The 57671-nt window shown below is 33.5% G+C and carries 56 protein-coding genes (2 of these 56 only partly in view); 19 read left to right on the top strand and 37 right to left on the bottom strand.

Features of this window, described 5'->3' with window-relative positions:
* Positions 1-252, bottom strand: the start of a protein-coding gene (gene dinB, locus IEV50_RS09360) for a DNA polymerase IV (RefSeq protein ID WP_188413412.1). It extends 1032 nt beyond the left edge of the window; the window shows 252 of its 1284 coding nt (coding positions 1-252); the start codon lies at positions 250-252; its stop codon lies beyond the left edge, outside the window.
* 297 nt (positions 253-549) lie between these two features.
* On the opposite strand from dinB, the gene IEV50_RS09355 reads away from it, so the two are divergent.
* Together IEV50_RS09355 and IEV50_RS09350 are read left to right on the top strand one after the other, a co-directional pair.
* Positions 550-1110 carry a YciE/YciF ferroxidase family protein gene (locus IEV50_RS09355; protein ID WP_188413405.1) on the top strand — a complete coding sequence of 187 codons (561 nt, stop codon included), beginning with the start codon at positions 550-552 and terminating at the stop codon, positions 1108-1110.
* 131 nt (positions 1111-1241) lie between these two features.
* Entirely contained in the window at positions 1242-1436 is a 195-nt protein-coding gene (locus IEV50_RS09350; protein WP_188413402.1) for a hypothetical protein, read from the top strand.
* Between the two features lie 58 nt (positions 1437-1494).
* On the opposite strand, the gene IEV50_RS09345 is transcribed toward IEV50_RS09350, so the two are convergent.
* The 5 genes from IEV50_RS09345 to proS form a co-directional block, all read right to left on the bottom strand.
* Positions 1495-2142, bottom strand: a complete 648-nt coding sequence (locus tag IEV50_RS09345) for a response regulator (protein WP_188413400.1) — start codon at positions 2140-2142, stop codon at positions 1495-1497.
* Between the two features lie 317 nt (positions 2143-2459).
* Positions 2460-3074: a Crp/Fnr family transcriptional regulator gene (locus IEV50_RS09340; protein WP_188413397.1), complete on the bottom strand. Its 615-nt coding sequence runs from the start codon at positions 3072-3074 to the stop codon at positions 2460-2462.
* Positions 3075-3188: 114 nt separating this feature from the next.
* Complete coding sequence (locus IEV50_RS09335) at positions 3189-4040, bottom strand: TIGR02757 family protein (RefSeq protein WP_188413395.1); 852 nt, start codon at positions 4038-4040, stop codon at positions 3189-3191.
* 76 nt (positions 4041-4116) lie between these two features.
* Entirely contained in the window at positions 4117-5256 is a 1140-nt protein-coding gene (locus tag IEV50_RS09330; protein WP_188413393.1) for a cystathionine gamma-synthase, read from the bottom strand.
* 181 nt (positions 5257-5437) lie between these two features.
* Positions 5438-6910 carry a proline--tRNA ligase gene (gene proS, locus IEV50_RS09325; RefSeq protein ID WP_188413391.1) on the bottom strand — a complete coding sequence of 491 codons (1473 nt, stop codon included), beginning with the start codon at positions 6908-6910 and terminating at the stop codon, positions 5438-5440.
* 185 nt (positions 6911-7095) lie between these two features.
* Between proS and IEV50_RS19750 the strand changes: the two genes are divergently transcribed.
* Both IEV50_RS19750 and IEV50_RS09315 read left to right on the top strand, forming a co-directional pair.
* Positions 7096-8061, top strand: coding sequence for a hypothetical protein (locus tag IEV50_RS19750; protein WP_188413389.1), 966 nt, complete (start codon positions 7096-7098; stop codon positions 8059-8061).
* A gap of 19 nt (positions 8062-8080) precedes the next feature.
* The gene (locus IEV50_RS09315; protein WP_188413387.1) at positions 8081-9610 is read left to right on the top strand and encodes an OmpP1/FadL family transporter; all 1530 of its coding nucleotides are present in this window, start codon (positions 8081-8083) and stop codon (positions 9608-9610) included.
* Positions 9611-9744: 134 nt separating this feature from the next.
* Here IEV50_RS09315 and IEV50_RS09310 read toward each other — a convergent pair whose 3' ends face one another.
* Both IEV50_RS09310 and IEV50_RS09305 read right to left on the bottom strand, forming a co-directional pair.
* Complete coding sequence (locus IEV50_RS09310) at positions 9745-11580, bottom strand: UbiD family decarboxylase (RefSeq protein ID WP_188413385.1); 1836 nt, start codon at positions 11578-11580, stop codon at positions 9745-9747.
* 98 nt (positions 11581-11678) lie between these two features.
* Positions 11679-12158 carry a Dps family protein gene (locus tag IEV50_RS09305; protein WP_188413383.1) on the bottom strand — a complete coding sequence of 160 codons (480 nt, stop codon included), beginning with the start codon at positions 12156-12158 and terminating at the stop codon, positions 11679-11681.
* A gap of 281 nt (positions 12159-12439) precedes the next feature.
* On the opposite strand from IEV50_RS09305, the gene IEV50_RS09300 reads away from it, so the two are divergent.
* Entirely contained in the window at positions 12440-13975 is a 1536-nt protein-coding gene (locus IEV50_RS09300) for a LysM peptidoglycan-binding domain-containing protein (RefSeq protein ID WP_188413381.1), read from the top strand.
* Positions 13968-14612: a uridine kinase family protein gene (locus IEV50_RS09295; RefSeq protein ID WP_188413689.1), complete on the top strand. Its 645-nt coding sequence runs from the start codon at positions 13968-13970 to the stop codon at positions 14610-14612. Before IEV50_RS09300 ends, IEV50_RS09295 begins: the two co-directional genes overlap by 8 nt.
* Before the next feature lie 177 nt (positions 14613-14789).
* On the opposite strand, the gene IEV50_RS09290 is transcribed toward IEV50_RS09295, so the two are convergent.
* From IEV50_RS09290 to IEV50_RS09270, 5 genes are all read right to left on the bottom strand, one after another.
* Positions 14790-15452, bottom strand: coding sequence for a CoA transferase subunit B (locus IEV50_RS09290; protein WP_188413379.1), 663 nt, complete (start codon positions 15450-15452; stop codon positions 14790-14792).
* 193 nt (positions 15453-15645) lie between these two features.
* Positions 15646-16344, bottom strand: a complete 699-nt coding sequence (locus IEV50_RS09285) for a CoA transferase subunit A (RefSeq protein ID WP_188413377.1) — start codon at positions 16342-16344, stop codon at positions 15646-15648.
* Positions 16345-16650: 306 nt separating this feature from the next.
* Positions 16651-17739, bottom strand: a complete 1089-nt coding sequence (locus tag IEV50_RS09280) for a PQQ-dependent sugar dehydrogenase (RefSeq protein WP_188413375.1) — start codon at positions 17737-17739, stop codon at positions 16651-16653.
* 61 nt (positions 17740-17800) lie between these two features.
* A complete protein-coding gene (locus IEV50_RS09275) occupies positions 17801-20179 on the bottom strand; it encodes an endonuclease MutS2 (RefSeq protein WP_188413373.1) in 2379 nt (792 codons plus the stop codon).
* Positions 20180-20181: 2 nt separating this feature from the next.
* Positions 20182-20562: a DUF4296 domain-containing protein gene (locus IEV50_RS09270; RefSeq protein ID WP_188413371.1), complete on the bottom strand. Its 381-nt coding sequence runs from the start codon at positions 20560-20562 to the stop codon at positions 20182-20184.
* 69 nt (positions 20563-20631) lie between these two features.
* Here IEV50_RS09270 and IEV50_RS09265 point away from each other — a divergent pair, with 69 nt between their 5' ends.
* From IEV50_RS09265 to IEV50_RS09250, 4 genes are all read left to right on the top strand, one after another.
* Entirely contained in the window at positions 20632-21333 is a 702-nt protein-coding gene (locus IEV50_RS09265; protein WP_188413369.1) for a YggS family pyridoxal phosphate-dependent enzyme, read from the top strand.
* Between the two features lie 5 nt (positions 21334-21338).
* Positions 21339-21809, top strand: a complete 471-nt coding sequence (locus tag IEV50_RS09260; protein WP_188413367.1) for a GNAT family N-acetyltransferase — start codon at positions 21339-21341, stop codon at positions 21807-21809.
* A 3-nt stretch (positions 21810-21812) separates the two neighbouring features.
* On the top strand, positions 21813-23078 hold the full coding sequence (locus tag IEV50_RS09255; protein WP_188413365.1) for an aspartate kinase: 1266 nt from the start codon (positions 21813-21815) through the stop codon (positions 23076-23078).
* 75 nt (positions 23079-23153) lie between these two features.
* Positions 23154-24338 (top strand): THUMP-like domain-containing protein, encoded by a 1185-nt coding sequence (locus tag IEV50_RS09250; protein WP_188413363.1) that lies wholly within the window; start codon positions 23154-23156, stop codon positions 24336-24338.
* A 56-nt stretch (positions 24339-24394) separates the two neighbouring features.
* On the opposite strand, the gene IEV50_RS09245 is transcribed toward IEV50_RS09250, so the two are convergent.
* The 4 genes from IEV50_RS09245 to IEV50_RS09230 form a co-directional block, all read right to left on the bottom strand.
* Positions 24395-24592 carry a cold-shock protein gene (locus tag IEV50_RS09245; protein WP_188413361.1) on the bottom strand — a complete coding sequence of 66 codons (198 nt, stop codon included), beginning with the start codon at positions 24590-24592 and terminating at the stop codon, positions 24395-24397.
* A 205-nt stretch (positions 24593-24797) separates the two neighbouring features.
* On the bottom strand, positions 24798-25433 hold the full coding sequence (locus IEV50_RS09240; protein ID WP_188413359.1) for a peroxiredoxin: 636 nt from the start codon (positions 25431-25433) through the stop codon (positions 24798-24800).
* Between the two features lie 153 nt (positions 25434-25586).
* The gene (locus IEV50_RS09235) at positions 25587-26681 is read right to left on the bottom strand and encodes a S1C family serine protease (RefSeq protein ID WP_188413357.1); all 1095 of its coding nucleotides are present in this window, start codon (positions 26679-26681) and stop codon (positions 25587-25589) included.
* A gap of 1 nt (position 26682) precedes the next feature.
* Positions 26683-27255: an RNA polymerase sigma factor gene (locus IEV50_RS09230; RefSeq protein ID WP_188413355.1), complete on the bottom strand. Its 573-nt coding sequence runs from the start codon at positions 27253-27255 to the stop codon at positions 26683-26685.
* Between the two features lie 206 nt (positions 27256-27461).
* On the opposite strand from IEV50_RS09230, the gene IEV50_RS09225 reads away from it, so the two are divergent.
* The 5 genes from IEV50_RS09225 to IEV50_RS09205 all read left to right on the top strand — a co-directional run bounded on the left by IEV50_RS09225 (position 27462) and on the right by IEV50_RS09205 (position 30467).
* The gene (locus tag IEV50_RS09225) at positions 27462-27680 is read left to right on the top strand and encodes a hypothetical protein (RefSeq protein ID WP_188413353.1); all 219 of its coding nucleotides are present in this window, start codon (positions 27462-27464) and stop codon (positions 27678-27680) included.
* 125 nt (positions 27681-27805) lie between these two features.
* Complete coding sequence (locus IEV50_RS09220; protein ID WP_188413351.1) at positions 27806-28024, top strand: hypothetical protein; 219 nt, start codon at positions 27806-27808, stop codon at positions 28022-28024.
* A gap of 139 nt (positions 28025-28163) precedes the next feature.
* On the top strand, positions 28164-28346 hold the full coding sequence (locus tag IEV50_RS09215) for a hypothetical protein (RefSeq protein ID WP_188413349.1): 183 nt from the start codon (positions 28164-28166) through the stop codon (positions 28344-28346).
* Between the two features lie 135 nt (positions 28347-28481).
* A complete protein-coding gene (purB, locus tag IEV50_RS09210) occupies positions 28482-29828 on the top strand; it encodes an adenylosuccinate lyase (protein WP_188413347.1) in 1347 nt (448 codons plus the stop codon).
* An 87-nt stretch (positions 29829-29915) separates the two neighbouring features.
* The gene (locus IEV50_RS09205; RefSeq protein WP_188413345.1) at positions 29916-30467 is read left to right on the top strand and encodes a NifU family protein; all 552 of its coding nucleotides are present in this window, start codon (positions 29916-29918) and stop codon (positions 30465-30467) included.
* Positions 30468-30595: 128 nt separating this feature from the next.
* On the opposite strand, the gene IEV50_RS09200 is transcribed toward IEV50_RS09205, so the two are convergent.
* The 6 genes from IEV50_RS09200 to IEV50_RS09175 form a co-directional block, all read right to left on the bottom strand.
* Positions 30596-31387 carry an inositol monophosphatase family protein gene (locus IEV50_RS09200; RefSeq protein ID WP_188413343.1) on the bottom strand — a complete coding sequence of 264 codons (792 nt, stop codon included), beginning with the start codon at positions 31385-31387 and terminating at the stop codon, positions 30596-30598.
* A 56-nt stretch (positions 31388-31443) separates the two neighbouring features.
* Entirely contained in the window at positions 31444-32598 is a 1155-nt protein-coding gene (locus IEV50_RS09195) for a prolipoprotein diacylglyceryl transferase (protein ID WP_188413340.1), read from the bottom strand.
* Positions 32599-32736: 138 nt separating this feature from the next.
* Positions 32737-34056, bottom strand: a complete 1320-nt coding sequence (mtaB, locus tag IEV50_RS09190; RefSeq protein ID WP_188413338.1) for a tRNA (N(6)-L-threonylcarbamoyladenosine(37)-C(2))-methylthiotransferase MtaB — start codon at positions 34054-34056, stop codon at positions 32737-32739.
* Positions 34057-34175: 119 nt separating this feature from the next.
* Positions 34176-34742: a UbiX family flavin prenyltransferase gene (locus IEV50_RS09185; RefSeq protein WP_188413333.1), complete on the bottom strand. Its 567-nt coding sequence runs from the start codon at positions 34740-34742 to the stop codon at positions 34176-34178.
* A gap of 412 nt (positions 34743-35154) precedes the next feature.
* Positions 35155-35991 carry a hypothetical protein gene (locus tag IEV50_RS09180; protein ID WP_188413324.1) on the bottom strand — a complete coding sequence of 279 codons (837 nt, stop codon included), beginning with the start codon at positions 35989-35991 and terminating at the stop codon, positions 35155-35157.
* Between the two features lie 119 nt (positions 35992-36110).
* Positions 36111-36983: an OmpA family protein gene (locus tag IEV50_RS09175; protein ID WP_188413322.1), complete on the bottom strand. Its 873-nt coding sequence runs from the start codon at positions 36981-36983 to the stop codon at positions 36111-36113.
* Positions 36984-37217: 234 nt separating this feature from the next.
* Here IEV50_RS09175 and IEV50_RS09170 point away from each other — a divergent pair, with 234 nt between their 5' ends.
* From IEV50_RS09170 to IEV50_RS09160, 3 genes are all read left to right on the top strand, one after another.
* On the top strand, positions 37218-37607 hold the full coding sequence (locus IEV50_RS09170; protein WP_188413320.1) for a helix-turn-helix domain-containing protein: 390 nt from the start codon (positions 37218-37220) through the stop codon (positions 37605-37607).
* A 63-nt stretch (positions 37608-37670) separates the two neighbouring features.
* Positions 37671-38396, top strand: coding sequence for an SDR family NAD(P)-dependent oxidoreductase (locus tag IEV50_RS09165; RefSeq protein WP_188413318.1), 726 nt, complete (start codon positions 37671-37673; stop codon positions 38394-38396).
* 320 nt (positions 38397-38716) lie between these two features.
* Complete coding sequence (locus IEV50_RS09160) at positions 38717-39016, top strand: RNA recognition motif domain-containing protein (RefSeq protein ID WP_188413310.1); 300 nt, start codon at positions 38717-38719, stop codon at positions 39014-39016.
* 328 nt (positions 39017-39344) lie between these two features.
* Here IEV50_RS09160 and IEV50_RS09155 read toward each other — a convergent pair whose 3' ends face one another.
* Together IEV50_RS09155 and xth are read right to left on the bottom strand one after the other, a co-directional pair.
* A complete protein-coding gene (locus IEV50_RS09155) occupies positions 39345-39623 on the bottom strand; it encodes a hypothetical protein (protein ID WP_188413308.1) in 279 nt (92 codons plus the stop codon).
* 94 nt (positions 39624-39717) lie between these two features.
* Positions 39718-40488: an exodeoxyribonuclease III gene (gene xth / locus IEV50_RS09150; protein ID WP_188413306.1), complete on the bottom strand. Its 771-nt coding sequence runs from the start codon at positions 40486-40488 to the stop codon at positions 39718-39720.
* Positions 40489-40709: 221 nt separating this feature from the next.
* Between xth and IEV50_RS09145 the strand changes: the two genes are divergently transcribed.
* Positions 40710-43316, top strand: a complete 2607-nt coding sequence (locus IEV50_RS09145) for a DUF7133 domain-containing protein (protein ID WP_188413304.1) — start codon at positions 40710-40712, stop codon at positions 43314-43316.
* Positions 43317-43400: 84 nt separating this feature from the next.
* Here IEV50_RS09145 and IEV50_RS09140 read toward each other — a convergent pair whose 3' ends face one another.
* The 12 genes from IEV50_RS09140 to IEV50_RS09085 all read right to left on the bottom strand — a co-directional run.
* The gene (locus IEV50_RS09140; RefSeq protein WP_188413302.1) at positions 43401-43763 is read right to left on the bottom strand and encodes a response regulator transcription factor; all 363 of its coding nucleotides are present in this window, start codon (positions 43761-43763) and stop codon (positions 43401-43403) included.
* A 168-nt stretch (positions 43764-43931) separates the two neighbouring features.
* A complete protein-coding gene (gene msrA / locus IEV50_RS09135; protein ID WP_188413300.1) occupies positions 43932-44423 on the bottom strand; it encodes a peptide-methionine (S)-S-oxide reductase MsrA in 492 nt (163 codons plus the stop codon).
* A gap of 135 nt (positions 44424-44558) precedes the next feature.
* Positions 44559-45566, bottom strand: coding sequence for an FAD:protein FMN transferase (locus tag IEV50_RS09130; RefSeq protein WP_229746683.1), 1008 nt, complete (start codon positions 45564-45566; stop codon positions 44559-44561).
* A gap of 31 nt (positions 45567-45597) precedes the next feature.
* Complete coding sequence (locus IEV50_RS09125) at positions 45598-47784, bottom strand: PepSY domain-containing protein (RefSeq protein ID WP_188413298.1); 2187 nt, start codon at positions 47782-47784, stop codon at positions 45598-45600.
* 14 nt (positions 47785-47798) lie between these two features.
* Positions 47799-48284, bottom strand: a complete 486-nt coding sequence (locus IEV50_RS09120; protein ID WP_188413296.1) for a DUF2271 domain-containing protein — start codon at positions 48282-48284, stop codon at positions 47799-47801.
* A 4-nt stretch (positions 48285-48288) separates the two neighbouring features.
* Positions 48289-49791 carry an ankyrin repeat domain-containing protein gene (locus IEV50_RS09115; RefSeq protein WP_188413294.1) on the bottom strand — a complete coding sequence of 501 codons (1503 nt, stop codon included), beginning with the start codon at positions 49789-49791 and terminating at the stop codon, positions 48289-48291.
* A gap of 282 nt (positions 49792-50073) precedes the next feature.
* The gene (locus tag IEV50_RS09110) at positions 50074-50976 is read right to left on the bottom strand and encodes an AraC family transcriptional regulator (RefSeq protein WP_188413292.1); all 903 of its coding nucleotides are present in this window, start codon (positions 50974-50976) and stop codon (positions 50074-50076) included.
* 160 nt (positions 50977-51136) lie between these two features.
* On the bottom strand, positions 51137-52375 hold the full coding sequence (locus tag IEV50_RS09105) for an NAD(P)/FAD-dependent oxidoreductase (RefSeq protein ID WP_188413290.1): 1239 nt from the start codon (positions 52373-52375) through the stop codon (positions 51137-51139).
* A gap of 67 nt (positions 52376-52442) precedes the next feature.
* Positions 52443-53444 (bottom strand): 4-hydroxyproline epimerase, encoded by a 1002-nt coding sequence (locus IEV50_RS09100; RefSeq protein WP_188413287.1) that lies wholly within the window; start codon positions 53442-53444, stop codon positions 52443-52445.
* Positions 53437-55023 carry an aldehyde dehydrogenase (NADP(+)) gene (locus IEV50_RS09095; RefSeq protein WP_188413285.1) on the bottom strand — a complete coding sequence of 529 codons (1587 nt, stop codon included), beginning with the start codon at positions 55021-55023 and terminating at the stop codon, positions 53437-53439. The genes IEV50_RS09100 and IEV50_RS09095 overlap by 8 nt, the downstream gene beginning before the upstream one ends.
* A gap of 14 nt (positions 55024-55037) precedes the next feature.
* Positions 55038-55955, bottom strand: a complete 918-nt coding sequence (locus tag IEV50_RS09090; RefSeq protein WP_188413283.1) for a dihydrodipicolinate synthase family protein — start codon at positions 55953-55955, stop codon at positions 55038-55040.
* A gap of 120 nt (positions 55956-56075) precedes the next feature.
* On the bottom strand, positions 56076-57671 hold the 3' portion of the coding sequence (locus IEV50_RS09085; RefSeq protein ID WP_188413281.1) for a M1 family metallopeptidase. 78 nt of this gene lie beyond the right edge of the window; 1596 of the gene's 1674 nt are visible here — the last part of the coding sequence; its start codon lies beyond the right edge, outside the window — the gene reads right to left on this strand; it ends in the stop codon at positions 56076-56078.

Raw genomic sequence — 57671 nt, 5'->3', positions numbered from 1 at the left:
TGCTTTTGAATACTCATCCATATTTCCTTTTAAAAAAATAGCTTCAGGACAAAGCATTTTTGCTGTTCGAGCGGGCATGGCAGAATGGATTCCAAATTTACGGGCTTCGTAACTACAAGATGCAACCACACCTCTATCAGAACTTCCTCCAATAATTACAGGCTTACCAATAAGCTTCGAATTTTTTTTTACTTCGACAGATACAAAAAATGCATCCTGATCCATGTGAATAATATGCCTGTCTTTATTCATAACCAAATAATTAATTAAGCAATTTTAAACTAAAATTATTAGTATTTTAATTTATTAACATTTTATTTATTAACAAATTACTAACATTATTAGTTTTAAAATAGGCTTTTTATTCGATTTTCAGTTGGAAAATCATCCTTTAATAGTAGTTTGAAATTTTATTTTAACTTAAAATCACATAAACCAACATTAGTGTATTAATACTTTTAAATACCGTATAAAAACAAAAATTTCCGAAAAACTTTAACGATTAGAGCATGTTATATTTTCAAATTAATCTTATAATACATCATTATCATGAAAACAGCAACAAAATCAACAACAGCCAAATCATCAAAAACTACAGGGAAAACGGGTAAAATGGAAAATTCTGAATTTCATAAATTTTTCGTTGATGAACTTAAAGATATTTATTGGGCTGAAAAGCATTTGGTAAAAGCCTTACCAAAAATGAAGAAAGCGGCAACCAGTGAAGCACTCGCAGCAGCATTTGAAAAGCATACAACTGAAACACAACAGCACATTGAGCGTTTGGAACAAGTTTTTGAATTATTGAGGGAAAAAGCAACAGCTAAAAAATGCGATGCTATGGCAGGTTTGCTAGAAGAAGCAAGCGGAATTATTGGAGATACGGATAAGGGTACCATGATTAGAGATGCAGGACTGATTCTGGCTGCACAAAAAGTAGAACATTATGAAATTGCTACCTATGGCACGCTTAGAACTTTTGCAGAAAATATGGGACATACGGATGTTCAGAATTTATTACAGCAAACTTTAGATAATGAAAAAGAAACTGACATTGCCCTAACTCAGGCCGCAGAAAGTTTCGTTAATGAAGAGGCCGCAGCTGAATAAATTTAATTCTTCATTTCTGACGTAATTAGGAATGAAGGCTTTTTTAAAATTATACTTAGCAAAGTATCATAAGCAATTTTTAAAAACTTTTAATTTTTTGGACTGTTCCACTAACTATAATTTAAATAGGTATGAAAAACGATAATCATAAAGAACCAAAAAATAAAGATCAATCAACTAGAAAAACTTCAGGAAATTCTAAAGAAAAGGTATCTTTTGATCAAAACGGAAAAGGAGCTTCAGAAAAGTATGGAGAAGCCGGCTCAACACCGAATGAAGCTGGAGATGAAAATGGTTTGGGAACTACTAATGAACATAAAAAATAGCAAAAAAAAGGAGTTTACCACTTAGGTAAACTCCTTTTCTGCTTCAAAATTAATAAAATTACTTTTCGTAAATACTCATTTTCTCCGCAAGCTCAATTATACTTTTAATTTTTAATTTCTGAAAAAGCCTTAATTTGTAAGTACTTACAGTTCCCATTTGTAGACTTAATTGATTAGAAATTTCTAAAACTCCAATTCCTTTTGTAAGTAATTCTGCAACTTCCAATTCCCGCCCAGACAGTTTCGTAAAAGGATTATCGGCATCGTTGCCTAATATGCTATTAAACATATTTTCCTTTACATTTCTACTTGAATACCTGCTTCCTGCTAAAATTGTTGTAATCGCGGTAACAATTTCAGATTCGTCAGCATTTTTAGTTAAATAACCTGATGCTCCTGCTTTTAGATATGGAACGGCATAAATGTTTTCATTCAAAGATGAAAACACTAAAATTTTAGCGTTGGGTTGTATTAGTTTTATCTGATCAATTACCTTCAAATTATTACCACCAGGTAAATTTACATCTATAATGATTAAACCCGGCGATTTTTCAGCTTCAACCAAAGTTTGTTCCATTGTTGATGAATTCAATATTTGAACTCCTGCCCAATAATCAGATATAAGGCTTTTTAAACCGCGTCGAATGATCTCATGATCATCGGCAATAAGTACCGAAAAAGTACTTACAATATTTTTAGTTTTCATTTTTTAGAATATAGGAATTTTGTTTATACTTACTTATACTGAAGAAAAGTTTTAAGCTGTAACAGACTTTCTAGTTTAATCAAGTTTGTATTTGTAAATGTACATATTTTATTAAATATGTACAAAATATTAATAACCATATAAATTCGAAAAAAACCTAAAAGTTGTAAAAAGTATTTGACATTTGTCATCAAAAGCGATGATATTAACGATATAGCTCAATGTGCTTTATTATTAAACCTATTTCATAAAACAAAAATCTAACTAAATATACAATAATGATCTTCGATTAGCTTTAAATACATACGAAATCAAAACTACATCTTCGCCCTAACCCTGCTTAATGTTTCTAACCTTATTGCAAGAAAAGAAGCAATATGTTTCAAAGAAACTCTATTGATTAAGTCGGGGAACGAAACTAAAAATCTTTTATATCTTTTTTCTGCTGAGGAAATACGACATAAGTAGGCTCGCTCTTCGGCAGAGCGATAATAAATTTCCATCATTTTACGACCAACTATATTTGCTTCGGGAAAATTTTCATATAAGTAATCTGAAAGTGCATGAGGAATTGCAATTAATTCTACATCTTCCAAAGCCTGAAGGTATTCTTCAGAATCTCCTTCTAACCATAAATTCCTTATCGTTCCTACTATTTCATTTTCTTTGGCTATCCAGGTAGTAATTTCTGTTTTGCCATCTTTAATATAACCTCTAACAACACCTTTAACGATTAAAAAAAGAAACTTATTCCTATCAATAGGAGAAATTATGAATTTATTTTTCTTAAAGCTTACCGGAAAAGTATGCTTATTTATGTAGTTCTCTATCTCTTCATTAAGTGGATTGAACTGCTTAAATACCAAAATTAAAGGCGAAGAGTTTTTATACATCTTCCACCTATCTTCATCAGATACGTTAACTGAAATCATAATATTAAAATAGGGAGTAGTAATATTTTCGCTAGTTAAAAGTATTACGATGTAAGTATAATGAGATTGATTTTAAAAAAGAAGTTATTTTAGTTTTTTAACAACTATATGTTGTTAAAAAACTTTTTCTACGCCCAAACCAAATAGTGCAAAATCGTATTTAACGGGATCAGAGTTATCAAATGATTTTAAATTTTGAGTTAATTCTAAAGCTGTTTGCCAATCCGTTTGTTTACGATTAATCAATCCAAGCAAACGACCTACTCTGTCTACATGAACATCGCAGGGACAAATCAGTTCAGAAGGCTTTAAAGCATTCCAAATTCCGAAATCGACCCCTTTATCATCATTGCGAACCATCCAACGTAAAAACATATTTAGGCGTTTGCACGTAGATTTTTGTTTAGGTGATGAAATGTGCTTTTTTGTACGATGAGGAAAATCTTCTAGCGAAAAAAAATAACTTCTAAAATGATTTAAGGCATGCTCAATGGTGAAATCTGGCTGAAGAGAAAGGCAAATTTCTGTAGAAAAATCAACATCATAATAATCTGATGTTAATTTGGCATATTCAGTTAAAGAAATATTTTGCTTAGTGACAAAAGCATTTTCTAAGCTAATGTGATTAGCATAATGAAATTTGAAAAATGATATAAAATAAAGCAAATCAGTATCGTTAAATGTTCTATGCTTAAAATCCAACAACCTTTTTAAGTCATTATCCTGGTGATTTAAAACAAAATCGAAAGGTGCATTATCCATTCTATTTAACAATTCCTTACACTTATTGATAATTGTTTTACGTTGCCCCCAAGCCAAAACTGCTGCAAAAAAACCTGCAATTTCGATGTCTTGCTTTTGAGTAAAAAGATGTGGAATGCAAATTGGATCATTCAGAATAAAATCTGGTCGATTATATTGATCTACTTTGGCATCAAGAAAATTTTTGAGATCTAAAAAATCCATTTATTATGCAAAAAATAGTCCGATGATTTAAATGGTTATTTACTATTTAAATCATCGGACTAAAGAAAAAAATATTTTACTTCAAAGCATTTTCCAAATCTTCAAGCAAATCTTCAATATCCTCTACACCAACACTTATACGTAGCAAATTATCTGTAACACCAACTTTTTCACGTTCTTCTTTTGGAATTGAACCATGAGTCATTGTTGCAGGATGGTTGATTAACGACTCTACACCACCTAATGATTCGGCCAAGGTAAAAACTTTAAAGCTAGATGAGATTCTAAAAGTTTCCTGCAAATCTGCTCCTTTTAAAGTAATGGAAATCATTCCGCCAAAGCCACGCATTTGCTTTTTAGCTATATCATGATTGGGATGATCTTCAAAACCCGGCCAGTAAATTTTATCTACTTTGGGATGATTTTTTAAGTAATGAGCAATTTTTTCTCCGTTTTCACAATGTGCTTTCATCCGAAGATGCAAAGTTTTTATGCCTCTTAAAACCAAAAATGCATCTTGTGGACCTGGCGTTGCGCCACATGCATTATAAATAAACCAAAGCTCTTTGTATAAAACTTCGTCATTTGTAACCAAGGCACCCATAACTACATCAGAGTGACCACCAATATATTTGGTAACCGAATGCATTACAATATCGGCACCTAAATCAATCGGGTTTTGTAAATATGGAGAAGCAAAAGTATTATCAACTGTTAAAATCAATTTTTTCTCTTTTGTAATTTTAGCAACGCCTTCAATATCGATAATCTGCATCGTTGGATTTGTTGGTGTTTCAATCCAAACCAATCTAGTTTTATCGTTAATATAGGGCAGCATATTCTCAGGCTTAGATAAATCTAAAAAGTGAAATTTGATGCCATACTTGGTGAAAATTTTGGTGAAAATCCTATAAGAACCTCCGTATAAATCGTTGCCTGTAATTACTTCATCGCCAGGTTGTAATAATTTTAAAACGGCATCAGTAGCACCCATTCCACTTGAAAAGGCTAAACCATATTTAGCATTCTCCAAAGCAGCTAAACAATCTTCTAATGCTTTACGTGTAGGATTTGTACCTCTTGAATATTCATAACCTTTATTATCGCCAGGAGATTTTTGCCAATATGTTGAAGTTTGATAAATAGGTGTCATTACTGCACCTGTTGTTGGATCAGGTTCTTGACCTGCATGTATAGCTTTTGTTGCGAATTTCATTTTAATAGTATCGAGATGTGAGTATCAAGTATCGAGATAAGATTTTTAGTACATCATCTTAACTCGACCTTTTTACATTAATATTTCATTTATAGTATCACGATGTGAGTATCAAATACCGAGATTACACTTTACCTTCTCAGCCTTAACCTCCATCTGTAACCTTAACTCAGTCTTAACCTTAGTAAGCCCTTGCAAACAACACCCTTTGCGTTGATGGCTTGCCAGAATAAATACAAACACCATCTTCCAGTTTGTTATCTAAAGGAATACAGCGAATTGTTGCTTTTGTTTCTTCTTTAATTTTTTGTTCCGTTTCTGGAGTTCCATCCCAGTGGGCAGAAATAAAACCTGTTTTTCCATCTAGTATCGATTTAAATTCTTCATAGCTATCTGCTTCAGTAATGTGTTCGTCTCTGTAAGCTAAAGCTTTATTAAACATCGCTTTCTGCATATCTTCCAATAGTTTAATGATATAAATATCTAATCCATCTTGCGGAATGGTTTGTTTAACCTTAGTATCTCTTCTAGCTACTTCAACTGTTTTATTTTCTAAATCTCTACCTCCTATTGCAATACGAATTGGAACACCTTTTAGCTCGTAATCAGCAAATTTAAAACCTGGTCGTTGCGTATCCCTGTCATCATATTTAATTGAAACACCTAAACCTTTTAACCTCATTGAAAGCTCATTTACATAAGCAGTAATTTTTGCTAAATCTTCATCACTTTTATAAATAGGAACAATTACAACTTGTATAGGTGCCAATTTTGGAGGAATAATCAAACCAGAATCATCACTATGTGCCATAACAAGTGCGCCCATTAATCGGGTAGAAACACCCCATGATGAAGCCCAAACGTGATCCAACTTTCCATCTTTACCCGTAAACTTAACATCAAAAGCTTTCGCAAAATTTTGACCTAAAAAGTGTGAAGTACCTGCCTGTAAAGCTTTTCCATCTTGCATTAAAGCCTCAATACAATACGTATCTAAAGCACCGGCAAAACGTTCATTTGCAGTTTTTTTACCTCTTATAACCGGAACGGCTAACCAGTTTTCGGCAAAATCAGCATAAATATGAAGCATACGTTCTGTTTCCTCAATGGCTTCCTGAGCAGTTGCATGAGCCGTATGGCCTTCTTGCCACAAAAATTCTGCAGTTCGTAAAAATAAACGGGTACGCATTTCCCAACGCACAACATTTGCCCACTGGTTGATTAGAATTGGTAAATCACGATAAGATTGTATCCAACCTCTATATGTATTCCAAATTATGGTTTCTGAAGTTGGACGAACAATTAATTCTTCCTCTAATTTTGCTGTTTCATCAACAATTATGTTTCCATTACCGTCATTTTTTAAACGATAGTGTGTAACTACGGCACATTCTGTCGCAAAGCCTTCTACGTGAGAAGCTTCCTTAGAAAAAAATGACTTAGGAATGAACAATGGAAAATAAGCATTTTGATGACCTGTATCTTTAAACATTTTATCTAATACTGCTTGCATTTTTTCCCATATAGCATAGCCATTTGGCTTAATAACCATACAACCTCTTACTGCTGAATGCTCTGCCAAATCGGCTTTTATAACAATATCATTATACCATTGTGAATAATCTGCTGCTCTGCTTGTAATTTCTTTGCTCATCTTATGTATTTGGAACGTAAATTGTGTGTTAAATAATGTGAAATTAAGCCACAAATTTATAAATTTATGCCTACAAAACGATTATCAACCAAAGTCATTAATTTTAAATGATAAATAGTTGATTATCGACATTTTTATAAATGTTGTTTTATAGTTTTTGACACACACAACTAAATATAAACACAATGAAACCATTAAAATTTTTACCCGTTATTATGATAGCAGCCGCAGTGCTGGTTGCATCATGCTCTACATCAAAAATGGCTTCTACCACCACCACTGATGATGTTTATAATACCGTGGCAAAAGCCAGAGAGGTAGAATATGTCGCTCCTGCTCCACAACAGCAGCAGCAACAAGCACAAAACAACCAGGAATATGATGAGTATTACGGAACTAGTAATCCTTATTACGATATGGATTATTCATCAAGAATAAATCGTTTCTATAATGGTTCTACATTTAGGGGCTACTACGACCCATATTATGATAATTATTATTACGGAAACAGTTATGGCAATTCAAACTTTTTAGGTTATGGTTTGGGTTGGAATAGTGGTTATGGTTTAGGCGGCTGGGGCGGTGGTTTCGGATATGGTTTAGGTTACGGAAGCATTTGGAATAATCCATACAATTATGGTTATTTTGGATATAGTCCTTACGGATTTGGGGGATGGGGTCCATACTCATATTACGATAGATTTGGTTGGGGCGGTGGCTTTTACGGTGGCGGCTATGGTATAGGTGGTGGATATTATGGTGGAGGCGTATATACTAACAATAATTATAGGCCAAGACCAGGAAGTAACGACAGAGGAGTTCCTAGAAGTACAAACGGAACTGTTGGAAATTTGGGGCGACCAAGTAGATCTGGTGTCAATAACTCTAATGGTTTAGCCACTCAGGGTTATAATCCAAGTAATAACAATGCCGGTAGACCAACAAGAATTCAGCAGTCTAACGGTTATTCACGACCTCAAGGAACTCAAAGCAGCAGACCTACAAGAAACGAAAATTATACTCCTCAACAACCTCAAAGACAAGAAAGCAGACCTACCTACTCCGCTCCATCAAATGGCGGTGGCAATAGCGGTTCATCAGGAAGTAGTTCTGGAGGTGGCTCAAGACCATCTAGAGCTGGAAGAGGGTAATTACTTACATACACATTAAATGAAAAAATACATTTTAAGTTCCATAATAGCTATAGTAGCTACTATGGGAACAGCATATGCTCAGAGTTATGCTCCCGATGCCTTTCGTTTTTCTCAAACAAATTACGGTAGTTCTGCAAGATTTAAAGGTATGGGCGGTGCCCAGATTGGTGTAGGCGGCGATATTGGCTCTATAAATGCTAATCCTGCAGGTTTAGGTCTATTTACTAAATCTGAATTCAGTATTACTCCCGAATTTAATTCTGTTTCTAATCAAAGTTCATATTTGGGAAATGATACAAAAGCCAATAAAAGCCAGATTAATCTAAATAATATTGGAGTTGTTTTTTACAGTCCAGCGTCAAAAATAAAGGGATCGGATTTGAACAAAGGTTTAGTTAGCACAGTATTTGGGGTAAGCTATACCAGAAACAATGATTTTTTAAATAATATAGATTATAACGGAACTAATGCCAATAGTTCGATCAGAGATTCATACGTCGACCAGGCTAATAATTTTGGAATTGAAAATTCTGTAGCAGGTGATGCTTACAATAGTTATTTGATTAATAAAAATGCTACCAATTATCCAAATAGATTTTCTGCTGAACCTTATAATAATGCAAATTTCAAACAAAATTGGATTGAAACAAGATTAGGCTCTACTTCTGAATTTAATATTGCTGGAGCTTTAAATTTTTCAAATAAATTATATTTAGGTGCTACTGCCAGTTTTGTTAATGTAAATTATACTAGCGATGCAATATTTACTGAAAGTGGTATTGTGAATTCTTTTGATGATCAATTAGCAGTTCCTGCTTATACAGGAAATGAAAATTATACTCTTAATCAATCTAGATATCAAGAGACAAAGGGTGGTGGCTTCAATTTAAAATTAGGAATGATTTTTAGACCTGTTAGCGAACTTAGAATAGGCATAAATTTTCAAACACCTACGTGGATGAATATACAAGATGGCACAACAGAAACATTACAAGCTAGTCTATCAGGTAATTCAAATAACGCAGCTACAACATCTAACAACCCGAGTAAATATTATGATTTTAGCTACAATTTAAGAACTCCACTAAAAGCATCAGCAGGATTAAGTTACATTATTGGTGGAACAGCATTAATATCTGCAGATGTAGATTATATTGATTACGCCTCAATGCAATTTTCATCAGATAATGGCTCTAGTCCTTCAACAATTAGTGATAATAATGCTTTTATAAAAGCATCATATAAAGAAGCTATAAATTACAGAGTTGGAGCAGAATTTAAAGTTAGCCCTGAAATTAGTTTAAGAGGTGGCTATGGCGTAAATGGAAACGGCATTAAAGGTGGCGACAATTCATTCTACCAAGGCCAATATTATACAGGAGGTATCGGTTACCGTGTTGATAACTATTATTTTGATTTAGCTTACCAAAACTATAAAACTAACTTTAATTCTAGTCCCTATTTATTAGATGACTTTTCAGAACCTGTTGCCGATATAAAAAGTAATAGAAACAACGTATTTTTAACATTCGGAGTTAAATTTTAAAAATAACAAATTATAATATATGTAGTCCCGACATAAAAATCGGGACTTTTTTATTGCCTTTTAATATCGATTGTTATTACTATTTAAACCACTAATTTTTCTATTCTCCGCGAAATAACTAGTTTAAATTTCAACTAAAAAATTCGTTGTAATTCCCCATGTTCCTTAACCATTTCATCAACCTTCGCCTCTACCACTGCATCCTTAATTAATTCAGGCGCATGATGTGGTTTTTTCCTCGCATCTATAATTAATGAACCTTTACACCCCCAATGTTTGTTGATGGTAAAATCATTTATACCATAAATATCTGCAGCAGGATTGCTTCTAGTGAATGTAACCCAAACTATATTATTAATACTTTTTGCAGTAAACTTTGCGTCATCGCACAACACGATTAAAGGTAGTCCTGATAAATCTACATCTCTTAATGCAATATTTAACAAGGCAATCTCTGCGGCTGTTTTCTCTGCATTTTTGTAAGGTTCGGCTTGTAATGTAAAAACACCTGGAATTGCGATTTCTGCATTTTTAAATCCATCTGGAAAACTCAAATTCTCAGAAAGTTTATCCCAAAGCTTTCTTTTTATACCTCCAGCGGCAGCAAAAACAACCTTAGAACCACTATTTAAACCATCGCCGCTATAATCTAGCGTATCAATCGTTGTGTTTGTATAAAAGTGCAAATCTGTTTTAAAATCTATTCTCTCTAATATGTGTTGCAAGAATTCAGACACATGATGTGTACTTAAGTTTTCATCATCCTCACGAGCAGCAATAAATAGATATTTCGCAAGACTTAATTGGTTTTTACCCAAAATATGGTTGGCAATAGTTAAAATTTCCTGTGGTTTTCTTTCTTTTAGATAAGGGGTATAACGTTCACTTCCAATAGCAAATAGTAATGGGTGAACGCCTGCGGCATCAACGGCATGTACTTCTTTTAATCCATGAATTTCTTGTGGAATGGCTGAACCTGTAATCTCGTGAATTAAGGCACCAAAACTGGTATCTTCTTGTGGTGGCCGACCAACAACTGTAAATGACCAAATAGCATCCTTCTTGTGATAAACATTATGAACTTTCATCAAAGGGAATGGATGTGCCAAACTATAATAGCCCAGATGATCGCCAAAAGGTCCTTCAGATTTATTTTCATTAGGATAAACCATACCTGTGATGATGAAATCAGCATCTGCAGAAATACAAAAACCTTCATCATCATAGAAATACCTGAATCTTCTATCGCCTAAAGCACCTGCAAAAGTCATTTCAGATAAACCTTCGGGCAATGGCATAACAGCTGCCAAAGGATGCGAAGGCGGACCACCAACAAAAACACTAACTTTTAAAGGCTTGCCTAAAGCATTTGCCTTTGATTGATGAACCCCAATACCGCGATGAATTTGATAATGTAAGCCAATTTCTTTATCCTGAATGTAATCGTTTCCGCCAAGCTGAATTCTATACATACCCAAATTAGCATTTAAAATACCTGGTTTTTCTACATCTTCCGTGTAAACCTGAGGCATGGTTACAAATGGACCACCATCCATTGGCCAGTTTACAATTTGTGGTAATTTACTGATTGATGTTTTTAAAAATTTATTTTTTGCTGATGGTGTTTTTAATGGCAAAGCTGATAAAGCAGACATTGCAGAACCAACATATTTAAATGGGTTCTTTAAAGCTTTCATCGGATCGTTACGTAAAGAAACGAGTTGCTGCACTTTAGGCAGCGTATCTCTAAAAATGAATTTAGAGCGCTCTAACGTACCAAATAAATTAGAAAGCGCAGGAAAGGAACTGCCTTTAACATTTTCAAATAAAATTGCTGGTCCGTTATTTTCATAAACACGTAAATGAATAGTGGACATTTCCAGGTATGGATCTACTTCTTCTTTAATTCTGATTAAATGACCATGTTTTTCTAAATCATTAACACATTCTGCTAAACTTTTGTATGCCATATCCAAAGATATATATTTAGTATATCTGTAAAACAAAAAAGCCGTAGATATACAGCTTAAATGCTATATATCTACGGCTTTTTACAATTAAAAGATTATTATTTCTTTCCTGCGAAAGAGCGTAACATCCAAGTATTTTTTTCTTTGAATTGCATAAATTTATTTACCATATCATTGGTACCGTCATCGCCAGCTTGATCGGACGCTTCCATAACTTCTCTTTCAATTTCAATCAAAGTAGACATATCATCCAATAAGGCATCAACCATATCCAAATCTTTCATTCCAATGGTATTAACTTCTTTTATTTTCGATTCTTGAATGTAATCTGCGAAGCGGCTATGTGGTGGTTTACCCAAAGTTAAAACACGTTCTGCTATTTCATCAATTGTTAATTGAGCGTTGGTATATAGCTCTTCAAACTTAATGTGTAGCGTGAAAAAATTTTGTCCTTTAATATTCCAATGACAACCTCTTAACTTTTGATAATGAATATGGTAATTAGCGAGGTAGTCATTTAATAAATCCACAACTGGTTTAACTTCTTTCTCGTTTAAGCTGATTTCTTTAGCGTCCATTTTAATTTAATTTTGTGTTAAATATATGCCATTGTAACAAATTATTAAAAGAAAAGTTTCGCGTAAAACCGCATTTAAACAATACCTTATTTATCCTATCGTTTAATAAACGTGATTACATCGACGGATATAATTACAAGTATTTGTTTATTAATAAAATGAGGATTCAACTATACTAAAATCATTAAATAATCAACAGTGGCCTTCGTTTTAAAATCCTGTGGTTTTATAATATATTCGTATAATTGCTTCCCCTGATAAAATAATTTAGATAAAAATAAATGTATAAGATAGGCTTAACTGCTTTAGTTTTAATTGCTTTAAATGCAACAAATACTAAAGCAAACGCAGTGATCGACTCTATAGGAGTAGAAAATAATAACGGTAAAAAATTAATTATTCATCAAACAGCTACAAAAGATACCTATTATTCTATTGGAAGAAGATACAATGTTCAGCCAAAAGAAATCATGGCTTTTAATGAAAATAAATACCTAAAAATTGGTGTTATAATAAAAGTACCTACAAATATTCCTTTTATTTCTTCAGGAAATGATGTTCAGCGAACCGCTTCTACCTCAATAAATGTAAGCGAGCATATTGTAGTGCCAAAAGACAATTTGAATATGCTGGCCGAAAAGTATGGTACATCTATTAATGAATTAAAGGCATTAAATAATTTAACAAACAGTAATTTAAGAATTGGTCAAGTATTAAAAATTCCTGTAAAAAATGCTGAAAATTTACAAGTTCAAAACTCTACGGTACCTTTTGCATCAAAAGAGCAACAAAAACCTGTAGAACAAATTCCCGTTCAGCAAACTACTGATGCTGTTAGCCAAACATTGATAGAGCATGCTGTTCAACCGAAAGAATTTTTAGGCAAAATTGCAGAGAAATACGGAACAACGGTTGAAGAAATAAAGAAACTGAATAATCTTTCGGGGAATAACTTACGAATTGGTCAAAAATTAAAAATTCCTGCCACAAAAAATATCCAAGAAGATAAGGTTGTAACAACAGTAGAGACTGTTCAAATTGCAACAGAAGTTAAAGATGCTACAGGTACTCACACGGTAAAAAAAGGCGAAAGTATATTTAAAATCGCTCAGCAATATGGCATTACGGCATATCAAATCAGGCGTTTAAACAATTTAAGTGATAATACCCTAAATACTGGTCAGGTTTTGAAAATACCTACCGGGATTACAACCGAAATTCCTGTTGTTAAAGAGAAAACAGTAGAAGTTATTGTAAAAGATACTGCTACAAGCGAAGGTTTTCTTTACACAGTAGGAGCCGGAGAAACTATTTTTAATATTGCAAAGAAGTTTAATTTAACGGCTTATCAAATTAGAACGGCAAATAAACTAAACGATAATGCGATAGCAGTTGGTCAGAAGTTAATTATCCCAAAACCACCTGAACCAAAATCGGTTAATGATTTATCTAAGCAAGAACAAGAAGTAAATCCAGATAGTACAGCATTTAAAGACCCTAAACTCCGTGGCGCACCAAGTAAATATGGATTGAACCAAATTGAAGAAAAAGGAACGGCAGTTTCCATTACCGATGTAGATTTAGATGCGTCGAAAATGTTAGTTTTACACCGCACCGCCCCTATTGGTACGATAATTAAGTTAACCAACCCAATGACTAATCGTACTGCATTGGCAAAGGTTGTTGGTAAATTTACCGAGAACGAATCCACAAAAGATGTTATAATTGTAATGACTAAAGCTGTAGCCGACTCTTTGGGTGCTTTAGACAAAAGATTTTTTTGCAATTTAACGTACGGTGTACATGAGCTTGAATAAGAAACCATTTATAATTGGAATTGCCGGAGGAAGTGGTTCGGGCAAGACTTTTTTCTTAAACTGTTTCCTTCATCATTTTAAACAAGATGAGGTTACTTTAGTTTCTCAGGATGATTATTATATCCCTGCCGGAGATATGTCTCAAGAAGAAAACAAACTTTTTAATTTTGATTTACCATCAACAATCGATAGTCAGCAGTTTTTAAAAGACATTAAACAGCTCCTGGCGGGTGAAGTGGTCTACAAAAAAGAATACAATTTTAATAACCCTTTAGCCGTTGTTAAAATCCTAGAAATAAAATCAGCACCCATAATTATTGTTGAAGGATTATTTATTCTTCATTTTAAAGAAATAGCTGCATTATTGGATCACATGATTTTTGTTGATGCAGATGAGCAAGTTGCTCTTGATCGACGTGTAAAACGTGATGGTTTGGAACGCGGCTACCCGGAAGAAGATGTTTTATATAAATGGCATAATCATGTTGTACCGGCTTATAAAGAATATCTATTACCGTATAAAAATGATTGCCATAAAATTGTAATGAATAATACAAATGAACCCGATGAAATTATCACAATCACGGAAGACATTTCAAATAATTTAAGAAATAGTATTCTAGTTGATATAAATTAAAAAAAATGGAGACTTATGAAGATAAAAGATTTAGCTTTAATTCTTCATTACAAAAGTCTGTCTTTTATTGGCTCAAGGAATATTTGTTTAAAGCAGGAAAGATTTACTTAGTTGTGTTATGCTTCTTTCGCTATAACCAATTTAACCGCGTGATTTAAGTCCTAACGAATCAATAATTTAATCCAGTCGCATTTCCAGGATTTCCCCTTCTACAACCAATCTTCCTAAAGTAGATTGCCTAATAAAATCAACACTCACACCTGGGGCACGTTCTAAAAGTTTAAATCCACCTTCTGGCAGAATATCCAAAACGGCCAATTCTGTTACAACTTTTTTGATACATTTTATACCTGTTAAAGGCAAAGTACATTTTTGTAATAATTTACTTTCACCAGCTTTGTTTATATGCTGCATAGCAACAATGATATTTTTTGCCGATGCAACCAAATCCATCGCTCCGCCCATTCCTTTTACCATTTTGCCCGGAATTTTCCAGTTTGCTATGTCTCCGTTTTCAGATACTTCCATAGCACCCAATATGGTTAAATCAACTTTTTGAGCTCTAATCATTCCGAAACTCATCGCCGAATCGAATATTGATGAGCCTGGTAAAGTTGTTATCGTCTGTTTACCTGCATTAATTAAATCAGCATCTTCTTCTCCATCAAATGGAAATGGCCCCATACCTAATAAGCCATTTTCTGATTGTAAAACAATATTTATTCCTTGTGGAATATAATTTGCAACCAGTGTTGGAATTCCGATACCAAGGTTTACATAGTAACCATCTTTTATTTCTTTAGCAATACGTTGTGCGATTTCTTCTTTTGAAAATGCCATGTTTTTAAAAATGAGTGAATTAGTGAATTTTGAATGAGAGAATTAGTGAATTAGTGAATAAATAACATTAAATATTAAATGAAAGAGTATGAATGAGTGAATTTTGAATGAGAGAATTAGTAAATATTGAGTGAATGAAGCTAATGACTAATGAACCAATCAACTAATGACCAATAAACCAATGACCAATAACCTATTTCTGTCTAACAGTTCGTTGTTCAATTCTTTTTTCATAATCCTTGCCTTGAAAAATGCGATGAACATAAATTCCGGGAGTGTGTATGTGGTCGGGATCCAACTCACCAGCTTCTACCAATTCCTCAACTTCAGCGATAGTAGTTTTGCCCGCCATTGCCATTACCGGATTGAAATTTCTACTCGTAGAACGAAAAATTAAATTACCTGCGGTGTCCCCTTTCCAGGCTTTTACCAACGCAAAATCAGCGTCAAAAGCATATTCCATCAGATAATCCTTCCCATCAAAATTTCTGATTTCCTTTCCTTCTGCAACTTCGGTACCCACACCAGCAGGTGTAAATATCGCAGGCATACCGTAACCAGCAGCTAAACATCTGGTTGCAAGTGTTCCTTGAGGTATTAAATCAACTTCAAGTTCGCCACTTAAAAGTTGTCTTTCAAATTCAGCATTTTCACCAACATAAGAAGATATCATTTTTTTAACCTGACGTTGCTTTAACATCAATCCTATTCCAAAATCATCTACACCAGCATTATTTGAGATACAAGTTAAATTACTGATTTTCTTCTCAACCAAAGCATTAATACAATTTTCGGGAATGCCACATAATCCGAATCCGCCAAGCATAATGGTAACGCCATCAGATATATCATGGATGGCTTCTTCAGCGCCTGATACAACTTTATTTATCATTTTATGAATATTTTGGTTAGGCCGCTAAAGTACAGAAAGCAGATAGCTTTTTAAAATATTTGATGCAGGATTTGAACATAACTTCAACACTCCTTTAAAGAATAATTAATTGGAATTAATCTAAATAACAATTACCTTTGCAACGTGATATTTAATGATAACGATGATTTAAGAATTCCAACAGACCCAGAATTTCAAAAAGGGATGGGTTTTATATTCAGCTGCACTGCCGAACACAAAAAATGCTGCGAAAAATATAAAAAAGGAAAACGATGTAAGAAATGTCCTGGTAAGGATAAAAAATAATTATTTATAAATTTCGATTATTTTATCATCGCTTCCGTTACTCGTACACACATAGATTTTTCCCTCTGGCGATACACAGACATCTCTCATTCTGCCATAAGTATTCACAAAGAAATCCCTCGTTCCATCAATTTTAGTTTGAGCATCATCTAATTTCAGCTGCATAAGCTTGGTGTTTTTCAACACTGCTAATAATAATGAATTTTTAAACTGAGGAATATAATCAGAATTGTAATAAGCCACTCCACTAGGCGCAATGGTTGGTGTCCAGGTAATTAATGGAACCGCAACATTATTAGTTGAGCAAAAACCCTGCTCTCCACTTTCGTTACATAAACCCTTAATATTAGGCCAGCCGTAATTTCTGTTTTTTTCAATGACATTGATTTCGTCATCCGAATCAGGTCCATGCTCCGAAGAGAAAATTTTATTACCCACCTGTACCAAACCTTGAGGATTCCGATGCCCGTATGACCAAAGCGGGTTGTTGGGATATGGATTATCTGATGGTACTGAACCATCTAAATTTAATCTTAGAATTTTACCCGAAGTAGAATTTATATTTTGTGGTGTATTGGTATCTGCGGCATCACCGGTTGAAATAAAAAGTTTCCCTCCACTAATCAATAAACGCGAACCGTTGTGTGTAGAAGACGCACCAATATTATCAATAATTGTTAATGGATTATTTAATATTCCTCCTGAATAAGTATAACGAACAATCTTCTCTTTATAGCTACTACCATAATTGTATGCAACAAAAACCCATGCATTTGTAGTAAAATCAGGGTTTAGAGCAATGCCAAGTAAACCACCTTCTCCATTTTCACGTACTTCCGATATGGTAAGTAATGGAACTATTTGTCCGGTGGCAGGATTTAGACGACTAATTTTACCACCTCTTTCAGTAAACCAAATAAAATTATCAGAGCCATAAACCATTCCCCATGGAAATCGTAAACCGGAAATAGCAACTCTATTTTTTAACTCAACATCGGGTAAATTTCCTGTATCACCATCATCGCTTTTATTTTTTTTGCAGCTTGTACACATCAGTAGCACAACCAAACAGGTAAAAATTGCTTTCATAATTATAGGGTTTAAATAACAACAAAAATAATTGCCTAGAGTTTTAATAATCAATGATTTATCAATTCAGATATACATAGGTTATACCATCGCCACCTCTATCTGCATGTTCATCTTCCATCCTATTTACCTGACTATATTTCTTTAAATATTCACGAATCATTTTTCTTAAAATGCCATCACCTTTTCCGTGAATTAATTTTATGGACGGAAAGCCAAGCATTATTGCCTTATCTAAATACTTTTCAACTTCAAAAAGCGCATCTTCAGTTCGCTTACCTCTCAAATCAAGTTCAGCTCTAAATCCTGAAACAGCTTCATTCATCCTACCGGCAAAAGAACCAGCACTACTTTGAATAACTTTTTTTGCCTCCTTGTTGCTGATTTTTTGAACACGATTCTTCTTCACGTTTGACCGCAAATCGCCCATAGCCAAAACCAGCTCGTTTCTATTAATTTCCATTACCTGAGCAGTAGTTTCGCTATCCGTAAATTTAACCCAATCGCCAACAGCAATTTCACCATCAACAACTATGAGTTGTGGTTTTGGTTTATCTTTAGGAATGGCATTTTTAACCAACTCTTTTTGCAAATTCTGCCTCAACTCCTTTGTTATAACCTTATCGGCTTGCTTTTCTTTAATTTCGGCAATTGTATTTTCAACAAGTTTGTTGGCATTTTTAATAATATTTTGTGCTTCCTGCTTTGCTTCTTTAATTAAAACTCTTCTATTTTCATCCAAAAAAGCCCTTAATTTTTCATTTTCAGCAACCAGGTTTTTGGCTTTATTTTGCTGATTTGCTAAACTAACCTTGGTATCATAAATGGTTTTCTTTTCCCGTTCCAAATCTACCAGCATGGTATCAACCCGGTTTTGATTGGAACCGGTTTTTTGTCGGGCGAGTTGAATAACTTCTTTCGGCAAACCTATATTTTGAGCAATTTCAAATGCATAAGAACTACCAGGTTTGCCCATCTCCAAAATATAAAGTGGTTTCATTTTGGAATTATCAAAAAGCATAGAAGCATTTTCCAAACCTTGGGTATTACCCGCAAATAGTTTTAAATTTGAATAATGTGTTGTAATTACACCACGTACTTTTTTATTGTTTAGCACTTCTAAAACAGCTTCAGCCATTGGTCCACCAAACTGAGGGTCGGTGCCTGTACCAAATTCATCAATTAGCACCATTGTTTTGGGCGAAGCGTGTTCTACAAAATAGCGCATCTTTTTTAAGTGAGCACTGTACGTACTTAAATCGCTTTCTATAGATTGATCATCACCAATATCAGCATAAATATTTTCAAAAATCCCAACTTCGCTATTGGCATCAACCGGGATTAATAAACCGGTTTGAAGCATTATCTGTAACAAACCAACAGTTTTCATGCATACAGACTTACCTCCTGCATTTGGCCCTGAAACTAAAACTACTCTTGTCGATTCATCTATATGAATGTTTAGTGGCGTTACCGTTTTCTTTTCAGCTGCGAATGATAAGGTTAATAAAGGATGCCTTGCGTTAATCAATTTTGTTTTAGGCTCCTTCAATAAACCGGGCATCTCCCCTTCTATTTCGATGGCAAATAATGCCTTTGCTCTAACAAAATCAAGTTTGGTTAAAAATCCATGATAGGATAATAGCAATGGCGAATAAGGTCGCAATTCATCAGTTAGTGCGATTAGAATCTTAATAATTTCTCTTCTTTTATCAAATTCTAAATCCCGGAGTTTATTATTGAGTGTAAAAACTTCTTCAGGTTCTATATAAACCGTTTGTCCGGATGCCGATTCATCATGAACAAAACCTTTCAGTTTCCGTTTATTTTCTGCCAAAACCGGGATACACATTCTTCCATCACGAATGGTTAAACTTCCATCTGCAACCCAATTATTAGCAACTGCTTGCTTATAAATAGAATCCATTCTCTTTCTAACATCTTGCTCGGCTTTGGCAATTGATGATGAAATTTCCTGTAATTCTTTGGATGCATTTGGTTTGATTTTACCTTTAACATCAATCACATTTTCTACCTTACGCAGAATATTTTTTTCAATAGGCAAATGTTCAAACAGAGCTTCTAAAGTTGGGTAGACTTCTGCCCTTTCTTCAAAAAACCGAAGAACAGAAAAAACAGTTTGCAACGAAGTATAAATCTGGAACCATTCATCTTCAAGTAAATAAGTACCTTCAACCCTAATTTTTTCTATCAAAGATTTAATATCAAAAAAGGTATTAATTTGTAAAGGTTCTTGGTTTTGGATAATACTTTTGAATTCGTTTGTTTGACGCAGAAATTTATCAATTTGGTCAAAACGATTCATCACCTGCATCTTTTGAACCATTGTTTGCCCCATCGAACTTAAACAATGCTTACTAATAAGCTGCCTGATTTCTATAAAGCCTAAACGCTCTAAACAATTTTCGGGATATAGCATATTTATTTAACGGCGGGAAGTACTTTTATTTTTGATTTTTTTAATGAGTCGGCTCTTTCCATAAATCTTTTTTGCTTCTCTAAAATTCGGGAAATATTTTTGTAAATTTTATCTAAATCAGCTGGATGTGAATAATAATAATTCATGCTTTGAGCATACTTTGCAGAATCAATTCCAAATTTTTTATAAATACCATTGTAATACGCAGCACTTACTTTCCTGGTAGAATCTGGCGTTGGAATAGTTGAAACATAACCATCAACAACATGTATATCGTATAAAATATTTTGCATTTTATCTGGCTCAATAATGTTTGCTGGTCTTTTGGGTTTACAAGCAAACAATATAATTCCTGCCGCTAAAACCCATATCAATCTTCTCATTTCAATTAAAATATTATTTTTTGCCCAAATTGCGGCAAGGTTGTTAATTTTACGCAAAAATAGTTATAAATGAGCATAGCTGATAATCTTAAACAATATAAAAGTGAGATAGAAACCGACAAGGTTAAACTTATTGCCGTCTCTAAAACACAAACAAATGAAGCAATTCTGGAAGCTTATAATGCAGGGCAAAGAGTTTTTGGCGAAAACCATGTACAAGAAATAGTTGATAAGCAATTGCAACTACCAAAGGATATTGAATGGCACCTTATTGGACATTTACAAACCAATAAAGTGAAATATATAGCTCCGTTTGTTAAGTTAATACACGGAGTTGATAGCCTTAAACTTCTGCAGGAAATTAATAAACAAGCTTTTAAGAACAAACGCATAATCGATTGTCTTTTACAGGTTTATATTGCTGATGAAGAAACAAAATTTGGTTTGGCTTTTGATGAAATAATAGAAATTCTGCGTTCTGAAGCATACACTGAGCTGAAAAACGTTCGTATTTTAGGTTTAATGGGTATTGCAACAAATACAAAAAACGAAAAACAAATTACTGTAGAATTTAACGAACTGAAAGTATTTTTTGAGGGACTTAAACTAAGCTTCTTCACCAAAGAAGATTATTTTAAAGAAATATCGACAGGAATGAGTGCAGACTATAAAATTGCCATAGATGAAGGTAGCACTATGGTAAGAATAGGCAGTGGAATTTTTGGTAAAAGAATAATTAAACACTTTAAAGCTGATGTTTCAGCCAATTAATTAAAATGACGAACTTAAATGTAAGAGACGCAGTTGCAGATGATTGTGTTCGACTATTAGAATTAATTAACGAATTAGCCGTTTACGAGCGTGCTCCCGAAGAAGTAACCGTCACATTAGAACATTTTATTGATGCCGGATTTGGCTCAAAACCAGTTTGGAGAGCTTTTGTTGCAGAAGTTGATAATATAATTGTTGGTTTTGCGCTATATTACACCCGTTATTCTACCTGGAAAGGATGCAGATTATATTTGGAGGATTTTATTGTAACTGAAGAATATAGAGGCAAAGGCATTGGTAAAATTCTTTTTGAAAAGGTAATCGAAACCACTAAAAACGGTAATTATAGCGGAATGGTTTGGCAAGTTTTAGATTGGAATGAACCGGCAATAAATTTTTATAATAAATATAAAGCTCAGCTAGAAGAGGGCTGGCTAAATGCTTCTTTTTCAAAAGAACAGATTAAAGAATTTTAATTTATGGATATTTTTAAATTCGGGGGTGCTTCTGTTAAAGATGTTGAAGGTGTAAAAAACCTGGCCAATATTGTTAGCGATTATAAGAAAGGTGAATTGCTAATTGTAGTATCTGCAATGGGCAAAATGACCAACAAACTCGAAGAACTTACACAAGCTTACTTACTGCATAGCGATACTGCCCATTCGATTTTTGATGAGGTAAAACATTTTCACTTTAATCTGATTGAAGAACTTTTTAAAGGAACCAATAATCCAGTTTACGATGATGTAGCCAATACATTTGTAGAAATAGACTGGCTATTGGAGGATGAGCCTGATAATGATCCAGATTATATTTACGACCAGATTGTATCAATCGGAGAAGTGGTTTCTACTAAAATTGTAGCTGCATGGTTAAATGAAACCAATATTAAAACACTTTGGATTGATGCAAGAAATTATATACAAACAGACAATACTTATCGTGAAGGTAAAGTTGATTGGGACAAAACCAATCAGCTAATCCAAAGAGATTTGGTTGGTCTTTTGCATCAAAATATTATCGTTACACAAGGCTTTATTGGTGGTACCAGCGAAAACTATACAACTACTTTGGGCAGAGAAGGCTCTGATTATTCGGCCGCCATTTTTGCTTCATGCTTAAATGCTACTGCTTTAACCATTTGGAAAGATGTACCAGGCGTGCTAAATGCCGACCCAAAATGGTTTGATGAAACAGAAAAGATTCCTCAACTATCTTATCACGATGCGATTGAGTTGACCTATTATGGTGCAACCGTTATTCATCCAAAAACCATAAAACCATTACAAAATAAAGGCATACCACTATTTGTACGTTCATTTTTACAGCCTGAAGCAAGCGGAACCGCAATTACAAAGGAGAGCAATCCCCTGCCTGTTCCTTCTTTTATATTCAAAATAAACCAGGCTTTAATTTCTATTTTCCCTAAAGATTATTCTTTTATTATCGAGGAAAATCTAAGTAACATTTTTGAACTTTTCCACCAGCACAAAATTAAGATTAACACAATGCTTAACTCTGCCATTAGTTTTTCTGTTAGTGTGGATGATAATGAAGAAAAAATTACAAAACTGATTGCTGCACTTTCCATTCAGTTTACTGTTAAATACAATAAAGGACTCGAATTGGTGACGATAAGGTATTACAACCAACAAACAATAGATCGAGTAGCTATAAATAAAGATATCTTGCTAGAAGTTAAAAGCAGACACACTTGCCAAATGGTTATGAAAAACAAAGTTTAATAAAAATGTTATTTGGTTAAAAACAATATGTCTATGTTTAACTAGAACTGTTTTGAACCGAAAAACAAATTAGAAATGAATAACAATATTTTAGATAAAGCCGTTCAGAATTACATCAATGCAAATTTAAATGCAGATGTAAATCAAATTGCTTTAGCTAAAAGCCCATTTAATAACGTTACTGCTGCTGAATTAGCAAACCAAATTAATGCAAAAAAGAAAGCTGAGAAGAAATTACCTTCTTGGTATGTCGCAGAAAATATTTATTACCCACAAGCACTTTCTATAGAGCAAACTTCATCAGAAATTACAGCCAAATATAAATCTAAGTTAGTTAAAGGAAAATCGCTGATTGACTTAACTGGAGGTTTTGGTGTAGATTCGTTTTATTTTGTGAAAAATATACATCATGTTGTTCATTGCGAAATTAATGCCGAACTATCAGCAGCTGCTGAACATAATGCTAATATTTTAGGTGCTAATAATATTGATTTCATTGCAGGTGATGGTTTAGAATTTATAAATACCTCAAACCAAACATTTGATACGATATACATAGATCCTGCCCGTAGAGCTGAAAAAGGCAAAGTATTTATGCTAAAAGATTGTACACCTGATGTCGTTTCCAATCTTAATCTATTACTTGCAAAATCACAAAGAGTAATTATTAAAACAGCTCCATTGTTGGATATTACGGCAGGACTATCAGAGCTAACAAACGTAAGCGAAATTCATATCATCAGTGTAAAAAATGAATGCAAAGAATTGCTTTGGGTTATCGATAAAGGCTACGACAAGGATATTAAAATTGTTGCCGTTACTATAAACGAGCAGGAAAAGGAATTCAGTTTTTCAAAATCACAATTGGCAGGACCTGTTAATTTCGCTGAAGACTTAAATTTAGAAAAATATCTATATGAGCCCGATGCAGCTTTATTAAAATCGGGTGCATTTAATTTAATCGCTACGCATTACAATTTAAAAAAGTTACAGCAACGAACTCAGTTATATATATCACAAACGATAAATAATAGTTTCCCAGGAAGGATATTTGAAATAGATGAAATTATTTCGGGTGGTGAATTAAAAACTAAAAAACTATTGAAGGGAAATATTATCGTAAGAAATTACCCAGCCAAAGCAGAAGATTTAATCAAGAAATACAAAATTAGCAGTAGCAATGATAAGTTTCTAATATTCACTAAAAACTATCAAAATCAGAATATCGTAATCAAGGCTTCAATAATTCAATATTATTAAAAAGGCTTTCCAAATTATGGAAAGCCTTTTCGCTTTTAGGGATGTATAATTTATGCTTAAACTTTCTTAACGTTTACAGCTTGTAAACCTTTTCTGCCTTCAGCTACTTCAAATTCTACCTGATCGTTTTCTTTTAAACTCTCAATTCCGCCTAAAACATCTTTAAAATGTACAAATAAATCTTTATTGTCTTCTTGAACAATAAATCCAAAGCCTTTTTGAGTGTTAAACCATTTAACTTTTCCTTTAGCCATAAAAAAATAAAAAATTGTATGAAAAATAAACCCTTATAGCTTTGTTTCTAATTTTCTACAACTAATTGAAATTTAAATTACTCAAAACAATCAGAATAAGCGTTAATATTGAAACAAAACTACCAAATATAATAATTTACATATATAATACAATCGATTTTAAGCCAAGTTATAATATAATTACCTTTTAAACTTGCCATAAATTTTATTTATTAGGCTGGGGTGTTGTACGCAGATATGGTTTGATAACTTTATGTCCTTTAGGAAATTTAGCAGGAATATCTTCTGTTTTAATGCTATTGATAACAATTACATCTTCCCCATCTTTCCAGTCGGCCGGTGTTGCAACACTGTAATTGGCAGTTAATTGAAGCGAATCAATCACCCTTAAAACTTCATTAAAATTTCTTCCTGTAGATGCAGGATATGTTATAATCAGTTTCACTTTTTTATCAGGACTGATAACAAATAACGATCTTACTGTTAATGTTTCTGATGCATTGGGATGAATCATATCGTACAGATTTGCAACTGTTTTATCAGAATCAGCAATTATTGGAAATTCAACTGATGTATTTTGAGTTTCATTTATATCATTAATCCAGCCATTATGTGATTCAGCAGTATCTACACTTATGGCTAAAACTTTAACATTACGTTTTTCAAACTCACCTTTTAATGCCGCGGTGCGACCTAACTCTGTTGTACAAACAGGTGTGTAATCTGCAGGATGGGAAAATAGAACACCCCAGTTATCACCTAAATAATCGTAAAAATCAATATCACCAATTGAAGTATTTGCCTGGAAGTTTGGTGCTGTATCGCCTAATCTTATGCTCATAATATTATTTTTTTAAGTTGATTCTAACAAATCTAACAAATAGTATACTAAATACATAGACATAATATTATTTTTAGATATAAATAATAAATAAAAAAAACCTTGAAGGTTTTTACCAACAAGGCTTTAAGCATATCAATTTGTTTGGGTAAATTAATTATAAACTTTAATCATAAACACGTAATCCTGCAATTTTTGAATTTGCTTAGCACGCTTCATTCCTGATAAAATACTTTTTTTATCTACAGTAAGCTTTCTTCCTAAAGAATCTTGGGGAATTGCTCGCATTGCTTCTAAAATATATTTAGATTTTATTGCAAATGAAGCACCTTCTGCAGAAGTTTCTTTTCCACTTATAATGCCAACCAGGTTACCATTATTATCTAACAATGGCCCGCCACTGTTTCCAGGGTTTAAAGGAATTGCAACCTGATATTGCGTTGTATCGCCAATAAAACCACTTTTAGAACTTACATAACCTTCTCCTAACACTGCATCATCTTTTGGGTAACCCCAAGTATAAACATTTTCTCCAACGCCTGTACTGTTCTTTTTAATTGTATAAGGCAATGCTGCTAAATTTTTGAAATGCTTATCATCTATTTTTAAAATCGCAATATCGTATTCAGAATCTCTATGAACAACTTTCACTTTAAAAGATTCACCTTCGCTATTTTGAATATATACAGAATCAGCATCTTTTATTACATGAAGATTTGTAGCAATATATCCATTAGTAGATACTGCAAAACCAGTTCCACCAAAATTACCTGGATTAGATTGCTTATTTGTAGGTAAATTATCACTGCTAATTTTTCTAATCAAATTATTCTGAGTTTTCACAGCATTTGTTACATTCTTACTTAATTGCACAAATTTATCAGCTTGCTGGCTATTGTGTTGAATAGAATAAATAGAGACAAAAGATAAAGCTATAAATGAGGCTGCGACCGCAATAGCAGATTTATGTCTACGCCACAACTGAACGATACGTGAAGGATGAGGACCCAGTTGAGATGATAAAGTTTCTACATCAATTTCACTATGAAAAATATCTAATTGCTCTTTTAAACGCAATTGCTGAGCATATTCTTCCATTGTATGAAGAAATACTTTATGCGATACAACCTTATGATCTACTGTGGCGTCATTAAGACGTAACTGCTCAAAGGCTTCAGTTTCCTGAGAATTGAGTTTACCCAGAAGATAATCTTCAATAATTGCATCCAAATCTAAATCGTTTCTCATCTCAATTAATAGTGTTAAAAAATATCTTCTTTAATCGCTGCAGGCATTTATACTTCTGTGTTTTTGCATTATCTGTATTGGTATAACCAAACTTATCGCAAATATCCTGCATGGATAAATTATTTATGTAAAAGTCCTGAATAATGGTTTTGCAAGGCTCTCCTAAATTTTCAAGCGCAGATTGCATTTTAACAAAAGCTGCGTCTTTTTCTTCGTGATGCTCTACATCTTCATCAACAATAAACACATCTTCATAATCGGTTATATTGCCAGTCTTTTTACTATTCTGTGCTAATTTTTTTAACCAAATACGACGGCAAACTGAATAAATATATGTTTTGAGTTTGCTGCTAAGTTCAAAATCTCCTTCTTTAACTTTATTGTATAAAATAATAATAGCTTCCTGATAAACATCTTTTGCGTCATCTTCGTTGCCATTATTATTCAGGATAAATTGCAATATCATTGCAAAATGAGCCTTGTATAATTTATTAAGTGTATCACCAGAGTTATTTAGAATACCTAAAATTACCTCTCTATCTGTTGGAACTGAACTCTTTAAACCGTTATTCACCAATTAATACTTTTTTCTGTAAATAGTAACCCAATATTAGATAAAAAAAATATTTATAGCTACTAACTGTAGATTAATACTATCCACATTAAAACAGTAACCCAAACGGTAAAAAAAAATATTTTTATTTTTTTTAAAATTGTCGGGTTACCTTTTTACCTTTGCAGCATTAAGAGTAAATAATTAAAACTTAAAAAAAATTCGACATGAAAAATGCATTCAAATTAGGCTTTTTAGCTTTAGCTTTATCTTTATCAGTTGCAGCTTGTAATTCAGAAAAAAAAGCTGATGGTGCTGATACTACAATGACTGATTCTTCTACTATGGTTACTGATACTACTACTGTAGATACTATGGTTAAAGATTCAACAGTAAAAGATACTTCAGTTAAAGTTACTACTGAAAAAACAGAGGTAAAAAACTAATTTAATTTTACTTATATAAAAAGGCCTTGAAATATTTTTCAAGGCCTTTTTGTTTTTTTGGGTTACCTTTTTAATATTGAGGTATTAAGAGATAATTAATAAATAAAACAAAAAAAATCTCGAAAATGAAAAATGCATTCAAATTAGGCTTTTTAGCTTTAGCTTTATCTTTATCAGTTGCAGCTTGTAACTCAGAAAAAAAAGAAGGCGGAGCTGATACAACTTTAACTGATTCTTCTACCATCGTTACAGATACTACTTCCGTAGACACTATGGTTAAAGATTCTACAGTTAAAGACACAACAGTTAAAGCTACAACTGAAAAAACTGAAGTAAAACACTAATTTTTTGCTTTAATTTATAAAAAAGAGTTTAGATTTCTGTCTAAACTCTTTTTTTTTACAAAAAAAGGTTACCTTTTCAAAATTATTGTATTAATTTATAATTAATTAATTGAAAACCAACCAACAAAAACAAAACAAAATGAAAAATGCATTCAAATTAGGCTTTTTAGCTTTAGCTTTATCTCTATCAGTAGTTGCTTGCTCAGAAAAAAAAGCTGAGAGTACTGATTCTACAACCGTTGATTCTTCTGTTGTTGATACTACTGTAAAAGATACTATGGCTAAAGACACTATGATGACGGACACGACTAAAAAAATGTAGTCTAACTTTACTCTTAATGGAAAAGGCATTGATTAATTTCAATGCCTTTTTTTATTGACCATAATTGTTTATTAAAGAATTAACCTCAAAATCCATCAATTGTAGTAAATTTGCGCCAAAATTATATTCCAAATAATGAATTTAACAACACTACAAGCTATTTCACCCATTGATGGTCGTTATAGAAAAACAACCGAAGGTTTAGCTGCTTACTTTTCAGAAGAGGCATTAATTAAATACCGTGTTTTTGTAGAAATAGAATACTTCATCGCTCTTTGTGAAATCAACTTACCAGGATTAGAAAACTTTGACAAAAATTTTTATACTGAACTAAGAAAAATTTATGAGAATTTTTCAGAGACTGATGCACTTGAAATCAAAGAAACCGAAAAGGTAACAAATCATGATGTAAAAGCCGTAGAATATTTCATCAAAAGTAAATTCGATAAGCTATCATTACAAGATTATAAAGAATTTATTCACTTTGGATTAACATCTCAAGACATCAATAATACTGCAATACCTTATTCTATAAAGTTAGCACTTAATGAAAGTTATTACCCGGTAATTACATCATTAATAGATAAAATTAATGCTTTAGCTGTCGAATGGAAACACATCCCAATGTTGGCATTTACCCACGGTCAGCCTGCTTCTCCAACAAAATTAGGCAAAGAATTTCTGGTTTTCGCAGAAAGAATTAGTATTCAGCTTGAAGTTTTAAAGGTAATTCCTAATAGTGCAAAATTTGGTGGTGCAACTGGAAATTTCAATGCACATCATATTGCATATCCTAAAGTGAATTGGATAGATTTTTCTAACAGTTTTGTAAATGAAACTTTAGGCTTAACCAGAGCCCAACATACTACACAAATTGAACACTATGATCAATTTGCTGCCCAATGTGATGCTTTAAAGCGCATTAACAATATCATCATCGATTTAGATAGAGATATCTGGACATATATTTCTAAAAATTACTTTAAACAAAAAATTAAGGCAGGAGAAATCGGTTCATCGGCAATGCCACACAAAGTTAACCCGATTGACTTTGAGAATGCAGAAGGAAATGCTGGAATTGCAAATGCCCTATTTGAATTTTTTGCAGCTAAATTGCCAATTTCCAGATTGCAGCGAGATTTAACCGATTCTACGGTTTTAAGAAATGTTGGTGTCCCTTTAGCGCATACTTTAATTGCTATAAATTCTACTTTACGAGGTTTGAATAAAATTATTTTAAATGAGCAAGCTTTAAATGCAGACCTAGATGATAACTGGGCTGTGGTTGCAGAAGCAATTCAAACCGTATTAAGAAGAGAGAACTATCCGAACCCTTATGAAGCTTTAAAGGAGTTGACTAGAACTAACTCGAAAATTAATGCCGTAAGTATTGCTGAATTTATTGAAGGCTTAAATGTTTCTGAATCTGTTAAAGTTCAACTGCGAACAATTACACCGTTTAACTATACCGGCGTTTTCTAGTAGAATTAAATTGACGCTAAACAGACAGCGTATAAAAGCTTTATTAAACAGTATTTGTTAATTTTGTTTATTCTAATTGATTAAGACATGACCATTAACGTATATACAGAACAAACTCCTAACCCTGCCACCATGAAATTTATGGTGAATAAGTTATTAATTAACGGAAGTGAAGACTTTGCTACAAAAGAAAGTGCAGAACATTCTCCATTTGCTAAAGAGTTGTTTAAATTCAATTTTGTTACTGGTGTATTTTTCGCGAGTAATTTTGTAACTGTTACTAAAACAGAAGATGCTGAGTGGGCTGATATTGAAGCTATTTTGAAAGAATTTGTTAAGGGTGCAGTAGAATCTGAATTAAAAATTAAAGAAGCAACTGCGGAAGAAGCGCCGGCTTTTGAAGGTTCTGAAACTGAAATTAAAATTCAACAAATTTTGCACGATTATGTTCGTCCTGCTGTAGAGCAAGATGGTGGAGCAATTACCTATAAATCTTTCGATGAAGGCATTGTAACTGTTGAGCTGCGTGGTTCTTGCAGTGGCTGCCCATCTTCTACAATTACATTAAAATCTGGTATTCAAAACTTATTACAAAGAATGGTTCCTGAAGTTACTGAAGTAGTTTCAGAAGCACTTTAATTGCATATTTTTCAGAGTCTTTAATAAGAATGGCTCGCTGATTTAGCGAGCCATTCTTATTAAAGATATTTTCTTTGTTGCGCAGTTATTTCTCCGCTGATTTCGGAGATTAACGCAGATAAAATGCCCTAACTAAAATGCCTTTTAATTGCTTCAAGCATTTCGCCAGTTAGCTTGCCATTGGTAGCTAAAATTTCTCTTTTAGCAAAATACTCATTCCCGCCAGAAAAATCAAAAACTTCTCCACCTGCTTGCTGAACAATATAACAGCCTGCTGCAAAATCCCATTGCTGTAAATTATATTCAAAAAAAGCATCGAAACGACCACAAGCAGTATAAACTAAATCAATTGCTGCTGCCCCAATTCGTCGAACTCCATGGCTTTTTTGCATCATTTCTTCCAACAATTTCAAATATTGGGTCTGCTTATCAAACTTATAGTATGGAAAACCTGTAGCCAATAAGCTTGATTTAAGATCAGGATTTACAGATACATGGATTTCCTTCTTGTTCAGAAATGCGCATCCACCCTGATAAGAATAAAACATTTCACCTCTATTCAATTCGTAAACTACGCCTAAAACAGGTAATTCATCTTCATAAAGTGCAACGCTTATACCATAAGTAGGAATACCATGAATAAAATTAGTGGTACCATCTAAAGGATCGATAATCCATTTATATGTTTTACCTTCCCTATTTATTGTTTTTTCCTCGGTGATAAAACCGGCATCCGGGATTAATTTTTCTAAATTTTGAACCAGTTTTTTTTCTGCAGTTTTATCCACATAAGAAACCATATCGTTCAAGCCTTTATATTCAATTTTATTCGCATCGAATTGCATAGCTTCTTTACGGATGAAATTCCCTGTAAGCTTTACAATCGAAATAACTTTAGTACATAGTAATTCGTAGTTCATAGTGTTTTAACAGCTAATAAGTTCGGTTATTGATATAAAATAAAAATTGAGATAATTTAAGCCAATTTATTCTTATTCCTTAAGGCATAAATACATAGTGCGATGCCACCTACAATCAGAAAGGTAGAAATCATTTCGGCTTGAGTAAATGGCGGCAAGCCAAAAACATGATATTTAGAATTTACACGAATCAATTCGATGCAGAAACGCTCTATCCCATTTAAAATCATATAAATACCGAACATTAATCCTGGGGCCTTAATTTTATCTCTAATGCTCCATAAAAAAGCGAATAAAATTAAACACACTATTACTTCGTAAATTGGGGTGGGATAAACACCTTGAGCTAATTCATTACAGAATTTACCAGAAGTACAACCCGGAATCGGAATACCTTCACCAACTACATTGTTAGGGTATTTATAAGACCAAAGCCAATCGGGCAACCAAGAAAATGGTTTAGGATTTGAATTTACGATCCCCCAATCACCGTCGCCAGATAAATGACAACCAATGCGGCCAACTGCGTAAGCCAGCATCATACCTGGGCCACCAACATCAAGCATGTGCAATGGTTTTATACCATTTCTTTTTGCTATAACGAGAACAGCCGCACCTCCGCAAATTAATCCACCATAAAAAGTCAAACCACTAAATGAAAGCAATCTCTCTACCGGATGTTGAACAAAATCGTCCCAATATTCTAAGTTATCGAAAAACTTCGCCCCTAAAAATCCCCAAACTGCAGCCCAAACAATTAAATTGCTCATTAATTGATATGGATGAACAGTAACTGTTGCTTCTTGCGGCTTTGCTAATTTATGTTTGTCTTTTTCTTTATAGTCCCAATAAGCAAATAATGCTGCTAAAAGTAAACCACCAATAATGTTTCCTTTTGTAGACATTAATATGCTTTGTGCATCGCTTACAAAAAGTTTATAATTTAGAAGTGCATAAATTAATTTATAACCGATAATAAAACCGAAAAGACCGTTTAAGAATAATTCGGAGGTTGTTGCAGGCTGACCAACTGTTATCGTTTTTTTAAAAGGATGAAGAATACCTAAAGCTTCCTTGCGCTTTAACTCTTGTGTAAAAGCCCAGTAACCCGCTACAAAGGCAATTGCTACAAAAACGCCGAAAGTGTTGAAAGGAAGTGGTAAATTAATACCAAAAAGGTATTCTAAAAAATGCGAAACGGTAGGAAACATACAAATATTTTGATGCGAAGATAGTAAAGAAAGCTTGAAGCTGAAAGACTAAAAGGTATAAGCCAGAGTTAAGGTAAAAGCTGAAAGACTCAAGCTAAATGACAAATTTTGATGTTCGATAATTTCTATATGCTATTATTAATGAGCATAAGTGGTTTCCAGTTCAGCAACTTCAACCTCACCTTCAGCCGTCATCTCTAAAAGCTTTACTGCTTTAAGTTCATTAACCATTACTGGATCGTATTTAGCACGTACCTTAACATAGTTTTTAGTAAAACCATGCATGTAACCCATTTTTTGATCAGATTCAAAAAGCACTTCACCTTCCGTGCCAATTTGAGATTGGTAAAAAGCTCTTCGTTTTTTATCAGATAAAATATGAAGCATTTTGCTGCGTTCATTTCTTTCGCTACCGGCAACAACACCTTTCATTTCTGCAGCCGCTGTTAGTTCTCTTTCTGAATAAGTAAATACATGCAAATAAGAAATATCAAGTTGATTTAAAAATTGATATGTATCCAAGAAATCTTCTTTTGTTTCTCCGGGAAAACCAACAATAACATCCACACCGATACAGCAATTTGGCATTACTTCCTTTATTTTCGCAACCCTTTCTACATATAATTCTCTACGATAACGGCGGCGCATTAATCCTAAAATCTTATCAGAACCTGATTGTAGAGGAATATGAAAATGTGGAACGAAACGTTTTGAGGTTGATACAAATGCAATAATTTCGTTGCTAAGTAAATTTGGTTCGATTGATGAAATACGAATTCTTTCTATTCCTTCAACTTCATCTAAAGCTTTAACTAAATCAAAAAACTTATCTTCGCGTTCTCCGTTACGTATTCCAAAATCACCTAGATTCACACCAGTTAAAACGATTTCTTTTACACCGCTTTCGGCAATCATTTTAGCACGATTAACAACGTTTTCAATGGTATCGCTACGGCTTGCACCACGAGCCAATGGAATTGTACAATAAGTACAAGGATAATCGCAACCATCTTGAACTTTTAAAAATGTGCGAGTCCTATCACCTATTGAATAAGATGCAATGAAATTATGATTTACCTTTTCTATACTTTGCTGATGAACAATTGCTTTAGGATTTTTAGTTAAATCAGAAATATATTCAACTATTCTAAACTTTTCTGCAGCACCTAAAACCATATCAACACCTTCTATTTCGGCAATTTCCTGTGGTTTTAATTGCGCATAACAACCTACAATTGTAATATATGCATTTGGAGAGTGCTTTAAAGCTTCCTTAACAACTTTCCGACATTTTTTATCGGCGTGATCTGTTACCGAGCAAGTATTAATAACATAAACATCAGCTGCATCCTGAAATTCGACTACAGCATAACCGGCATCGGTAAATAACCTACCAATTGTTGATGTTTCAGAGAAATTTAATTTACAACCTAATGTGTAAAATGCGACCTTTTTCATTTAGCACGCAAAGATAGCAAAATTAGCTTTCAGTTGGCAATTTTCAGTTCCCACTCAGTTGGTGGTTTGTCAATTTTTAGTTAACTGCAAATTACAGACTGAAAACCGTAATTGATAACTTACTTTTCTTGCCATCGATAACTTTCTTGCTCAAAACCTGCCAAATCCAAAACGCGGCTAATAACTGTCCCAGCAACTTCTTCTATCGATTTTGGTAAGCTATAAAATGAAGGATTCGCGGGGCAAATGATTCCACCAGCCTCGGTAATTGCCTTCATATTATTTATATGAATCAGACTGAAAGGTGTGTCTCTAACCACAGCAATCAACTTTCTGCGTTCTTTTAAAACTACATCTGCAGCCCTAGATATTAAGTCATTAGATATACCATGCGCTATTCTTCCTAAAGTACCCATTGAACAAGGAATAATTATCATTGTATCATATTTTGCAGAACCTGAAGCAAATGGTGCATTGAAATCATTTTTATTATAAAAAGTAAAATTGTAATCATTATAATTTTGATTTCCTAATTCGAACTGCCAGACTTCTTTGGCATTATCACTCATTACAATACCAACGGCTTCTATTTGATTTTCAAGTTTCATTAACTGATCAAGAATAACCTTTGCATAAACTGATCCGCTTGCACCAGTTATGGCGATAATTACTTTTTTTCTATTCATTATAAAAGCAAATTAGGGGTTTAAAAATAGACGAATCAAAAAAGGGCCGAATACAAGTATTCGACCCTACATCTACCTATGAAAAACATACCCTCGAAAGGGTAAGAACAAATATATATATATTTTTAAAAAAAGATAATTGTTAAGTGTTAAATCATTAAAAATACACGTTTATTTTTATTGACATTACTCAAAATATTGATTAGCAATAAATTAAAATAGTGAATACTTTAAATTTTTTCTAATAAATGATGGATAACTACACTAAGCTTACTAAATAATACTATGTAATAATACTTTACATTGTATTATTATATAGATTAAGTATAAACTTAAAGAGAGTTTAGCTTATTATTATTTTCTTTTGAAGCAAAAGCACAGTGTTTTTTATATGTTCTTTAAAATTAAACAACTATTTTTTTTTGGTTTTAGCAATTAACCACGCAGCAATATCATTCATTGCTTTATCGTTCTCGTACTCCTTCGGAAGTCTACCATTAACATACTCATTGTAAAGCCAAGGGTCGCCTACCGCTAAAACTATACCTTTGCCGTATTTTGAAGAAACAAGTACATTAGCCCCATTTTTATCTTTCAAAATAGCTTTGCCTGGTTTTTCAATAGAAATTGAACAAGCATCCTTTAAAAAAACTTTTTTTGACGTTTTGAATAAGAATTTAGCTGACGCTGTACTTAAACCACCATTAGCAAAGTGCTCATCGTCAACTACATGAAGAGTTATATCTCTATTAAATTTAAATCCAAATTTTGAGCCCAATATATTTAAATGATGTAAATCTGTATTTGCACTATCATTGGCCATAATAAAAAGTACACCTCCTTTATAAACCCAATTAGCGATTTCTTTTGCATCATTATCGTTAATATAATTCGGTTTAGGATTATCTTTTAAATTATCAGGATCAACAATGATGTAAACGTTTGTCTCTTTTAAATTTATAGCAGTTGGAGCTTCATCTAACCTTTTTAAATTTTTAGCACCGTTTACTTTAAAAGCTTCACCAAATTTAGAAAATCCTGAACTTTCAATATCATCCCATGTGTAGTGAAACCTTACTAAATTTCCTGATTTATCCTTTTTTGACTCCTGATTAAAGTATCCGTCAACAGTTACGGTTTGCGCTTTAGTAAAGAATGGGGCAATTAATATTACCGAAAATAAAAAAAAATTCATTTTTAAAAAAATGTTTACCAGGCTAGATTTATTCATCAGATAATTTTCAATCAAATATATTTTAAAATATTTTAGATTTTTCTATGTATCAATTATTTTAACTTCGAGCCTAGAGGCTTAAACAAATAAAGCCCCAACAATGTCAGGGCTTTAATAATTATATTTATTTGAGACTATTGTTTTGGTGCTGTTGTTGGCTCAGGAGCCTTACCAATTAGTTCCATAAATTGATCTAATTTCGGTGTGATAATAATTTGCGTACGTCTGTTTTTAGTTTTACCAGCAGGCGTACTATTATCGGCAACAGGATTAAATTCACCTCTACCACCTGCAGTTAATCTTTTAGGGTCAACCGCATATTTTGTTTGTAATACCTGTACTACTGAAGATGCTCTTAAAGCACTTAAATCCCAATTATTTCTAATATTGGTTTGCGCTATAGGTACATTATCTGTATTGCCTTCAATTAACACATCATAAGTATCATAATCTTTAATAATTTTCGCGATTTTACTCAAGGTTTCTCCAGCTTTATCAGATACTTCATAACTTCCTGATTTATAAAGCATATTATCAGCCAATGAAATATATACTACACCTTTAAGTACCTGAACATCAACATCACCCAATTCTTCTTTACTAAGTGAACGAGTTAGGTTATTGGTTAACACCATATTAAGCGAATCGCTTTTGTTTTTTGCGTTTATTAACTGTTTAATGTATTTGTTAGAACTATTAATTTCATCAACTAATTTCGAAATATTAACATTTCCCTGATTACTAGAGCTTAAACATTTATTCAATGCATCTTGCAAGGCTGCTGTATTAGCTTTTTCTGAAGCAATTTGCTCTTCAAGACTTTTCACCCTGCTTGTTGCCCCTGTTAATTCTCTTTGGCTGTCTTGATATTTGTTACTAAGTTCTTGATTTCTTTCACGCAACTTATCAAATGTTGATTGCAATTCGGTATATTTTTTATTGCTAACACAACCTGAAATCAGTATAATTGACAGCAACATTATTGGGATTGATTTGTAAAGTTTCATACTTCTTATTTTAAGATTATAAATATTAAATAATCAAATACAACAACCGATCCCTTTTAAAGTTTTAATGTACGATTTAGACTTTATTAACTTTTAATCAATCAATTATAATTCTGTTTCGATAATTATTATACAGACTAAAATCAAATCATATTAAATAGATATTCATTATTATATTAGACAATAATTAAGTTGGTAGTAATTTTAAGAAAGCATAACGAATTTAATAAAACAATGGATTACAAAGAAAAAAACATCTCAAAAAGAAAAATTGACATTGCCAATCAGTTTTTGTCTGTACTTGACAAACACCTTACAGAACTAAAAACGGGTCAAGTTGAAAAATCACTTGAACTTAATGAAATTGCAGAACTATTATTTATTGTTCCGAATCATATGAGTGACACGGTAAGCGAGGTATTTGGCAAATCGCCATGTGAAATTTATGAGAATAAATTGGTAGAAATTTCAAAAGAGATGCTTGAAAATTCAACCAAGCCAATCAATGAAATTGCAAGAACATTAGATTATGACCCTTCTAATTTCACTAAATTCTTTAAACATTTTACAAGTATAACACCTTCTCATTATAGAAAATCAAAAACAGGAAACATCACCATTTAAACAGGATACATCACCATTTCCTTTGATAAGTTACATTCTACCTTTGTGTAAGATAATATAAAGATGAATATAGCAAAAAAAACAGCCTTAATTACAGGTGCAAATCAAGGACTTGGCTTTGAAACAGCCAAACAATTAGCCGAACTTGGCTATTACGTTTACATTGGATCCCGTAGTAAATCAAAAGGGAATTCAGCAATAGAAAAATTGAATGAATTAGGATTTAATAATGTTGAATTTATTGAGATAGATGTAACTAAAATCAGTTCGATAAAATCAGCAAAACATGTATTGGAAACTAAAACAGAAAAATTAGACCTATTAGTCAATAATGCAGGTATTGCAGGGGAACAACCACAAAACATGTCCACAGGTGACATTGGTAATTTGCGAAAAGTATTTGAAACTAATTTTTTTGGAGCAGTGCAAACGACACAGCAGTTTATTGACTTATTAAAAAAATCAAACGAGCCACGAATTATAAATGTTTCGAGCGGATTAGCTTCTCTAACCTATCATAGCAGTTCAACTGACTTTGCAATTTATGCAGCATATAGTTGCTCTAAAACTGCCTTGAATGCTTTTACTGTAATGCTAGCAAAAGAATTTTTAAACACAAATTTCAAAATAAATTGTGTTGAACCAGGCTATACATCAACCAATCTCAATAATTATCAAGGAACACAAAAAGTAGAGCAAGGAGTTGCAGTAATTATAAAATATGCAACAATAGACAATGATGGACCGACAGGGAAATTTTCTAGTAGAGATGGTGAACTTACTTGGTAAAAAACTACTACTAACAGCAGTTTTAAGAAAATGAGATTTTAAGGATTAATTTAAGGTTTAAACGCACGAAACGTTTAGGGTATAATACAATAAAATATATTTAGCAAACTATGGAAATTTTAAAAGGAATTTTTATGAGAAGTTAGCATGCGAGAAAAATTAAAAAGAAAAATTCAACTGAAATTTTTGTTTTTTTAAGCTAATTGGTATGTAAATCGTCTGTTTAACGAAATAATTAATTGATTTGACATAGTAGCTTGATTTATCTGTTCAAATAAATTAACTTGCACTATTTTAATACCTGAAAAGAAACCCTAATAATGACGAAGCTCTTTGTCGGCGGGCTTAGGCCCGACGTAAGTGAAATGGACTTGGCAATGCTAATTGGCCTTTATTGCAATATCGAAACAATTAAAGTTGTTAGAGACAGAGTTACTCATAAATGTAAGGGTTATGCTTTTGTGGAAACATTGAAAGTCGATGATGCTCAAAAAGTAATTTCATTTCTAAACGGAGAATCATTTAAAGGCAACACACTTACCATAAAAATATCAGTAGAAGAAGCACCTAAGCCTTCAAAATTTCCAAAAAAATACATTGCTAAGAAACCTGAAAGGTAGTTTGCGTTAAAATGATAAAAATAAAATAGCAAAATTTATTGCTGCATTTTTAATTTACTCCTAATTAGAATTTAAATTACTTTCCATGTATGAGTAAATTTACTTAGTATTACATTAATTAATTTTTGTAAATATGCATTTGTTAATTGTTTGTTAAATGCAGGGTAATTATTTATCCTGCATTTTTAATTCTCGAAATTTGGTTTATTATATACTGTTCAAAAATTTAAATATATATGCACGTTAAATTATATTTTAACACCCATAGGGAACCTCATAACTATCTCTTTTCACATACATTTTGTAGATAAATTTCAGTAACTAATTTCTATTTACTAAATGATGAATACCAGTTAATTGGATGAGAACGAAGATTCATTCCATCACTTTCAATATGATATAAAATTATTGGTATTGTAAAGTCTACAAAACGCTCAACTTTTCTAGAAAGTGAACCTAAAAAATCAATACTAGAAATACCTTCCTTTAAATGCACATAAATAACTGTTGTCGTTTTAAATTCAAATCTTTCGATTTTACCCGGCCACTCCGTCTTAATTTTATTTAGGAAAGCCGTAATTTTCTTTTCGTCTTTTAAGGTGTCCATAAGGTTTTAGATTTGATGCCTTAAATTAGTAATTTATTTTACGCCTCAACCAGCTGTAACAGATAGAATACAGAAATTTTACAGTACTGGTAACCTATTTAATCTCAATCCATACAGGACCATGATCGCTTGTTTTTTCCCAACCCCTAACATTGCGATCAACACCAGCGGCTTGAAGCCTGATTTCTAGTAGCGGACTTAGCAAAAAATGATCTATTCTAAGTCCAGCATCTCTTCCATAAGCATTTCTAAAGTAATCCCAAAATGTATAAATTCTTTCGTCAGGGTAAAGCTTACGAATTGCATCTGTCCAGCCCTGATCAATTAAATTATGAAAAGCCGTTCTAACTTCGGGACGAAACAAAGCATCATCAACCCACCTTTCAGGTTTATAAACATCTAACTCTGTTGGTATTACATTGTAATCACCACAAAGTACAACAGGCAAATTATATGCTAAAAGTTTTTCGGCATGAGCAGTCAATCTATCAAACCAATTAAGTTTATAATCTAATTTTGGTCCGGGAGCAGGATTTCCATTCGGCAAGTATAAACAACCGATAACAACATCATCAACCATAGCCTCTAAATATCTGCTTTGCAAATCTTCATCATCATCAGGCAATCCTCTTCTTAACTCTTTTATATCTCTATTTTTAGCAAGTATGGCTACACCGTTCCAACTTTTTTGCCCATGCCAAATTGCATTGTAACCTAAAGCCTGAATTGCTGCCAATGGGAATTTTTCATCTGGAGCCTTAAGTTCCTGCAAACAAGCTACATCTGGTTTAGTTTCTTCAAGCCAACGCAATAGCACAGGTAGCCTACCATTAACACCATTTACATTATAAGTAGCAATTTTCATAATTTTCAATTTAATTTATAGATGATAATGATAGAAAAATGGAAGCGTAAAGTAAAGATGAATTTTACACTTGTTTAATCAACAGTGTAATTTAAATTAAGTTCAATGCTTATATTAACTATCTAAACTAAATATGGATTAAATGGAACAATAATGTGGCATAAAATAATTTATATTTTTTTTAAATTTACGGAAAACGCTAAAATAGATACCTAAAAAAAATGATTAAGTTTTCGCTAAGCCTGACATATTGTATTATAATTTTTCTGGGGTTAAAAAGTTTAATTGGTAAACCAAAGTCTGGAAAAGTACCTCCGTCAGAAATAACAATAACACAGTTTGCAGGTCCTGAAATTACGCCAAGTCCAGCTTGTTTAGCTGTTGCTGCAACAGGCGAAGTATTTGTTGGAGTAGACATGATTGGTTCTTTAGGGAAAGATGCTGGTAAAGGCAGAGTTATAAAGCTAATTGACAAAAACAATGATGGTAAGATGGATAACCATACCGAATTTGCTGTTGTTGACAATCCTCGTGGAATTATTGTTCAAGGAGATAAAGTATTTGTACTCCACACTACTTTTTCAAAAGAAACAGGAAAAGCAACAGGAATGGATTTGGTTTTTTTTGAGGATAAAGATGGTGACGGAAAAGCAGATGGTCCTTCAAAGCCATTAATACAAAACGTTAGTAACGCGAAATATATTCGGGAGCGTGGAACAGACCATGCAACTAATGGTATAAGAATGGGTATTGATGGCTGGATTTATATTGCCGTAGGTGATTTTGGTTTTCATGATGCGATAGACAGATCAGGTAAAAAATTAACTATGCTTGGTGGTGGTATTTTAAGGGTAAGACCAGATGGAACTGAAATGGAAGTTTATACACATGGCACAAGAAACGTTTACGATTTAGCAATTGATCCTTACATGAATGTTTTTACCCGCGAAAACACCAATGACGGTGGTGGTTGGAATGTTCGTTTTTCTCATCATATTCAAACAGGAGAATATGGATATCCTGTATTATTTCAAAATTTTACTGATGAAATAATTCCTGCATTGGTTGATTTAGGTGGTGGCTCCGGCACGGGTGCATTATTTATGGATGAACCAAATTGGCCAGAAAAATACAATAAAGTACCAATGATGGCTGATTGGGGCAGAAGCATGCTTTACATTCATAGAGTTACGCCAGATGGCCCAACTTTTACTCAAAAAGATGAAGAATTTATTAAGCTTCCACAAATAACCGATTTGGATGTAGATGGCTCTGGCAGACTTTATCTTTCCGCCTGGGATGGTGCAGGTTATTCAGGCAGTCCTGGTAAAGGTTATATTGCTCGTGTTGTTCCAAACAACTGGACTTACAAAGCTTTTCCAAACCTAAAAAAAGCATCTATTAAAGCATTATCAGCAATGTTGGTTTCAAATAGCGGAGTGGGTAGGATAAATGCTTCACAGGAATTTTTAATCCGCAATAATAAACAAGCAATTTCTGCCACTTTAAAAATAGCATCCGATAAAAGCTTGCCTTTGTATGCACGAGTAGCTGGAATTTTTACCTATGCTCAACTATCAAAAGAAAATGGAATTTCTGAGCTAACAAAACTTACTAAAGATAATACCATTCGCGAATTTGCTTTAAAAGCGTTGGCAGATAGAAAAGGTTATTTTGAGCAAGTTTCATCTGAATCATTTTTAGCAGCGCTTAAAGATAGTTCACTTAGGGTTCAGGCTGCAGGCATTATCGGGCTAAATCGTCTTGGAAGAGCCGATGCAGTTTCTGCCCTACTTAAAACTAAGGTTCCTGCCTCTTTTGTAGAGCCAGTTAAAGACACTGAGGGACCACACGCCAAACCAAATTCCCCTATAATTTTGCCACATTTGGCTGTACAAGCATTGGTAAACCTCAAAGCTACAGACGCTTGTTTAGCTGCAGTAGGAGCCGAAAATTCTGATTTAGCGCTTTGGGCTTTGCGTTATATGCACAATAAAGAAGCTGTTAACGGATTGATTTCTAAATATGTATTATCAAAAGACGCAAAAACAAAAAAACAAATCCTAATAACTTTATCAAGACTTTATAAAAAAGAGGATGTGTACGATGCAACTTGGTGGTGGGGAACAAGACCGGATTCTCATGGACCGTATTTTAAAGCTGTTTTTTGGGAATCCTCTCCTATCATAGAAAAATTTATAATCGATGAATGGAAAAAATCCAATGTTCAGGAGAAACAGTTTTTCGTTGATTTGAACGCAAGAAATAGAATGGAGATTCCTGCTTTAGCTACAGAAGAAAAGATTGCCGCCATAGAAGAACCAAAAGTTGATTTGGAAAAAATCAAAAATCAAAAAGGTCAGGTAGGAAAATCATCTATTGAAGATGTTTTGTTAGCTATCGGAAAACTGCAAGGCGACCCCTTGAAGGGTAAAGGGATTTTTACTAAACAAGGCTGTATCACTTGCCATAGTTTAAGCAGAACAGAAAAAATGAAAGGACCTTTTATGGGCCAAATTGGTTCGATAATGAATCGGGAACAAATTGCTGAATCTATATTAAAACCTGATGCATCCATTTCTCAAGGATTTGCCTCGGTAATGATTACAGCAAAAGGTGATAAGGCTTACATGGGCTTTATTACTGAAGAAACAGCTGCGAAAGTGGTTTTACGAAACATTGTAGGCGAGGTATTTACAATTAAAGCAAGCGAAATAATATTAAGAAAAGAAATGGAAAATTCTATGATGCCTGCGGGACTTGCTAACTCTTTGTCTTATGAAGAATTAGCTTCGCTTGTTACATTTTTATCTCAACAGAAACAATAGTTTAATAAAACTATAAGATTATTTAGTTCCAGAAATTTTTTAAAAAATTAAAATCAGTTATTAGAAACGGATGTAAGTTTTATATTAAGCATTCGCGTATACACCAATTTTTGATAGAAGATTTGCTATATCAAATGGTTTTGGAATAAAATCTTCGGCTTTACAGGCTTTTTGTATATCAACTTTTTTATAATTGGCACTCATCATCATTACCGGTATTCCTTTTGTAGCACAATCAGCCTTAAGTAAGTTGCAAACATCAAGTCCGTTCCCATCAGGAAGCATTACATCGAGCAAGAAAACATCTGGCTTTGGTTTCTTTTCTCTATTGATAAAATCCTTAACATTAGCATAAACCGAAACCTCATAATGCTCTTCTTCTAATATAAAGCTAATAATTTCTCTTATATCATCATTATCTTCCAACACACATATTCTCTTGCTCATTTGTATTTTTTTTACTCTTCCTGTCCCACTACTTGAGTAAACAACCAAACAGCACTTAATTTGTTTTTTAAATTTCAGAAATAAATAATTGACGAGCAAAGGATTACCAATAGAAAAAAAAAGCCAATGAAATTTCATCGGCGTGATATGCATAAATATTTATTACAATTAACTCATTTTCCAGTCAGGTCTTTCGAAATGACAAGTATATCCATAAGGATTTTTCTGCAAATAATCCTGATGTTCTTCTTCTGCACTCCAAAAATCTGTTTCGGGAACAACTTCTGTTACAATTTTACCTGGCCATTTCTCCGAGGCTTCCATATCTGCAATTAGCGTTTTAGCAGTTGCATGTTGTGCTTCATCAATATAAAAAATTGCAGACCGATAAGATGTTCCAACATCATTCCCTTGTCTGTTTCGAGTTGTCGGGTCGTGAATTTGAAAAAAATATTCTAAAAGTGAACGATAAGATAATATTTCAGGATTAAAAACTATTTCAATTCCTTCTGCATGCGCTCCATGATTTCTATAAGTTGCATTTGGAACGTCACCTCCTGTATATCCTACCACAGTTGATATTATACCAGGCATTTGGCGAATAAGTTCCTCTACACCCCAAAAACAACCGCCAGCAAGTATGGCTCTTTCAGTATTCATATATTTCTTTTTGATAAAGGTACAACGAGGATAGATTAATTCCTGTCATAATGATTTCCTTTATAACAAAAACAGAGTCTAAAAGTTGATGATTTTTTTTACAAAAACTAAATAGCCAAACTTATTTTAGGTAATTTAATTATTTGGGGATATTTTAGATAGCTGCATTTTAGAAAATATCGGATCGTTTGAATAAACAATATTTCCGCTATCTGTAATCATTAAATAACTGTAAGCCGGGTATTTTTTCAGAAATTCTTTCCCTGCCTCCATTCCTAAAACCATAGTAGATGTGCTTAAACCATTTGCTATTTCTGCGCTTGGCCCTAATACAGTGACACTGATAAGTCCTGTTGAAGGATATCCTGTCGCAGGATTAATGATATGGGAATACCTTTTGCCATCAAATTCTACAAATTTCCTGTAACTTCCAGAAGTAACAATTGCTTTATTTTTCAAAGGTATAACTACTAAAACAGCATCTTCCTTAACCGGATTTGTTATACCAACGATCCAATCTTTACCATTTGGTTGTATACCCCAGGTACTCATATCACCTGATGCATTAACAATGCCAGCTTTAATTCCTTTAGCAAGCATCATTTCTCGGCATTTGTCTGCTGCATAGCCTTCTCCTAAAGCACCAAAACCGATTTTCATTCCCTTTAATTTGAGAAAAATTGTTGATTTTTCTTTATCCAAAATAATGTTTGAAAAACCTACAAGTGATACCGATTTTTTTATGGATTCGGCCGATGGCATTTCTATCATGGATCCATCAAACTTCCAAATTCTATCCAATGCGGCAAAACTAATGTCGAAAGCACCCTTTGTAGCTTCTGATAATTTAATTGCTCTTTCTGTTAATTCAAGTACTTCTAAATCAACTTTTACAGGCTTAATTCCTGCGTTCTGATTAACCCTTGAAACCTGTGATTCTGGTTTCCAATCGGAGATAAGATTTTCTATTCTTGATATTTCTGCGATTACGGTATCAATATTTTTTTCTGCGGTAACTTTATTCTTTGCAACAATGGTAATATCAAATCTTCCACCCATCAGCAAAGTGGTTCTTTTTCTTAAAACCTGCGATTTTAAATTAAGCGATAATAAAGTTAGAACGATAAGAAAAATATTTTTCATGTATAAAAATTAGGAAAATCCGAAGACCTTTTTAATAACAATCCATCAGAATCTGATTTCTGGATTGGTAAAAAGACAAAGGTTTATCAGTTTTCTTTAAGCAGATTTTATCTAAAATTAGCAAAATATCTTTTTGCATTGAGAGCGATCCACAAATCATGATTACAGCTTTATTGAGCAAGGCTTCAGCAATTAACTCTGAATCTAACTCAATTAAATGGCTAACATATTGCTTTTTGCCTTCTCTCGAATAGGCAACATTTAAGTTGGTAAGTTTTGATTGGTTGAGCTTAGTATTTAAATATTCAGTAAATGGTTCAAAAGAAGAAGATTTTTTAAAACCACAATATAAATGAAATGGTTTTTTACTTTTATTTTCGTCAATCATTCCTAAGAAAGGTGCAATTCCTGTACCGTTAGAAATCATAATAACTTTTGATGCCTTTGCCGGTAAATTAAAGTGCTCATTTTTTACTATTCTGGCCTGAAATTTATCATTTGCTTTTAACTGATTTAAAAAACCAGAACCTAACCCATTATCATGAAGTTTTACACTTAGCTGGATAGTTTTATCTACGACACCTATAGAATAAAGTCGTTCTCGGTGATCATTAGCAGGATAAATCGACAATAAATCTCCAGATTTAGCTTTCGTCCTTAAACCACCTTTTATATTAACCAGAATAGTATCGCCAGAGCCTTGATTAGATTTTACAGTAAATGCACTTAGTGCTTTTTGTTCATCATCAACCGAACTAGAAAATCTACTAAAAGGAATATCGGTTTTTAGCGACCAAGATTCTTGCCACAATATTAAATCTTGCGGAGATCTATCATTAACTGTATGAATATCAATTAATGGCTGTGCCCAACTCTTTGCAGAAAGTAAATTATGGACATTGAAGGCGAATTGACAAAAATCTGGATAAAATTTTGATCCAAAGCCCAAAACAGAATAATTTAAAGATTCCTTTTGTGGCGTTGATTCAACCAAAGAGATAAATTTATTTGCATTTTCTGGTGCTTCACCTTCTCCATAAGTTGAGGTAAAAATAAGCAATTGTTCTGCATTTGGAAAAACAGAATAATTATTCATCGAGGTTAGATAGGCCTTTTTACCAAGTTTTAACAGTAATTTATGAACTGATGCAGCGTAGCGATGGGTTGAGCCATTTTCTGAACCAACCAGCAAAATAAAAGTACAATCATCTTTATGATGTTTATTCTTCGATCGCTTAGATATCCTTTTTAAAGTGATGGCAAAGCCTGAATAAATAAAAAAGAGTATACTTAATGAAGATATCCCTAAAATGAGTGCCCAAATTACACTTACTCTTCCGGTATGTATTTTCATACTCATATCAGCGACAAGTACGGAGAAAGGGTATTTACTTTCTGCTAAAATAGCACCGGTTATTTGGTTAACCGCAATTTCCCTATCATTAAGTGTAAGAATGAAATAATCTTCTACATCCTCAGAAAAAGGAAATTCTATTGTTTTAATGTCAGAATAGTGAATGTTTTTAAAAACCTCGAAATCTTTTATATTCTTTTCCGGAACTGATTTAATTTTATCAAAGTCTACATCTAAACCTATTTTTAAAGATTTTATTATCCCTAATGTATTTAAGGATAATAAAGTACCACTTGCTGCAATTAGCAGAAGAAAAATAAGAGATAATCTGCCGACTACAGTATGGTAATATTGAGTTGATTTATCGTTAGGGATTTTAGCTAAAAAACGTTTTATTCCACGCTGTCGTTTTATGATTAGCATGATGCCAGAAATAGCAATAAGCATCATTAAAAAAGCGGTTACTCCAATAAAAACTCTACCTAATTCATGCAAAAACAATGATCTGTGAAGCGTAGTTACCCATTGAAAAAATTCATTTTTATTACCGGGTTTGCCAAGCATTTTCCCCGATTTAGGATTAATGTATGCTTTTAAAGCATTATCGTTTTCATCAGTTCCTTCAATTAGAACGAACTGTCCATTCTCGACAGAAATTTTGGTAATGTCTGGGTATTTCTTTTGGAGTGCAGGAATAGATTCTGCAAGATTTATTTCATCAAGGTTATCTGCCGCGTAAGGTTTTACCTTTTCAATAACTGGTTCAAGTGAAAGAATTGTTCCAGTAATTGAAGCGAGTATAAGAAAAAGAAAAGAAGATACAGCTAATGCTAAATGGCTGTATCTCCAAAAAGTATTTGTCATTATCCTAAATAAAATTAATTAGGACTAAAGCGTACATACCTTATAAATCCTGTGCCATCACTTTTTGTAGCAAGTGCTTCAGTAGTTAGTGGAATTTCAAGGTCTTTAACATTATACTTCTGATCCTCAACTGCACTCTCGAAACGCAATTTATAACCAGTGTTAATTTTAGCTTTATCAATTTCAATTACAGATACGCCACGATCGCCACCCGTTAAAGAGGCACCAGTAATTGCACTAATGTTTGTAGACTTTTTAGAATTGAACTTGTGCCACTCTTTTAAGCTATTATACCATTTTTTATCTGAACCAAGCACGTAAAGCGTCTTTTCATACTGTCCTTTACCATCAATTAATGAAATAACAATATAAGCGCCCTCGCCCATATAATTCGTCATTTGTATCATACATTTGTATTTAGCAGCTTGGGCTGATGCCTGATTTGGTTTTAAAAACGCCAGAGATAATATTAGCAGGGAAATTTTTAAGATATTGTTCATTATTTTATTTTAAGAAGCTTAGTGAAATATTAGCTTTTGAAAGTGACTCGTTTTCACTCGCCAAATCAAAAGCACTTTCATCGAAATTTGTTTTAGATTCTTTTTTAGCACCAATTGACAGCAAATATTTTAGCATTGAATCATCTTTAGAAATCATAGCTGCTTTATGCAAAGCGGTAATTCCATCTTTATTTTTCGCATTAACATCTATTGAAAGATCTTGAAAACGCTTTACAAGAGCAATATCTCCTTTTGCTACAGCCAAATGATATAATGTATTTCCGTTTTGTTGAGGTGTTGCAATATTGAAACTCTTAGCTTGCAAAATTTTAATTTTTTGTTCAAAATCCTGTGCTTTGCTAGGAGAACCTGGAGCCTGACGGCCACCTTCAGGAGCGTAGGACTGAATCAAATAATAAGCAAGGTTATTGCCATCTTTATCAACTGAATTTAAATTTGCCCCATTTTCAATCAGCAAACTAACAATCGATGGAGAATTACTAGTTACAGCTATTGCCAATACTGTTAATCCTTTAGCATTAGTTTGATTAATACTTTTAACTTTTGGTAATAATATTGCATAAACAGATGTATCACGATTAGACATTGCCGCATTCATTAAAACCGTATTTCCATCAGCATCTGCTTGATTAACATCAACACCTTCTGCAATGAAATGCTTTATTAATTCATTTTGACCAGGACGACGAACGATTGCATGTAGAACATTGCTGCCATCTTTACTAATAATGGTAGGTTTTATTTTCAGACTTTCTAAATATTGGAATACTTCAATTGGTGCAGGTCCTCTACGAGAACCCTCTGCAGCCATTAAAATAGCACTATTATCCACTGGAACACCTTTAATAATGAGTGCTTTTAGTACTTCGATATTTCCCGTTCTGGCTGCATAGCCGAAAGCATTATGCCCTTCAGCGTCTGTACTATTTAAACTTAATCCTTTAGCAACAAAGTAATCAGTAAGCTTAAAATCTTTATCATTTCCTATCGCCACTAATAATGCATTTGCGCCGTAACTGTTTAAATCAGTCTTTAAATTAGCTCCATGCGAAAGAAAGAGATCGTATATTTTAGTATTTTGTTGTGCTGCTGATGCTGCAAATATTAGTGGGCTTGTGCCGTGACTATCTTTAACCGTTACATCAGAACCTTTGGAAATTAGATAATCAACAATTTCGCTATTTCCTCTACTGGCTGCCCAATGAAGATAAATACGACCATCATGTGTTAATTTATTTACATCATTTCCAGGTTGAGCAAGCAAAAATTTAATAGTTTCGTTAGGAGCCTCGGCATTAATCGCCAAAACTACCGGATCAAAACTGGATGGATTGAATTGAGCAGGATTTGCTCCTTTTTCAATTTCAGCTTTAACAGTATTTACATCTGGTTTCCCTTGCCAGAAAGATGATTCTAGAAGACTATTTTTTTGCGCTTGAACCGAAATCGACCATAATAACGCAATAGCTAATAATAGTTTATTCATTTTTTTACTTATAATGATGAGATTATTTTGAGATAGTATTGATTTAATACTCCAAAATTAATAAGAATTAGTCTAAATAAGAACTGTTTAAAGCTTTTTATTTAAAAAAAATTAAGAATAATGAAAAACAAATAAAATTTGATTGTTAAATAGCAAAACCATTAGCATAATTGCTAATGGTTTTTGATTTATTTTTAAGATTTACAACCTTATAGAATACTTCATCCAGCAAAGAGAAATTATTTATGGCTGAGATGCTTTATGAACAAAAAACAATTCATACTAAGCTCCTGTATAAATCACCTTACTAACATTATTATAAGTATCTATATAAGCTCTGGGCGATTGACCAATAATACTTTTAAAAACGCGATTGAAATTAGTAATGCTGTTAAAACCTGCTTTATAAGCTACTCCAGAAATACAATCAGCTTTTTTTCCTGAAATAAGACTTTTGCATGCATCATTTATTCTAACCTCATTTAGGAAAGACACAAAAGTATGGCCGGTATGCTTTTTAAAATACCTACAAAAAGCTTGTGGTGTCATAAATGCAGCATTGGCAACATCTTCCAAAGAAATTTGACTATTGTAATTTTCCGTAATAAAGTTAATTATTTTACTCAACCTCATTCCTTCATTTTCAGATACATTTGAAGAATACATATCCGAACAAAGGGGTATCACACTATCATTTAAATCGTGTAAACTATTAATAAGTTTAAGAAAATTGAACAATACATCAGAACCCAATGCTTTATGAACATCGAACATTTTTTTAATAATTTCTTTTGTAAAAGGTTCTGGAATTTTGAAGCCATGCTTATTCTTTTGAAGAAACGAACTTGCTATTTTCATTTCAGGTAACCCAAACAATGCGCTTAAAGTACCATTAGAATTAAAGTAAACCGAACAAGCCTTAGCTGTTTTTTCCTTATCGTTAGAAAAGTATTCTGGATTACTTTTGAAAAGATGCGGTAATTTTGCGCCAATAACAAAAACATCACCAGACCTAAATGGATGCATGTCATTACCGGCAATTAATGTTCCTTCTCCTCTTTCAACGAAAGTAATTTGCCATTCATCGTGTCTGTGCAGATATTGATAAAAGAATGGAAATTCAATATGTTCTGATATAACGCTTTTGTCATCGGAGACAAGCATCGTAAACGGTAATACTTTCATGTAACTTAATGATTATAGGATTTCAATCTAAATATATTAAAATTACCCCATAAACAATATTAAAACTAAAATAAGGTTAAAATATGGTTAATATTCGATAATTTCTTGCCTTACAATCAATTATATTGTTACAAAACAACAAAATTATTACAACCTACTATTAACGTAGTTTAAAAGAATCTATACCAATTTCTGTTTTGATTTCACTCATGATTTGACTTACTAGCAGTCCGGTTGCTGGCCCTAAACTCAAACCCATCATACCATGTCCGGTTGCTACAATTAAATTTTTCTTTTCTGTACTTCTCCCAATGTAAGGTAAACCATCGGGTGAAGAAGGACGGAAACCATACCAGATTTTATTTTCAGCAGGCATATCAGGTTTTAAATCGGGGAAATATTTCGGAACAGCTTCAACAATACCTTTAACCCTTTGCATATTTATTCGTGTGTTAATTTTATCAAGCTCCATTGTACCACCGTACCTGATGCTTCCGCTCATTGGTGTTATTGCAACTCTGGCCTCGCACAAAAGAGCTGGAATCGTAACTCGGTTTTTTGGTTCAGGTTCCATAAAAGAATAACCTTTACCAGGCATTAAAGAAATATTAAGGTTAATCATTTTTGCGACAGCAGGAGACCAGGAACCCGTTGCAAGTACATACTCATCCGCTTCCCAAACATCATCTCCTGTAAAAACTTTTGTGATTCGATTTCCATCAGATTCAATTTTGTCAACTTCCTTACCACGTTGTATTTTTATACCATTTTGCTCTAAGTAATAAAGTAAATCACGCATCAACTTTCCAGGATATAGATGTGCATCGCAACGATAATGAACTGCACCCAAAATATCCAATTCCAGCTCAGGCTGCAAAGCTTTACATTCCGCAGCATTTAAAACAGCCATTTCTAAACCTAATTCAACGGCTCGTTCAGCTAAATGTGCTTCTTCCTCTCCTGCTTTCTGTGTTTTATAAAAAGCTAGAATTCCGTTACTTGTTAACTCAAAATTAAAACCCGGCTCTTTTGCTAAATCTTCGTAAAGCTTTTTGCTGAGTAGAGATAAATCACGAAGTGGTTCAGCCGATTCATTGACATGTTTTTTGGTAGCATGCTTCACAAATTTCAAACCCCAGTTTACAAGGTTAAGATTTAAACTTGGGTGAACATAAAAAGGACTTTTACTATTGAACATCCAGCGAATGCCTTGACTAATCATTCCGGGTGCTGCCAAAGGCACAAAATGACTTGGTACTATCATTCCTGCATTTCCGAAAGAACAATTGTCAATCAGTTCGCCTTTATCCAGTATTGTAACTTGAAATCCTTTTTTATGAAGATAATAAGCCGAGCTTAAGCCCACAATGCCACCACCAATAATTAAAACCTTCGCCATTTTTTTTGCTGTTAAAGATTTGACTCAAAATAATTACAAATCTTATTTTTAATAAATCACTTACATATTAAATAACCTGAAAACCGTGTGCATAAGGGTCGTCTTCTGCATCAATTTTTATTGTATTGTAGCCAAAAACTTTTGCCCAGCCCTCTACACTTGGAATTATCGCTTTATAACCCTTCAATTCTACTTCTTCTTCTACGCGACCTGTGAACTTGCTACCAATAAAGCTTTCATGGATAAAATCTTCACCCATTTTTAGTTTTCCTTTTGCATACCACTGCGCCATCCTTGCAGAAGTTCCTGTGCCGCAAGGTGATCTATCTATTGCTTTATCACCATAAAAAACAGCATTTCTTGCAGTAGAAGCTTGATCTAACGTTTTGCCTGTCCAAAGTATATGGCTACAGCCATTAATTGTTTCATCAAGCGGATGAACAAAAGTGTATTGCTCATTAATTCGCTTTCTAATGGTTTGGCTCCATGTAATCAATTGCGATGCGGTATAGTTTTCCAATCCAGGAAAATTTTTCTGAGGATCAACTATGGCATAAAAATTTCCACCATAAGCAACATCAAAAGTAAGTAAGCCCAAATCTGGACATTCAACTTGCAGGTTTTCTGCAGCCAGATACGAGGCAACATTTTTTAATTTAACAGATTTAACTTTTTTCCCTTCCTGTTTATATTCAATCAGAACCAAGCCAGCTGGTGCTTCCATTCTAATTATACCTGGTATTTTGGGCTGAATAAGTCCTTCTTCAATAGCGATGGTAATTGTACCTATTGTACCATGACCGCACATTGGTAAACAACCACTAGTTTCGATAAACAAAACGGCAATATCATTATTTGGATCGTGTGGCGGATAAAGAATACTTCCCGACATCATATCGTGACCGCGAGGTTCAAACATTAATCCCGTTCTAACCCAATCAAATTCTTTTAAAAAATGCTGGCGTTTCTCGCTCATGTTCGAACCAATCAATTGGGGGCCGCCACCTGCAACCAATCTTACAGGATTGCCGCAGGTATGTGCATCTACACAGAAAAAAGTTTTACTCATCTGCTTTGGTTAATTTCTGATTAACAGTTCTGAAAATATTTAGAGGATTGCCATCTTTTAGTTCATCAGGCAATAAATCCTGTTGCCAATCTTGATAAGCTAACGGACGAACAAAACGATAAACTGCAGTTGAACCTACTGAAGTAAAACGGCTATCATTTGTGGCAGGAAATGGACCTCCGTGTTGCATTGCTGTGCAAACTTCAACGCCTGTTGGTACACCGTTTAAAATTATCCTACCCGTTTTATCAGTTAACTTATTAATTAATGATTTGTAATCTTTAAGCTCCTCTTTTTCAGCCATCAGCGTTGCAGTGAGTTGGCCATCCAATACCGAAATTACTGCTTCAAGTTCAGCTAAATCTTTTGCAATAACTAATAACGAATATGGGCCGAAAACTTCCTCGCTAAATTTTGGATTACGAATAAAATCTGATGCACTAATTTCTGCAACTAATGCCTGAGATTGATTTTCCAGTTCTTTATTTCGCAGATTGGAAATACCAATAACGGAAATTTCTTCCTCGTTTATTATCTCCGCTGCCTGTTTATGATAATTAACGGCGATTCCCGCGGTTAGCATTGTTGCTGATGGAATTGATGTAATTGCTTCAGATAATGTTTGTTTAAACGTTACGAGTGCCGGAGACTCAATAGCCAACATTAAACCCGGGTTTGTACAAAATTGGCCTGCGCCTAAAGTTATCGAAGCAGCATACTTTTTCGCCAGTTCTTCGGCTTGATTTTCTAATGCTTGTGGTAAAAAAATAATCGGATTAATACTACCCATTTCGGCAAAAACAGGAATGGGATTTTCTCTCTGTTCGGCAAGTTTTATTAAAGCCATACCACCTTTAAATGAGCCTGTAAAAGTCACTGCTTTTGTTAAAGGATGTTTAACCAATGAGGAACCAATTTCATAACCGTCATCATAAAGCATAGAGAAAACACCTTTCGGCATACCTGTTTTTTCAACAGCTTTAATAATTGCTGCACCAACCAAGGCACTTGTTCCGTAATGTGCAGGATGTGCTTTTACGATAACAGGACAACCAGATGCAAGCGCTGAAGCAGTATCACCACCACCTACAGAAAATGCCAAAGGAAAGTTACTTGCACCAAAAACAACAACAGGCCCTATGGGAATCATCATTCTTCTAATATCTGATTTCGGCAAAGGTTGCCTTTCGGGTTGCGCAGTTTCAATTATTGCATTAACCCATGAACCTTCTGCTATCAAATTTGCGAATAAACGTAATTGCCCGGTTGTTCGACCAACTTCTCCCTGTAAACGAGGCAAAGGCAAACCACTTTCTAATGAAGCTCTTTTTACCAAATTATCTGTTATGGCGGTAATTTCATCAGCGATCGTATTTAAAAAGAAAGCTTTTAATTCCTTATTTATACTTCTGTAAAGCTGAAATGCCTCAGTAGCTGAAATTAATGCCTCATTTATTAAACTTTCGTTTGCTTTAAAAAACTCGCCTTCAATTGTTAATCCTGTTGAAGGATTTATAGCATTAAAGCTTTTTTCGTTTGCAGTTACAAATGTTGCTGCAACAATATTTTTTCCGTTCATATTTATTTTTCGAACTATTTCCCCCAACTACCAGCAGGTAATTCAGGACGATTGGCCAACGCATCATTAATAATTTTTAATACTTTTTCACGCTCTGCACCTTGAATAGCTAAACGAGGTGCACGAACTGCTTCGGTTCCTAAACCTGTTGCAACTTCTGCAAGTTTAATATATTGTACTAGTTTTGGATGAATATCTAATTCAAGAACCGGTAAAAACCAACGATAAATTTTTAAAGCTTCGGCAATTCTATTCTCTTTGATTAACCTAAAAATTGCTACAGTTTCTTTAGGAAAAGCATCAACCAAACCGGCAACCCAGCCATGTGCACCCATTACAATGCTTTCCATTGCAAGCGGATCTACACCTGTAAAAATTTTAAATCGATCTCCGAACCGATTAATTAAACGAGTTACATTAGAAACATCTCTGGTTGATTCTTTAATTGCCTGGATGTTGTTGTATTTCGTTAATACCTCAAACATATCTAGCGTTACTTCAACTTTGTAATCTACCGGATTGTTATAAATCATGATCGGTAAATCTGTGCTTTCAGCAATTGCACCAAAAAATGCTAAGGTTTCATCAGCGGCAGCATTATAACGCATTGGTGGTAATAACATTAATCCGTTAGCTCCTAAAGACTTGGCTTTTTTAGCAACTTCAATAGCCTTTTTTGTAGTAGATTCTGCAATATTTAATAGAACAGGAACTCTACCATTTACAATTGTTAATGTGTGTGATAACAAACTGAATTTTTCTTCATCAGTTAATACGCTGGCTTCGCCAAGTGAACCACCTAAAATTATACCTTGAGCACCAGCTTCAAGCTGAGCTTCGATATTGATATCAAAAGTTTCAAAATCTAATTCATCATTTGCTGTAAATTTAGTGGTAACAGCAGGAAAAACACCAGTCCAATTTATATTCATTATTTTAATTTTATTTGATTATCAGATTTTATTTATTACTTCAAAGTTAACCTAACTATATACCTGAGTGTTGTTAGATTTTAACCGATATATACTAAAAATACGCCAATTTACTTCGTACTATTTTGTATTTTTAACCTGTACATAATACATAAATTCTACGGCTCGTTTTGTAAACATTTCCTGCTGACCTGCAGACAATTTTACTTCCTGCCAATTTTCAGTTGGGATGATTTTAAGTGTTTTAACCCCATCCTTTTTTAATAATAGCGGCAAATTAAAACCCTTAACACAATCAGTATAACGATAAAATGCCTTTCCATTTTTGAGGTAATATTCAAATGATGGAATTTGAATGGTGCGTAAATACTGTTCGAAAACTTTGTTGTAATTAAATCCGGCTTGCTTGGAAAGATAATCCTCAATCTGTTTTGTGGTTACGGTTTGATGGTAAAAAGTTTTGTTTAATCCACGCAAAATTGCTCTAAAAAGTTTATCATTATTAAGACCGTGGCGAATGGCGTGCAGCATATTTCCAGCTTTTGGGTACATGTCTCCACTGCCTTGGGCATTTACACCATAAGGCGGAATAATCGGGCTATCATTTCTGATGCCTTTTCTAATTCCGAAATTGTATTCATTACCTGCTTTATTACCAAAAATATAATCAACGAAAAGCGTTTCGCTGTAATTTGTAAAACCCTCATGCACCCACATATCAGCCAAATCATTACTGGTTATGTTATTTCCAAACCATTCGTGACCACTTTCATGTATAATAATGAAATCCCATTTCAAGCCCCACCCATCGCCAGACATATCTCTTCCACGGTAGCCGAATTTATACCAATTTCCGTATGACACCGCTGATTGATGTTCCATACCGGTGTGCGAAGCATCAATAAGCTGGTAGCCATCTTTGTAAAAAGGATATGGACCGAACCAATACTCGAAACTCTTCATCATTTTATGAACCTGATCCGGCATGTAGGTTTTAGCCTTTGGTAAATTGTAGTCTAGTACCCAGTAATTCAAATCAAGTGTACCTTTTTCACCTGCATATTTCTCTTTAAAGTTTACATATTTTCCAACGTAAGGAATGATACAATAATTGCTAATCGGGTTTACGACATTATACTTATAAGTCGCTGTTCCATCATTATTGTTTTTCTTAAAAACCAGGCGACCATTACCGACAGCAACTAAAGTATCAGGAACGGTCATGGTTAAAGAAGCCCCCAGATTTGGCTCATCGCTCTGATGATCTTTGTTCGGATACCAGATTGAAGCGCCCAAACCCTGACAAGCAACGGTCATCCATGGGCGGCCTAGCGAATCGGCCGTAAAAATAAAGCCTCCATCCCATGGCGCACGTTTTGCCTGATGAACTTTTCCATGATAAAAAATATTAACATTATTTGTTGCCGATAGCTTTTGAGCCGGAACATTAGCATACCAAACACTCCCTACATGTTCAAATTTTAATTTCAATTTACCATTATAAAAAATGCTATCAATAATTAATGGTTCCTGCAAATCGATTTGCATACGGGTTTTGCCATCGTTCGAACCAACAACTTTATACACAATCTGATTAGAACCCGTTATACTTTTATCATTATAATCAGGCTTTACAGCAAGTTCGTAACGCTGCACATCCCACCAGGTACGTTCTGGCGTTAGTGTACCTCGTAAGGTATCTGCTAAAGTGTAAAC

It is taken from the genome of Pedobacter mendelii, from assembly GCF_014635725.1.
Taxonomy (GTDB): domain Bacteria; phylum Bacteroidota; class Bacteroidia; order Sphingobacteriales; family Sphingobacteriaceae; genus Pedobacter; species Pedobacter mendelii.
Note: the sequence above shows the minus strand (reverse complement) of the source record. Positions and strands in the feature narration are given on the sequence as shown.

Bases quoted from the DNA above. Each gene is read 5' to 3' on its own strand.
- IEV50_RS09285 (WP_188413377.1), bottom strand. From the start codon at position 16,344: ATGATAAATAAAGTTGTATCAGGCGCTGAAGAAGCCATCCATGATATA.
- IEV50_RS09205 (WP_188413345.1), top strand. From the start codon at position 29,916: ATGACCATTAACGTATATACAGAACAAACTCCTAACCCTGCCACCATG.
- IEV50_RS09185 (WP_188413333.1), bottom strand. From the start codon at position 34,742: ATGAATAGAAAAAAAGTAATTATCGCCATAACTGGTGCAAGCGGATCA.
- IEV50_RS19750 (WP_188413389.1), top strand. From the start codon at position 7,096: ATGAAACCATTAAAATTTTTACCCGTTATTATGATAGCAGCCGCAGTG.
- IEV50_RS09265 (WP_188413369.1), top strand. From the start codon at position 20,632: ATGAGCATAGCTGATAATCTTAAACAATATAAAAGTGAGATAGAAACC.
- IEV50_RS09110 (WP_188413292.1), bottom strand. From the start codon at position 50,976: ATGAAAGTATTACCGTTTACGATGCTTGTCTCCGATGACAAAAGCGTT.
- proS (WP_188413391.1), bottom strand. From the start codon at position 6,910: ATGAGCAAAGAAATTACAAGCAGAGCAGCAGATTATTCACAATGGTAT.
- IEV50_RS09350 (WP_188413402.1), top strand. From the start codon at position 1,242: ATGAAAAACGATAATCATAAAGAACCAAAAAATAAAGATCAATCAACT.
- IEV50_RS09335 (WP_188413395.1), bottom strand. From the start codon at position 4,040: ATGGATTTTTTAGATCTCAAAAATTTTCTTGATGCCAAAGTAGATCAA.
- IEV50_RS09280 (WP_188413375.1), bottom strand. From the start codon at position 17,739: ATGAAAGCAATTTTTACCTGTTTGGTTGTGCTACTGATGTGTACAAGC.
- IEV50_RS09140 (WP_188413302.1), bottom strand. From the start codon at position 43,763: ATGAGCAAGAGAATATGTGTGTTGGAAGATAATGATGATATAAGAGAA.
- purB (WP_188413347.1), top strand. From the start codon at position 28,482: ATGAATTTAACAACACTACAAGCTATTTCACCCATTGATGGTCGTTAT.
- IEV50_RS09215 (WP_188413349.1), top strand. From the start codon at position 28,164: ATGAAAAATGCATTCAAATTAGGCTTTTTAGCTTTAGCTTTATCTCTA.
- msrA (WP_188413300.1), bottom strand. From the start codon at position 44,423: ATGAATACTGAAAGAGCCATACTTGCTGGCGGTTGTTTTTGGGGTGTA.
- IEV50_RS09090 (WP_188413283.1), bottom strand. From the start codon at position 55,955: ATGAATATAAATTGGACTGGTGTTTTTCCTGCTGTTACCACTAAATTT.
- IEV50_RS09235 (WP_188413357.1), bottom strand. From the start codon at position 26,681: ATGAGAAACGATTTAGATTTGGATGCAATTATTGAAGATTATCTTCTG.
- IEV50_RS09165 (WP_188413318.1), top strand. From the start codon at position 37,671: ATGAATATAGCAAAAAAAACAGCCTTAATTACAGGTGCAAATCAAGGA.
- IEV50_RS09245 (WP_188413361.1), bottom strand. From the start codon at position 24,592: ATGGCTAAAGGAAAAGTTAAATGGTTTAACACTCAAAAAGGCTTTGGA.
- IEV50_RS09170 (WP_188413320.1), top strand. From the start codon at position 37,218: ATGGATTACAAAGAAAAAAACATCTCAAAAAGAAAAATTGACATTGCC.
- IEV50_RS09270 (WP_188413371.1), bottom strand. From the start codon at position 20,562: ATGAGAAGATTGATATGGGTTTTAGCGGCAGGAATTATATTGTTTGCT.
- IEV50_RS09145 (WP_188413304.1), top strand. From the start codon at position 40,710: ATGATTAAGTTTTCGCTAAGCCTGACATATTGTATTATAATTTTTCTG.
- IEV50_RS09200 (WP_188413343.1), bottom strand. From the start codon at position 31,387: ATGAACTACGAATTACTATGTACTAAAGTTATTTCGATTGTAAAGCTT.
- IEV50_RS09315 (WP_188413387.1), top strand. From the start codon at position 8,081: ATGAAAAAATACATTTTAAGTTCCATAATAGCTATAGTAGCTACTATG.
- IEV50_RS09115 (WP_188413294.1), bottom strand. From the start codon at position 49,791: ATGAATAAACTATTATTAGCTATTGCGTTATTATGGTCGATTTCGGTT.
- IEV50_RS09220 (WP_188413351.1), top strand. From the start codon at position 27,806: ATGAAAAATGCATTCAAATTAGGCTTTTTAGCTTTAGCTTTATCTTTA.
- IEV50_RS09225 (WP_188413353.1), top strand. From the start codon at position 27,462: ATGAAAAATGCATTCAAATTAGGCTTTTTAGCTTTAGCTTTATCTTTA.
- IEV50_RS09105 (WP_188413290.1), bottom strand. From the start codon at position 52,375: ATGGCGAAGGTTTTAATTATTGGTGGTGGCATTGTGGGCTTAAGCTCG.
- IEV50_RS09345 (WP_188413400.1), bottom strand. From the start codon at position 2,142: ATGAAAACTAAAAATATTGTAAGTACTTTTTCGGTACTTATTGCCGAT.
- IEV50_RS09175 (WP_188413322.1), bottom strand. From the start codon at position 36,983: ATGAAACTTTACAAATCAATCCCAATAATGTTGCTGTCAATTATACTG.
- IEV50_RS09305 (WP_188413383.1), bottom strand. From the start codon at position 12,158: ATGGACGCTAAAGAAATCAGCTTAAACGAGAAAGAAGTTAAACCAGTT.
- IEV50_RS09160 (WP_188413310.1), top strand. From the start codon at position 38,717: ATGACGAAGCTCTTTGTCGGCGGGCTTAGGCCCGACGTAAGTGAAATG.
- IEV50_RS09355 (WP_188413405.1), top strand. From the start codon at position 550: ATGAAAACAGCAACAAAATCAACAACAGCCAAATCATCAAAAACTACA.
- IEV50_RS09095 (WP_188413285.1), bottom strand. From the start codon at position 55,023: ATGAACGGAAAAAATATTGTTGCAGCAACATTTGTAACTGCAAACGAA.
- IEV50_RS09130 (WP_229746683.1), bottom strand. From the start codon at position 45,566: ATGAAAAATATTTTTCTTATCGTTCTAACTTTATTATCGCTTAATTTA.
- IEV50_RS09155 (WP_188413308.1), bottom strand. From the start codon at position 39,623: ATGGACACCTTAAAAGACGAAAAGAAAATTACGGCTTTCCTAAATAAA.
- IEV50_RS09195 (WP_188413340.1), bottom strand. From the start codon at position 32,598: ATGTTTCCTACCGTTTCGCATTTTTTAGAATACCTTTTTGGTATTAAT.
- IEV50_RS09310 (WP_188413385.1), bottom strand. From the start codon at position 11,580: ATGGCATACAAAAGTTTAGCAGAATGTGTTAATGATTTAGAAAAACAT.
- mtaB (WP_188413338.1), bottom strand. From the start codon at position 34,056: ATGAAAAAGGTCGCATTTTACACATTAGGTTGTAAATTAAATTTCTCT.
- IEV50_RS09300 (WP_188413381.1), top strand. From the start codon at position 12,440: ATGTATAAGATAGGCTTAACTGCTTTAGTTTTAATTGCTTTAAATGCA.
- IEV50_RS09255 (WP_188413365.1), top strand. From the start codon at position 21,813: ATGGATATTTTTAAATTCGGGGGTGCTTCTGTTAAAGATGTTGAAGGT.
- IEV50_RS09250 (WP_188413363.1), top strand. From the start codon at position 23,154: ATGAATAACAATATTTTAGATAAAGCCGTTCAGAATTACATCAATGCA.
- IEV50_RS09340 (WP_188413397.1), bottom strand. From the start codon at position 3,074: ATGATTTCAGTTAACGTATCTGATGAAGATAGGTGGAAGATGTATAAA.
- IEV50_RS09260 (WP_188413367.1), top strand. From the start codon at position 21,339: ATGACGAACTTAAATGTAAGAGACGCAGTTGCAGATGATTGTGTTCGA.
- IEV50_RS09125 (WP_188413298.1), bottom strand. From the start codon at position 47,784: ATGACAAATACTTTTTGGAGATACAGCCATTTAGCATTAGCTGTATCT.
- IEV50_RS09240 (WP_188413359.1), bottom strand. From the start codon at position 25,433: ATGAGCATAAGATTAGGCGATACAGCACCAAACTTCCAGGCAAATACT.
- IEV50_RS09330 (WP_188413393.1), bottom strand. From the start codon at position 5,256: ATGAAATTCGCAACAAAAGCTATACATGCAGGTCAAGAACCTGATCCA.
- xth (WP_188413306.1), bottom strand. From the start codon at position 40,488: ATGAAAATTGCTACTTATAATGTAAATGGTGTTAATGGTAGGCTACCT.
- IEV50_RS09290 (WP_188413379.1), bottom strand. From the start codon at position 15,452: ATGGCATTTTCAAAAGAAGAAATCGCACAACGTATTGCTAAAGAAATA.
- IEV50_RS09100 (WP_188413287.1), bottom strand. From the start codon at position 53,444: ATGAGTAAAACTTTTTTCTGTGTAGATGCACATACCTGCGGCAATCCT.
- IEV50_RS09120 (WP_188413296.1), bottom strand. From the start codon at position 48,284: ATGAACAATATCTTAAAAATTTCCCTGCTAATATTATCTCTGGCGTTT.
- IEV50_RS09275 (WP_188413373.1), bottom strand. From the start codon at position 20,179: ATGCTATATCCCGAAAATTGTTTAGAGCGTTTAGGCTTTATAGAAATC.